This is a genomic window from Pseudoalteromonas sp. QJM3NY_22, assembly GCF_056173065.1.
The window spans coordinates 1-57,671 of record NZ_CM149655.1 but is presented as its reverse complement, the minus strand read 5'-3'; the positions used below and the strand labels follow the sequence as shown (position 1 = coordinate 57,671).

Here is a 57,671-nt window from a genome sequence, read left to right as displayed (position 1 = left end):
AGTCACCAGCATTTGCCCCTCTGTAAACCTCTTTACCTACACGGTACGGTTTATAATAAGGGCGAACGCAGTTAAAAAAGCGATCTGTATCGAGCTCAGAATAAAGTGCATTATTTGACTCAATCACATCTATAAGCGCTTGTTTAGCTACTTTTAATAACTCACCACACAAGGGGTGTGAAATACCTAACGGCAATATTTTTAATAAAGCATCACTTGCACGTTTATAGGCCAAAATACCTTGGGTGTTGTAATCAATAAATAGCTTTTCATCAGGTAAATTAGTAAACCGTTTATAAATACCGTTAAGTGCTTTGTTATGAGTAGTTAAGTGGGCGGTAGCAAAACGAGGAGTTACGCCAATGGATGCACCTATATGCATAGCAAGCGCTGAGGCTTCAATTAGTGGAGAGGTAGTTTCTCTGCTTGGCTCAGTAATTTCATGGCGCCTACACGCCGCCATAAATAATCCTACGTTACCGAGTAAGTCAAAAGCGCTATCAAAGCCTTGATCTGTGTTTCCCTCGGCTAATAAATTGCTAATTAATGCGTTGCCTTCTTTTTCTAACTGTTGCTTTAAGGCCTCACCTATTCCTTCTACATTTGCTTTATCGGTTTGTTGCCAATAGAGCTGCTCAAGTTCACTATTTAAAGTGACAAATCCTGTTCGTATCCATTGATCGAAAATAGCGGTATGTGTGTTCATTGTTGTGCTCTATTATTTTTATAATTAAATGCTAACAGAGTTTAATGAGAGTAAAACGCCAAAAAAAATAGTAAAAACCATAATATTTAGCAATAATCACTACAAATATAAAGATAATTAATGAAAGCCGATAACTATGTTAGATAAAAAAGATCAGCAATTACTCATCGCACTGCAAAGCCAAGCCCGCATGTCAGTTTCAGACTTGGCTAGCAGCATTAATTTGTCTGATACACCTTGCTTAAGGCGTATAAAAAAGCTCGAACAAGAAAACATTATTACCGGCTACCACGCAGCTATAAATCCTAAAGCACTTAATCTTAATGTGCTGGTGTATGCGTTTGTGAGGCTAAGCCAAAACTCGGTAAGTGCTGCTGAGCAATTTGAACACCATGTAGAAAAATTACCACATGTATTAGAGTGTTGTGTAATATCAGGAAGCTATGATTATCTATTAAAAATTATTGCACACGATCTTGAGAGCTATGAGAGATTTGTAAAACATCAATTAGGTGGTTTAAGTTGCATTGCTAATATAGAATCAACTGTCGTGTTAAAGCAGTCATTTAGCAAAAAGCAGTTACCATTATAAAAATTCCGCAAATAACTTACTGTTAGCTATACTGATATTTAAAAAATGAGAATAATAATCGCTTGGACCTTATGTGAAAAATTTTAACTCAAAATATCACTCTTTTATTTTTTACATAATTTTTGCCTTTGCATACTTCTTAGTCGGCATTGCACTCACTAAACTTGCTTTTAACTCACAAATAATTCCTATTTGGTTACCCGCCGGTATTGCTTTAGTGGGGTGTTATATATGGTGGTGGCGATTTATTCTGCCATTATTTATAGCTTCTATAGCTTTTAATCTTAATGTTTTTAATAACTCAGTCCATGAAATGGTACTCATTGGCAACTCATTTAATGAGGCGATGTACATCTCTTTTGGTGTTGTAATACAGGCAATGGTAGGTGCGGCGCTTTTAAAATTTTGGTTGGGCCATCCGTTACGCTTTAAAAAACGCAAAAATATCATTTATTTTATTGTTGTAGTAGCCATTTTAGTGAGCTTAATTTCAGCTAATTGTGGTGTATTTGCACTGAGTGAATTCAACCCTGTTTACAGTATTGATAATCACTGGAAAAATGTTACTTACTGGTGGCTTGGCGATACTTTAGGTGTTTTAATTGCCACTCCATTGTTACTGTCTCTGCTACCACAAAAGTCGAATCAATATAATATATCTGTATTACCGACTCTTGCAGTATGTTCAGTTTTATTTTTCTCGGTTGCCGTTACAACTCAATTGTATGACCGAGAAAATCGTATCAATACGATTAAAATTGCTGAGCGTGAAGTTCACGTTATAGAAAATAGCTTATATAGGTACACAAATCGCAGTATTATTGCCGTGCAAAGTTTAGCGAGCCAAGTCCAATCATCATCGAAATTAAATCAGCAAGACTTTTATTCTTATGCAAGCCAGCTACTTAAACAACATTCATTTATTAAAGCTTTATCGTGGAATGTAAAAATAGACCAAGATCAGCGCAATGCTTTTACTGAAGAAATCTCAAATATTTATCATTTAGATATTGATATCGTAGGTAAACCACTTGAGGATAATGACCCTCTCGTTATTGTTAAATATATTGCACCTTTTAACGGTAATCAAAAAGCGATTGGATTTAATGTCTTTTCAAATTCAGATAGAAAAGCATCATTACTCAACCCTGCCATTAAATATTTACCTATTAGCACTAAAATAATCCAACTGGTGCAAACCAAAGAGCCAAGCCCAGCTTATTTATTATTTGCGCCTGTGCACTCTCAAAGTATGAGTGGAGAAAAAATTAAAGGCTATGCCACTGGTGTGTTTTTAGTGCGCAGTATGATTGAACAAGCTATTTCTGAGCAACAATCAGACATGTTCTCGATTGGTATTTATGAAGATATAAACGAGCCTCCATTTTATACTAATTACTCAAAGAACCTCGACCAAGCACAAGGCAGTCGCCCAATGTCGTTCAATGTTGACTTTGGTGGGCAACAATGGGTTGTAAAACTATCACTAAAAGAAAAGTTTTTATCACAGCACAATAGCCAACTCACTTTATTATTACTTATACTCCAAGTGGCCGTATGCTCATTAATTTTGATGGTATTACTACTATTTAATCAGCAGCAAATTGCGCTGACTCGCCAAGTAGCTGAGCGCACTTACTCTCTAGTACAAGCTAAAAAGCAATCTGATTTAGCTAACCAAGCTAAAAGTCAGTTTTTAGCGAATATGAGTCATGAAATACGTACGCCGTTAAATGCTGTAATTGGCTTTTCGTCTCTGGCGCGTAAAGAAGATAACGCAAATACACTCATTGGCTATTTGGATAAAATAAACTCATCATCAAAAAGCTTGTTAAACCTAATAAACGATATTCTCGATATATCAAAAATAGAATCACAACGCTTAGTTCTTGAATATATCCCATTTGATTTAAATGCACTTGTACAGCGTATTAATACCATGTTTGAACAAAGCGCTATAAATAAAGGCCTTGATTGGAAAATTAACTGTAAATTACCAGCCGACACATGGTTTATTGGCGATTCTATGCGGATAGAGCAAATACTGCTTAACTTATGCAGTAATGCTATTAAATTTACAAAAAAAGGCAGCGTTACACTAAATATCGATACCGAGTTTGTATCTACCAATGAAGTAAAAATAACAATTAACGTTGTTGATACTGGTATAGGCATTAAATCAAACCAACATAACAAACTGTTTAATGCGTTTACTCAGGCCGATAGCTCTACTTCACGGCAGTTTGGAGGAACTGGCCTTGGTTTAACCATCGCTAGAGAGCTGAGCCAATTAATGAACGCCCAAATAACGTTGCAAAGTGAATTAGAGCAGGGATCTACTTTCACATTTGAGATACAGCTAGAAACAACAGAGCCAGAAGAGCTCCCAACCATAACGACTGCAAATACCAATGCTGCATCTTTAAGTATTCTTGTTGCAGAGGATAATCCCGTAAATCAAATGGTCATTAAAGCAATGCTTGGGTCGCTAGGTATTGTGCCGCACATTGTTGAAAATGGTGAGCTGGCGGTCAACATTGTAAAAGAACAACATTTTGACTTAGTGCTTATGGATTGCCAAATGCCCATAATGGATGGTTATAGAGCCACGGCACTGATCAGGCAATTTAAAACAGACGAAGAGCTCCCTATCATTGCTTTAACCGCCGACGTTATGCCTGAGGATAAAGCACATGCACAAGCAGTTGGATTTAACCAGCATCTTGCAAAGCCGCTTGAACTCAGTAAGCTAACCGAGTGTCTTGTCCAATATGCAGAAGTTAATGAACAATAGTGGTTTAATTTCAAACATATTTTTTGGTTTTATTTTAAGTGTTTTTTCGCATATTATTGTCGCTCAAAATTGTATATCGCAGGCGAGCGACTTCAAATTTATAACAAAAAGTAAGCAACAAGGCTTATTACGCTTTGAAAATGAGCACAATCACCAGCGTTTTAATTACCACGCCCTTTTACCATTCAATCATTACTTAGATTATGCGTATAAACATATAAATAAAGCCAATCCCCGTGCAAATATGCCATGCCCCGTTATTACACAAACGTATCAGCAATTAGTGACACAAGGTACGCGAAAATCAGACCCTACTATTGTAGATATTATTGCCCCTTTTGAGCTTACGCATCCAAGCAGTAATAAAGTTGCACTATTAATCCACGGGTTAACTGACTCACCCTTTACGTATCACGATTTAGCACAAGTGTATTATCAGCAAGGCTATACCGTGCGTACTATATTATTACCAGGGCATGGAAGTGCCGCAAGTGCTTTACTCAATGTAGAGGTTAGCCAGTGGCAACAGGCAATAAAGTACGGAGTTGAGCGATCGATGCAAGACTTTGATGAGGTGATACTTGCAGGTTACTCTACCGGTGCAGCGTTACTTATTGATTACGCAACCAAACACACTGTTTCGCCTAAAATTAAAGCGCTTATGCTTTATTCGCCCGGCTCTGAGCCGCATAATAAGTACGGCTGGATAGCAAAGTGGATTGATGCCATACCCTTTGTTAATTGGATAGATAAAGACGCCGATGTAGACTTTGCTAAGTATGAATCATTTCCTTTAAATGCAGCTGCCGCTTCATACGATGCAATGTCACTTGCAAGCGTAAGTAGTTTAAACAAACGCCCTGCACTTAAATTGCCTATTTTTAGTGTACTTTCCGACATTGATACCACGATAGATACGCGTGCCACGCTAAAATTATTAAGTGCGTTGCACAAAGGTAATTCAGTAAAATATAAGCCGCTCGATACTTTAGTACTTTATGGAAGCACTGATATTTTACCGCCAGACTTTGCTAGAGACTACACAGTAAATAATCCGCAGTGCACAACGCCTCAGTGTAAAAAAGTTCATGGTATGTCGCATATTGCTGTTGTTAACTCACCGCAAAATCCACATTATGGAATTAACGCAACCTATCGTAATTGTGGCAGCTTTATTAATGACGAGCCCCTGTACAAAACATGTAAAACAACAACAAATCCACAACTAGGAGAGCGTACAAGCGCCAACTTAAAACACTATCCGGCTTTACAACGCTTAACTTATAATCCTCATTTTACCGAGCTTAAAATGCAAATTAGTACGTTTATTAAAAATGTAGAACAGCTTAGAACAACTACAAGGTAAGTAGTCATGGGAACGTTTTCGCACCAATGGTTTAGCAGTATTAATGAGATTGATCAGGCGCAGTGGCAACGTTTATTTGGTGATGAACCATTTACTCAACATGCTTTTTTATATGCCCTTGAACAAAGCCAATGCGTAACACAAAAAAGCGGTTGGCAGCCCCATCACCTCGCTATTTTTGAAGATGATACGCTCGTTGCACTTGCACCCGGGTATTTAAAAAGTCATTCATATGGCGAGTACGTATTTGACTGGGCATGGGCTGAGGCATACGAAAAACACGGTTTAGAATATTATCCCAAGTGGCTATCTGGAATTCCCTTTAGCCCTATTGAAGGCAAGCGTATTGCTATCGATCACGCTAACCCAAATGCGGTGTATCAGTACATTACAGAGCAACTTAGCATACACAGTGCTGAGCAAAAGTGGTCGGGTTGGCATGTTAATTTTTGCGACCAAGCCCAAGCGACTTCATTAACTGAGCAACATGCCATGTTAAGAGTGGGTGTGCAATTTCAGTGGTTTAATAAAGGTTTTGAAACCTTTGACGACTTTTTGCAAATACTTAGCTCACGAAAACGTAAGTCACTTAAAAAAGAGCGAGCTAAAATAGCGCAACAAAATATTGATATTGAATGGCTGCAAGGAACGCAAATTACGCCCGAGATAATGCAATTGTTTTGTGAGTTTTATCAGCGTACCTACTTAAAGCGTTCTGGTCATTTGGGCTATTTAAATATGGAGTTTTTTACGCTTTTACATGCCTTAATGGCTAATACTCTCGTTATTATGCTGGCCAAAAGAGACGATAACGTGATTGCTGCAACACTCAGTTTAGTAGGTGCAAATACGCTTTATGGGCGCTACTGGGGAGCAAGTGAGGAAGTAGATTCGCTTCACTTTGAGTTGTGTTATTACCAAGGTATTGAGTTTGCAATAAAACATAAACTCAACTGTTTTCATTCGGGTGCACAAGGTGAGCACAAAATAGCACGCGGATTTGAACCCGTACTTACCTACTCTGCTCACCATATTGTTGATGGCGATTTCAGTAATGCAATAAGCGACTACTTAAAGCGTGAACGCGGCCATATTGATATATATAAAGAGCAATGTAGCTCATTACTGCCGTTTAAAAACGAGTAACTGATTATTTGCAGGCATGGCAGTATCGCTAATAAGCGTAAGCCCTGCTTGCTTAGCTAGTTGTTCAACTGCTTCAAAATCTCTTATTCCACTTAACGGATCGCGCTCTGTTAAAAAGGCACTAAAGTCATCATTACTTGGGCTGGTAAATTCATCTTGGTATTTGAATGGCCCATAAATACACAACATACCGTCGCTATTTAAGTGACGTTTAACACCGTCAAAAAAACGTTCAACTAATTGCCAACTTACAATATGAAATGTGTTTGCAGTATAAATAGCGTCAACCTTATCTATTGGCCACTCATTATTTAAATCAAGCTCAAGTGGTGCATGTAAATTAGTTAAATTAGCTTCGTGGTGCCATAAATTAATCCCTTCGTGGTTTATAGCGCGATCACTTGTATGCCATTGTAAATGTGGTAATTGTTCTGCAAAAAACACACTATGTTGGCCGGTTCCTGAGCCTATTTCAAGCAATACTTTCGTTTTATTAAGTACCTGAGTAAGCACTTTTAAAATAGGTTTTTTGTTATTTTCGCAAGCTTGTGAGAAAGGTTTAGCCATTACTTTGCACCAAATGAGAAGCATATTGCACAACAATATCGCAAATTGCTAATTTTGGGTAACTAAAATTGTATCGAGTATTTATAAAGACTATTAAATTCATAACTCTACAACTAATTTAAGGCAGTGGTATGTATTATGCTTTAGTTATATTAACCCTTACTTGGGTTAATTTATGATTTAATTAATAGGAAAATATTATGCATACTCCCTCTTATACAGCTGTAGATGCAGCTGTTGCTATAATTGAAAAAACCACCGACGATCATAGTTATGCCGTTGATATGAGAGCTACAGTAATCGATTTACTTTCGCATCCTAAACATAATCAAAAGGCGATAACAAAACATGAAACAGATCAGATATTTATTCTTGGCTACAATTAAAACTCAAATTAATATCGCAAATAATTTTAATAATAACTGTTTACACTGAAACCGATTAAATGTAATGATAACCATTATCGTTAACTTAAGTCGGTTTTTTTATGTCTTCAAATCATGCACAGCATCGTTATCATCAAGAACTCTCTTGTCATTGCTTAAGACCCGGCCTGCATGCACCCATGCTCGTTGCCGATTACATAGAAACCGCCCTAAACGTAGCCAAAAACTTTGAACAACAGCGTAATCCTTTGCTTCAAGAGTTTTATCTTAGGCGCACACACCATGAAATTATGAACAAAATGTGCGACCCTCTTATCCATAATGCTATTCGCAAGCAATGTGTGGAGCAGTTATACAAACCTTTATTAGCACTAAAACGGTTTTATAAAGCGCATAACAACACTGCGCAATTTTTAATACTGGAGCGTGAAGCTCGTATTCTTAGTCACGAATTCAACCCTTTTTAAGGAGCACACTTATGAGCAGCTTTAGAACAGAATCAGACAGTATGGGCGAGCTACAAGTACCTACTGATGCGCTCTATCAGGCGCAAACACAGCGAGCGGTTAATAACTTTGCAATTAGTGGCCTTTCTATGCCAAAGCAATTTATCACTGCACTGGCTTATATAAAGCAAGCCGCTGCACAAAGTAACTGCGAGCTTGGCCATCTAAGTAAAGACAAAGCAAATGCTATTGAGCAAGCTTGTCAAAGTATTATTGATGGCGAACACATTGAGCATTTCCCCGTTGATATTTTTCAAACAGGCTCTGGCACAAGCTCAAATATGAATGCCAACGAAGTTATTGCAACGCTTGCTAGCCGTATAGGTAATGAGAGTATTCATCCTAATGATGATGTAAACATGGGACAAAGTTCTAACGATGTAGTCCCTACCGCTATCGCACTCAGTAGTGCAATAAATGTAGTGTATGAATTACTTCCTTCGCTTGAAAACTTATCGCAAAGCCTAGAAAATAAAAAAGCTGAGGTAGGCCATATAGTTAAAACGGGCCGTACGCATTTAATGGATGCAATGCCAGTTACATTTGATCAAACACTAAGTGCATGGCAGTCACAAGTTAATCATGCTGCAGCAGGAATTAGACATAGTTTAGAGCGTGTATGCGAACTTGCACAAGGTGGTACAGCGGTTGGAACAGGAATAAATGCAGACCCTAAATTTGCAGTAAAATTTACAGAAAACCTAAGTGCCAATGTAGGCATTAGATTTACGCCTAGCAGTAACTTTTTTTATAACATAGGTTCACAAGACGCCATAGTTGCGCTTTCGGGGCAATTAAAAGTACTCGCTGTCGCACAAATGAAAATAGCGAACGACCTACGCTGGATGAACTCAGGACCACTTGCAGGCTTAGGTGAAATAGAGCTTGAAGCGCTTCAACCAGGCTCATCTATTATGCCTGGCAAAGTAAACCCTGTTATACCAGAAGCCGCTGCAATGGTAAGTGCACAAGTAATAGGTAACGATGCCACTATTACGGTAGCCGGCCAAGCGGGTAATTTTGAGCTGAATGTGATGCTGCCAGTCATTGCGTATAATATATTGCAAAGCATAGAGTTACTTGCAAATAGCGCACAAGCACTGGGCGATAAAGCCATTGCCAGCTTTAAGGTGAATCAGCCAAATATAGATAAAGCACTCGCTAAAAATCCAATTTTAGTGACGGCGCTCAATCCTGTGATCGGTTATGAAAAAGCAGCAAAAATAGCAAAGCAGGCTTATAAAGAAGCCCGCCCTATTATTGATGTAGCTGAACAGGAAACTGATTTACCACGCAGTGAACTCGAAAAGCTACTTAATCCCACCAAACTAACGCAGGGCGGACTTTAATTACTTGATTATATAGTTTTTATTGCCGTAAAAAATGCACAGTGTATGATAGTGATGAATATTTCATCACTATCAAGGTTTATTATGCGTACCCCATTGTTAGCCATACTTTTACCTCTTTGTTTAACTGCATGCTTAGATAAAACACCAGCTGAAACAGATCAAGTAACAGTCACCTCTGAAACTGAAACATCAAAGCCAGTACTTCAAAAATTACAAGAGAATACTAAAACACAAAAAAAATCAGTTGCTGAAAAAATCCCGAAAGCCGATTTAAAAGAAGTTTCAATAGAAGATATCAGAGCAGCTAAAACCGAGTTAAATACACTTATTGCAGACACGCAATGTGATACAAGCACGCAATGTAGGGTAAATGCAGTGGGTAGCCGCGCATGTGGTGGACCGAGTAGTTTTATTGTGTATTCAACAAAATCAGCGTCTGAAGAGCAAGTAACAGCCTTAAGTGATAAAGTTACTAAGCTTGAAAGTAACTATAATGCACAAAAAGGGATGATGAGTATTTGTCAGCATTTAACAACGCCAAGCACGCAGTGTGTTGAAAATAAATGTGTTACACTTGAAGGCTCAGCGGTAAGTGCATTTTAAGGATAACGTTATGAGTTGTTTATCATCGGCAATTAAACTATCAATTTTAAGCGTTGCTAGCAGCATTTTATTACTAAGTGGTTGTGCTAGCACTATAACGTCAAGCAATGAACAAAGTAAAAACTTGTCTGACTTAAACTATGAGCTGAATGACATGGTGAGTGATAATAGCTGCACCGCTAGCTTTCAGTGCAAAGTGCTTGAAGTTGGCGCCCGCGCATGCGGTGGACCGAGTAAATATGTTGTTTACTCAACACTTAACACCCCGCAAGAAAAAGCTGAAAATATTGCGCAACTCATAACAAAGCAAGAAAAAATAAAAAATGCAGCACAAGGCTTAACCGATTGCTCCCCTGTACTTGAAGTACAATCGCTGTGTATTAATCAGCAATGTCAGTCGTTTGATATAAAGTAAATCAAACTTAATTTCAGCGTTAACTTAAATACGGAATTAACGCTGAAATTACTACCACCAGTATCACGCAAATACCTGCTTTTATAATGTACTTCATGGGCATTGTTTTAAGCACCCAATACGCATAAATAAAACGTACAAAATAACTCGCCGCTGTACCAAACAACGCAAAAATAATTAAGTAAGCAATTAAAATAATATTCATAATAATCTAGTGTAACTACTTAGTTTTTTTAGTGTGAGCAATTAGTAAGTCAGCTACTTGTTGTTTTACGGCTCGCTTATCATCACTTGAGACATCAAAGCGACTGGCTAGTTGCGCAATTTCATCATCATTTAAATTAAACGATAAACGTTGACGCGTTTTTTTAGATTTTACGTCTAAGCCAAGTATTTTACGGATCATATCTGACGGCGTTAACTCTTGGTCTATAGCTTGCTTTTTTATCAGCTTTTGAACTTCACTGCTTAGATCAAATGCCATTTGTGTGGCACGCACAGCTTGCTCCTGACGTAGCCACTTGTCTTTAGCGTCACTCACTTAGCATCTCCGGGAAACAAGTCTACAATGTCTGACATTGGACGCATGAGCGTTAGCGATACTTCGGTTTCGCCGCCATCCCAAATTTCGATATTTAAACCAAAACCTTCATTATCTGACGCTAAGCAAATCATTTCACATGGCTCACCACCTTCTTGCTCATAACGAGGCAAAGTTTGGTTGCGGTAATCTTTATTATGGAAATAACACACATAAGGCGATTCGCTTTGTTGATAGCTTTTAGCTAAAAACTGCATAAAGCGCTCTGGTGTATTTTGCACTGTAATGTGGGTTAACGACTCTTCATCAAAAATACGCGCAAACTCATCAAGGCCAAATATCTCCTCAACTTCGTTTCGCTGAATTTTAATAGAAAAGTTAGCCCACTCCTCGCCGTCATCTTGCTCAATTTGTAAAAATACAACTTGGCCGCTGTTTGTCTCAAGTACAAATTCAGTATCGCTACTATGCTGATATTGGTAAGTCTGAATACCAGTAACACGTAGCGTTTCACCTTTTAGCCATGCCGGATAAGCAAAGGAGTCGATAACGCTAAACATGTCGCCTTTTTTAAGCTCGCTCGGATGATTAAGCTGACGCTCTGGCTCTTTTTTAGATTTGAAAAAATTAAACATAGGAAGGCTGCCCTCTAAGCAAAAAAGGTAACTGAGCAAAACTCGGTTACCTTTTTAAAGTATAAACGTAATGGTTAGCTATTTTGCTTCGCTTTGATGCGAGCTAAAATATCAGCGCTTTTTGGACTTGTGTCGCCAATGCCTGCTTCAGCCATTTTTGCTTTTAAGTCATCGCCATTTACGTCTGACTCAAGTTGTTTTGCAGCACCTAGCTGGTCGCTACGATCTTGTTGGCGCTGTTTAATGCGTTCAAGTGATTGACGAGCCGATGTCATAGACGAGCTGTTTGTATTAAGCGTGCTGTTAACAGCCATTGTTGCTTGCTGTACGCTTTCAGTGGTTTTAACCATTGTAAGCTGGCGCTGATTCTCTTTAATCGATTTTTCAGCATCTTTAACTTGCTGCTTAAGCGTAACAATGTGATTGCTAAAGCCAGATAATACTTGCTCGTTTTCAGCTTTTTCAGCTTCAAAGTCACCAATTTTTTCTGCAATTTCTAATGCTAACGCTTCGTTGCCCTTTTCAAGAGCTTGGCCTGCATACGCTTCATGTTCAGCGATTGATGCATCTACAGCGCTAATTTTACGCTTAGTTTGCATTTCTTTAGCCATTACTTCAGTAAGGCTTTTTTTAGCACGGTGAAGTGCATTTTGCGCGTCTGCAATTTCTTGCTCAAAAATACGGATACCATTTTTGTCTACAATTGCTTCGCCTGCTTCACGAGCGCCGCCACGTACTGCTGTAAATAATTTTTTTAAAATACTCATAATCTTAACTCCACTAACTGGCTATTAATCGTTTAAATACAAGGTCACGGCTTCTAGTGCATCGATAGCGTTATCGGCTAATGTCACTAGTTCGTGGGTAACGTCATCTAATGATGAATTTACCGACAGTGCACCAAAAATCGCGTATTTGTTATCGATTTTAGCAAATGCACTCAGTGGAATTGGCACGTTTAAACGTAGTAATGTTTCGTTTAATTCGTTGCGTAATTCACTCTTAACTTCATCTTCGTCAAACAAGTAGCTAATACATAACAACTGCTCTTGCGTTTGTGTAACAAAAATTGGAAGTTCATCATTTCCATCAACAATGACTTGTAAAACATCTTGCTCGCCTGGGTTGGCAATCAAGAAAGACTCAAAGTTAGCGCCTTCAGTTTCAAAAGAAGCTAATTTTATTGAAAGTTCATTTAATTCCATGTCTCTGCCTTTTGTCGTTTGACATATTATGTCTGAGTTAAGATTCTCACGGGTGACATATTATGTCAACCATGTTTTTTAATTTTTATACAATTCGCTTTCTATTTGCCATGCAGTTCGGTAGTAATCATACAGCTGACCAGATCCTAACCTATTGACCTCAATATTTTTAACTTGTTCAAAGTATTGATTGGGAAATACAAAACTTGCCAATAAATATTCTTTACTAATCCACCTTGATGGCACAGGCATAGCCGTCGCATCATTAATACGGCCACTGGCCGACTGCCCCATTTTAGTCGCTATAGTCCAGCCCCACTGCCCAAACGAAGGTATGTTTTGCTGATACTGCTCAACATACTCAAACCCAGCCGCTTTAACTGTTTTAGCAATGCTTAAAAACGCTTTTTTAGCATGATAAGGTGAAGTTGATTGAACCGCCATTGCGCCATCGGGTGCTAATAACTGACGTACATGATTATAAAAATAGTCACTGTACATTTTATTTAAATCAGGATGATTTGGGTCCGGTAAATCAATTAAGATGGTGTCGAACTGCTTAGATTGATCAAGCAGCTTTTCAACCTCTAAAAATGCATCACCCACAATTATGTTGGCTCGCGAGTCTTGCATCGATTTATTGTTTAGCTGTAGTAATCGCTTATTGATGTGCTCTGGCGGCGTAAAGTCACCGTCTTTATGACCAAATAAATTGAGTAGTTGCGCGTCTAAATCTATTAGCGTTACCCCACTTACAGGCCACTTTAAAACATCTCTAAGTGCAAGCCCGTCACCACCACCAATTATTAATACACGGTCGTGTCTGTTAGAGGCAAGCATTGCAGGGTAAACCAGCATTGAATGATATATTTGCTCATCAATACTTGAGAACTGTAAACGCCCATTTAAATATAAATCGGTGATTGGCTGAGGTTGGTTTTTGCTTAATCTTTCGGTTAAAACTACATGCTGGTATTTGGTTGCTTGCGAATAAATTACTTTATCTTTGTATAAAACATTACTTAGATTGTTCATCCAGCTACTGCCAAATACTAAAATAAAGCCAAACAATGCCAACAGTACTATATGGCAAACTAAAAGTGCCTTAGCAAAGCGCACATGGGCATGGTAACGCCATAAAAACGCGAGCCCTGCGATGATATTAAATAACGCAGTCCACGCCGCAGCTTGCATTATAGGCATTGAGAGCATGATGCTTACCCAAATGGCGGCGCCAATACCAGCACCAATATAATCGGCACCATAAATAGTCCCGGCGTTATTTTCTAAAAAACGGCCATAAACGTGCTGACGAATACGCGCTATAAGCGGTATTTCCATACCAATAAATAAGCCCAGTATTAAACCAAAAACATAAGGTAGAAAACGTGACCACTCTTGTAGCTTTTGAAATACATAACCATTAAGTACAACATCTGGGGGTAAATTAAAAATGCTCGAAAATAAATGAGGAAGAGAATAACTTACAGCTATTACACCCGCTATCGCTAAAATGCAGCCCATGCCAACCAAAGCAATAATGCTTTCTAGCCAAGCAAAAGCGGTAAATGCATCTTTAAACCAGCGCGCTAAAAAAGCGCCTAAGCCCATTGCTACAATCATAGTACCAATCATGGCGTAAATAGCGCTTTCTACTGAGCCAAGTACACGGCCCGCATAATGAGACAGTAAGTATTCATAAATAAGGCCGCACCCAGCAAGCACGGCCATAACGGTAATTAGTAATATATCGTGCCCAAGTAAGCGAGACTTACTTGGGGTAGTTGTGGTTGATGACACTGATTATGCGCCTAGTAAGGTTGCCATAGTGATACCTACAGCAAATGATACTGCTGCAGAAATAGCTGCTACACCTACATTTTTTTGACGATTAACTTCATCGGAAATATCGCAACCAGATAAAATTATTTTAATTGTCACTAAGTGCAAAATAATAAATGCGATAAGGCTCACAACAGCGCTAATAGCCCAGTATAGTAAACTCGCATTAATATTATCAGCAGCGTATGGCGCAACACCCGTTGCAGCTGTAATAGCTAATGCACTACCTATTAAAAATCCAGCGTAACGAATACCCACAGCTAAGTTACCATCAACAATTGCTTGTTGTAGGCAGTCGCCACTTTTATTTGTACGTTTAAATAACTGTACTCGGTATTGGCTAACAAGTAGTAATACAACACTACCTATAATAAAGGCGGCAATTACAATTGGAAGACCATGCCAGCCATCAGTAGCCACCCATAAAAGTGCTGAGCGAATAACTATTGCAACGCTAACAACATGACCAAAATCAATTATTGAAGCTGTAACGTTACCTTTAACTATTTCGTTGTGCAGGCTTACTTTACGAAGCGCTACTTTATCTTGGAAAAAGTGGCCCAACTTAATAAGTACAATAGCTAATGCGCCGTAAGCTAACATTTGCAGTGCTTCTTGTTGCAGTGTTGCAGCAAAAGCACCACTACTTACACCTGTTAATACAATCGCCAGTGCCACTAAACCAGCGGCAAAGCTAATACCAAAAGCAAAGTTATCACGCTCTGTTATTTCATCATTTGCGTGTAAGTTTGAAACCCAGCCTTTTATATATTTAAGGCTTACAAATAATAAAACAATAATTGCAAAATCAATCGCCAATGCTTGCAGTGACCACATAGTTATTCCATTAAATTCATACATATTATTCTAACTCCAACTTTATTCTTTTACTTACCACGGCTCACGCCACGAGAGGTTCTGCTACCGCTATCACGCACCGATCCTGAGCTATTGCTATAACTGCTAGAACGAGAATAACTACTGCGGCTTTTTGGTGGCGTATAACTACTACGGCTTAAACCGGATGCACCTGTTTTTTTACTCGCATAAGGGCTTGTAAACTGCTTACCTTGGCGTTGGTATGTTTGGCGCGTGCGTGTTTCTAGCGCGCTTTGGGTTTTAATTTGTTTGGGGCTTGAATAACGCGAACGGCCATAGTCATTGTAATAACTATACTTTCGGCGCTTACTCCAGCTTCCGTATTCAACACGGTCAAATACATCGCCTAAAATACGGTACATTCCGTACCATTGCCAAAAGCTAATACCGTTACTATTTGATTGCCAGTTACCATAGTTAGGGTTACCTACCATTTGGTTACCAACACCCTCACCTTCAGCTTGCTTACTAATTGCGCCTACACGCGCTAAAGTGCCTTTCGACATATCAGCTAGCATATTGATAGGATCGGTTAACGCATCAGAAAATAGCGTAGGTCTAGATGCATCACGCAACAAATCGATGCTATGTAATGTATCTTCGTAAGGAGGAATTAAGTAAGTTCCTTTAATATCTTTAAGTCGCTGTGTTAAGCCACTATAAAGTGCGCCTTGGCGCGTTGTATCAAGGGTAATTACATCAACAACTTTTGCAAGCTCTGGTTGTTGTTTTTTAAGTAGCTCGCCATATTCTTTAAGTAATACAGCATTGCGCACATTCCCATTATCAAGCGCAGTACCAAGCTGTGACAGCTCTGTATCTGCTTTTTTAATAGACTCTTGAATTGTTTGTTGCAGCTGCTCTTCTTTAGATTGACAACCCATAAGCACTGCGGACAAACAAAACAGGCTTATAAGTTTCCAAGCTTTAATATTCGACATTCATGTCACCTGATTTACTAAATTAACGCAGCTAGTTTTACACAGGTCACTTATTAAACCAAGAATGAAATTGCAACAAAATGAGAAGAAGTAGCTAGCTTTTAAATCAGACTGTGATTTAGTGAATATATTGAGTTGTATCGCGAAGGTTAGAATTGAAGTAGAAGCTTTATAAGGGTACTTTCAGTGCTTTTACGTTGGGAGTCGCTACGCCCGCCCGTCCTACGTAATAGGTGTTGATGTGAGTGTATATTAATTACGCACATTTCACTTTTCTGCAGACGTAAAAAAGCCCGAATCGTTAGATTCGGGCTCTCTACAATTTGAAGCCTGGTAATGTCCTACTTTCACATAGCAAATGCTACACTATCATCGGCGCTGTTTCGTTTCACTACTGAGTTCGGCATGGAGTCAGGTGGGTCCAAAACGCTATTGTCACCAAGCAAATTTGGGCGTTAATACGTATTTCTGCGCATTAACTGAATTTGGAAAATATCTGATAATATTTTTTAAGTCTTTCTAAGTAATTTCTACTTTAGTCATATTAACTTCTTCGCTTGCTTCACTATCACATAAAACGCGTTTGGCGTTGTATGGTTAAGCCTCACGGGTAATTAGTACAAGTTAGCTTAATGGCTCACACCACTTCCACATCTTGCCTATCAACGTTGTAGTCTTCAACGGCCCTTCAGAGACTTTAAAAGTCTAGTGAGAACTCATCTCGAGGCCTGCTTCGCGCTTAGATGCTTTCAGCGCTTATCAGTTCCGAACGTAGCTACCGGGCAATGCCATTGGCATGACAACCCGAACACCAGCGGTTCGTTCACTCCGGTCCTCTCGTACTAGGAGCAACCCCTCTCAATTCTCAAACGCCCACGGCAGATAGGGACCGAACTGTCTCACGACGTTCTAAACCCAGCTCGCGTACCACTTTAAATGGCGAACAGCCATACCCTTGGGACCGACTTCAGCCCCAGGATGTGATGAGCCGACATCGAGGTGCCAAACACCGCCGTCGATATGAACTCTTGGGCGGTATCAGCCTGTTATCCCCGGAGTACCTTTTATCCGTTGAGCGATGGCCCTTCCATTCAGAACCACCGGATCACTATGACCTACTTTCGTACCTGCTCGACGTGTCTGTCTCGCAGTTAAGCTGGCTTCTACCATTACACTAACCGTACGATGTCCGACCGTACTTAGCCAACCTTCGTGCTCCTCCGTTACTCTTTAGGAGGAGACCGCCCCAGTCAAACTACCCACCAGGCACTGTCCGTAACCCCGATTCAGGGGCCAACGTTAGAACATCAAAACTACAAGGGTGGTATTTCAAGGTTGACTCCACAACAACTAGCGTCGCTGCTTCAAAGTCTCCCACCTATCCTACACATGTAGGTTCAATGTTCAGTGCCAAGCTGTAGTAAAGGTTCACGGGGTCTTTCCGTCTAGCCGCGGGTACACAGCATCTTCACTGCGATTTCAATTTCACTGAGTCTCGGGTGGAGACAGCGTGGCCATGGTTACACCATTCGTGCAGGTCGGAACTTACCCGACAAGGAATTTCGCTACCTTAGGACCGTTATAGTTACGGCCGCCGTTTACCGGGGCTTCGATCAAGAGCTTCTCCCTAAGGATAACCCCATCAATTAACCTTCCGGCACCGGGCAGGTGTCACACCGTATACGTCATCTTGCGATTTTGCACAGTGCTGTGTTTTTAATAAACAGTCCCAGCCACCTGGTCACTGCGGCTCCCGTCCGCTTAGAGAGCAAGTCTCATCACAGATAGGAGCGTACCTTCTCCCGAAGTTACGGTACGATTTTGCCTAGTTCCTTCACCCGAGTTCTCTCAAGCGCCTTAGTATTCTCTACCTGACCACCTGTGTCGGTTTGGGGTACGATTCCATATAATCTGAAGCTTAGAGGCTTTTCCTGGAAGTATGGCATCAGCAACTTCATCACCGTAGTGACTCGTCTCGTGTCTCAGGTTTAGTGTTCGTCCGGATTTACCTAAACAAACGCCCTACTCACTTTCACATAGACTACCAACGCTATGCTTGCTTAGCCTGCTCCGTCCCCCCATCGCAATTATATCGAGTACAGAAATATTAATCTGTTTCCCATCGACTACGCCTTTCGGCCTCGCCTTAGGGGTTGACTTACCCTACCCTGATTAACATGGGATAGGAACCCTTGGTCTTCCGGCGTGGGAGTTTTTCACTCCCATTATCGTTACTCATGTCAGCATTCGCACTTCTGATACGTCCAGCATACCTCCCGGTACACCTTCAACCGCTTACAGAACGCTCCCCTACCACTCAGAATAAATTCTGAATCCGCAGCTTCGGTGCATAGTTTAGCCCCGTTACATCTTCCGCGCAGACCGACTCGACCAGTGAGCTATTACGCTTTCTTTAAAGGATGGCTGCTTCTAAGCCAACCTCCTGGCTGTCTGGGCCTTTCCACATCGTTTCCCACTTAACTATGACTTTGGGACCTTAGCTGGCGGTCTGGGTTGTTTCCCTCTTCACGACGGACGTTAGCACCCGCCGTGTGTCTCCCGGATATTACTTTACGGTATTCGGAGTTTGCAAAGGGTTGGTAAGTCGGGATGACCCCCTAGCCTTAACAGTGCTCTACCCCCGTAAGTATTCGTCCGAGGCTCTACCTAAATAGATTTCGGGGAGAACCAGCTATCTCCCGGTTTGATTAGCCTTTCACTCCTAGCCACAGGTCATCCCCTAACTTTTCAACGTTAGTGGGTTCGGTCCTCCAGTTGATGTTACTCAACCTTCAACCTGCCCATGGCTAGATCACCGGGTTTCGGGTCTATACCTTGCAACTAGTCGCCCAGTTAAGACTCGGTTTCCCTACGGCTACCCTATTCGGTTAACCTCGCTACAAAATATAAGTCGCTGACCCATTATACAAAAGGTACGCAGTCACCCAACAAGTGGGCTCCTACTGCTTGTACGTACACGGTTTCAGGTTCTATTTCACTCCCCTCACAGGGGTTCTTTTCGCCTTTCCCTCACGGTACTGGTTCACTATCGGTCAGTTGGGAGTATTTAGCCTTAGATGATGGTCCACCTATATTCAGTCAAAGTTTCACGTGCTCCGACCTACTCGATTTCACTTAAAATGTCTTTTCATGTACGGGACTATCACCCTGTATCGTGGCGCTTTCCAGCAGCCTTCCATTAACACATAATGAGCTTAAGGGCTGTTCCGATTTCGCTCGCCGCTACTTTCGGAATCTCGGTTGATTTCTTTTCCTACGGGTACTTAGATGTTTCAGTTCTCCGCGTTCGCCTCGTTAACCTATGTATTCAGTTAACGATACCTGCAAGCAGGTGGGTTTCCCCATTCGGAAATCCTAGTCTCAAGCGCTTTTTACTAGCTTGACTAGGCTTATCGCAAGTTAATACGTCCTTCATCGCCTCCAACTGCCAAGGCATCCACCGTGTACGCTTAGTCACTTAACCATACAACCCAAACGGGTCTTTGTTTCGTGACAGTTTAACTTCGCCAGAAGTCAATATTGAATACTAAAGTAGATACCAATCAATCAACTCATAAGAGTTAACTAAATGGCACTCAATGGTACTGCTACCATTGTTTTTTACTTTTGAAAACTCTTGATAAATACAATGTATCTATCAGAATTTTATTATCAGCTTTTCCAAATTTTTAAAGAGCAAGAGATACAAAAACCTCTCAAAATTAAACACACTCTATTCTCAGGCTGTTAATGGCCCGATAAAGAATATTTATTTTTAAGAAGTAAAAGTGGTGGAGCTAAGCAGGATCGAACTGCTGACCTCCTGCGTGCAAGGCAGGCGCTCTCCCAGCTGAGCTATAGCCCCACATATGCTGGTACTTACTGTTTTAACCATCTTCTTGATTAGACAAGAAGTGGTGGGTCTGAGTAGATTTGAACTACCGACCTCACCCTTATCAGGGGTGCGCTCTAACCAGCTGAGCTACAGACCCAAAACAATAAGTGTTGTTCTCTTTACAATAACAATCATCTGTGTGGACACTACGAACAAATAAGTTCTAAATCGTATAAGGAGGTGATCCAGCCCCAGGTTCCCCTAGGGCTACCTTGTTACGACTTCACCCCAGTCATGAATCACTCCGTGGTAAACGTCCTCCCGAGGGTTAGACTATCTACTTCTGGAGCAACCCACTCCCATGGTGTGACGGGCGGTGTGTACAAGGCCCGGGAACGTATTCACCGCGTCATTCTGATACGCGATTACTAGCGATTCCGACTTCATGGAGTCGAGTTGCAGACTCCAATCCGGACTACGACGCACTTTAAGTGATTCGCTTACCTTCGCAGGTTCGCAGCACTCTGTATGCGCCATTGTAGCACGTGTGTAGCCCTACACGTAAGGGCCATGATGACTTGACGTCGTCCCCACCTTCCTCCGGTTTATCACCGGCAGTCTCCTTAGAGTTCTCAGCATTACCTGCTAGCAACTAAGGATAGGGGTTGCGCTCGTTGCGGGACTTAACCCAACATCTCACAACACGAGCTGACGACAGCCATGCAGCACCTGTATCAGAGTTCCCGAAGGCACCAAACCATCTCTGGTAAGTTCTCTGTATGTCAAGTGTAGGTAAGGTTCTTCGCGTTGCATCGAATTAAACCACATGCTCCACCGCTTGTGCGGGCCCCCGTCAATTCATTTGAGTTTTAACCTTGCGGCCGTACTCCCCAGGCGGTCTACTTAATGCGTTAGCTTTGAAAAACAGAACCGAGGCTCCGAGCTTCTAGTAGACATCGTTTACGGCGTGGACTACCGGGGTATCTAATCCCGTTTGCTCCCCACGCTTTCGTACATGAGCGTCAGTGTTGACCCAGGTGGCTGCCTTCGCCATCGGTATTCCTTCAGATCTCTACGCATTTCACCGCTACACCTGAAATTCTACCACCCTCTATCACACTCTAGTTTGCCAGTTCGAAATGCAGTTCCCAGGTTGAGCCCGGGGCTTTCACATCTCGCTTAACAAACCGCCTGCGTACGCTTTACGCCCAGTAATTCCGATTAACGCTCGCACCCTCCGTATTACCGCGGCTGCTGGCACGGAGTTAGCCGGTGCTTCTTCTGTCAGTAACGTCACAGCTAACGGGTATTAACCGTTAACCTTTCCTCCTGACTGAAAGTGCTTTACAACCCGAAGGCCTTCTTCACACACGCGGCATGGCTGCATCAGGCTTGCGCCCATTGTGCAATATTCCCCACTGCTGCCTCCCGTAGGAGTCTGGGCCGTGTCTCAGTCCCAGTGTGGCTGATCATCCTCTCAAACCAGCTAGGGATCGTCGCCTTGGTGAGCCATTACCTCACCAACTAGCTAATCCCACTTGGGCCAATCTAAAGGCGAGAGCCGAAGCCCCCTTTGGTCCGTAGACATTATGCGGTATTAGCAGTCGTTTCCAACTGTTGTCCCCCACCTCAAGGCATGTTCCCAAGCATTACTCACCCGTCCGCCGCTCGTCAGCAAAGTAGCAAGCTACTTTCTGTTACCGCTCGACTTGCATGTGTTAGGCCTGCCGCCAGCGTTCAATCTGAGCCATGATCAAACTCTTCAATTAAAAAGTTTTATGTCTTTCGACAGCTCAATGAATTCTGAATTTTTTAATATCTTTCGATATTGAATTGACTGTGCCGAAGCAACTTATAAATAAGTTACTTCTGTTGGTCACTCAGTTTTCAATTGAGACTCTAATTTGTTTGCCTCGCTACTTGCTCAATAAAGAACGAAGTAGCTTGGCTGTTAGAACTCAATCTGTACGAGTGCCCACACAGATGATTGCTTTATATTGTTAAAGAACGTTTTGAGTCGCTTTAGCGTCTCAAGGGATGCGAATAATACACCCTTTATTTTTCGAGTCAATACTTTGTTTTAAACTTTCTTTTTAGAAGATTTAAAACCGAAGTTTTATTTAACTCTCTGAGTAGTTCGTGCCTTGCTATGCGTTGGCCTTTCCCGCCTCAGTGGGGTCGTATTATAGGGAGAACAGATTTTTACGCAAGCACTTTTTTAAAGAAAAAGTAAAAAAAGATGCTGTTCGGTCAGTATCTGAACTAAACACCCTGAAACTGATAGTTTTGTAACCAAACAGTGCACTGTATGGTACAAAAACCACCTTGCTGATACACTCAAAGCTAATAACTATTATCTAAAAGGTACTAAATATGGCAATCCGTTCTTATAAAGGTATAACACCTTCGTTTAATTCGTCTGTTTATATTGATGAGTCTTCAGTTTTGGTTGGTGATATTACTTTAGATGATAATAGTAGTGTGTGGCCGTTAGTAGCTGCACGTGGTGATGTTAACTATATACGTATTGGTAAGCGCTCCAATATACAAGATGGCAGTGTATTGCATTTATCTCGTGCAACTAAAAGCAACCCTGATGGTTATCCACTTATTATAGGTGACGATGTAACTGTTGGTCATAAGGTAATGCTGCACGGATGTGTATTAGGAAACCGTATACTAGTAGGTATGGGCGCTATTATTATGGATAACGTGGTTGTTGAAGACGATGTAATTATAGGTGGCGGCTCTTTAGTACCACCAAACAAACGTTTAGAGTCTGGTTACTTATATGTAGGAAGTCCGGCTAAGCAAGCCCGCCCTCTTACAGAGCAAGAACTTGCCTTTTTAAAAATATCTGCCGATAACTATGTGTCACTTAAAGATGAATACTTAGCTGAAATAGCTAACTTAAGTTAATAAACTTACTTCAATTTGGCCTGCCGAGTTATAGCTTTCTTCTTCGATAAGCTCCTCGGCACGTTCTTCATAATCAAAACGATACTGTTCAAAATATTCTGTTGCGTGACTTTCGTCTGTTAATTTAAGTGTATTTACTTCTATTATGCATTCCACCAGCATGCCACTAACTTGTGCAAAAAAAACTAGCTGATGATCGGGCTCTCTAAATTCGAGCCTATCTATAAACTGTATTGCCTGATTCATTTAAGCGTTCCTTGTTTGAGCGCATCAACGACGGGAAGTATTTCTGGCATTTTATTACGCCATACATAATATGCTTGAGCAGCTTGACCAACTAACATACCGCTGCCATCTAAAAGCTTAGCGTTAATATTATGCTGTGCAATCCAATTCATAAAAATGGTATTTTGCAGTGAATAAAACATGTCATAAGCGACTTCACAGTTAGTTATGTGTTTTTCATCAAGAGCTGGAAGTTCGTTATTCATACTGCTAGAGGTAGAGTTTATAATTAGTGAGTAATCGCTTACTGGTAAATCATCAAAACCAAAACTAGATACAGCTCCATATTGGATAAACAGTTTTGCGAGTTCTGTTGCTTTTTGTGCCGTGCGATTAACTATTATTATTTCCCTAGGGTTATGCTCTAACAAAGGCAAAATAACCCCTCGAGCAGCACCGCCCGCACCTATAATTAAAATACGTTTATCAGTTATGGCTACTTTATTAGCAAGTAAATCATTTACAAAGCCCACACCATCGGTGTTATCTCCGAGTAATGTGCCATCATCTCGTTTTTTTAATGTATTAACAGCCCCTACAATTTTAGCTAATGGCGTAAGCTCATCGGCCATTGCATAGGCTTGCTCTTTAAATGGCATTGTAACGTTAGCACCCACACCACCTTGCTCAAAAAAAGACAATACTGTTTTTTCAAAGTTATCGATAGGTGCTAATATTGCGCGATAGTCGATTTGCTCACCCAGTGATACAGCAAATTGTTTATGTATCGCGGGGGATTTTGAATGTTTAATTGGATTTCCAAAAACCGCATATTTGTCCATTTTAAAGCAACCTCTTTGCAGCTATATACTGCCTATTAACGATGATAAGTAATATGATTAAACGACTTTTTTCTAAATCTAAGCCAGCTCCTGAGCAACAGACTCCTACTCCTGAAAAAACACCGTATGAAATAATAGGTGGAGAGAAAAGTGCGCGTGCTATTTCTAATCGATTCTACGACATAATGGAGTCAGATGAATACGCTAAACCGTTATATGATATGCATCCTCTGCCATTAGATCGAATTCGCCAAGTATTTTTTGAATTTTTATCTGGTTGGTTAGGCGGGCCAAACCTATTTACTGAAAAACATGGTCAGCCAATGCTACGTAAACGCCATATGCCTTTTACTGTAGATAAAGCATTACGCGATCAGTGGATGTACTGCATGAATAAAACGTTGGATATAGAAATAGACAATCCGTTGTTACGTGAAGGATTAAAACAATCATTCTCTCAACTAGCAACGCACATGATCAATCAGCATTAAATTTGTATTTAGCATAATGCAAAAAGGCACTAATTAGCGCCTTTTTGATTACTGTGTAATTGTTATAATTGCCACTCTCGGGCTATCAGCTCACTTGGCTGACTAGTTAACCACTCTTGCGGGCGTAAGTAATACTGATATAGATTAGCTTCTGGGCTACTTGGCTCTGGTTTATAATTATATTCCCAGCGTGCAAGTGGTGGCATAGACATTAATATAGATTCTGTACGCCCGCTACTTTGTAGCCCAAACAACGTACCTCTATCCCATACTAAATTAAACTCTACATAACGTCCGCGACGATAAAGCTGAAAATCACGTTGTTGCTCTGTGTATTCGTCATTTTTGCGACGTTCAATAATAGGTAAATAAGCATCTAAAAAGCCATTACCCACCGATTGCATAAATGCAAAGCTCTTTTCAAAACCAAGTTCGTTTAAATCATCAAAAAATAAACCGCCTACTCCGCGAGTCTCATCTCTGTGCTTTAAATAAAAGTACTCATCGCACCATGTTTTGTATTTTGGATACACTTCGCCACCAAATGGCGCACAAATATCGTGAGCAACTTGATGCCAATGCTGCACGTCTTCTAATACAGGATAAAAAGGTGTGAGATCAAATCCACCGCCAAACCACCATATTGGCTCTTCGCCTTCTTTTTCAGCTATAAAAAAGCGTACATTGGCATGACTTGTTGGTACATGAGGGTTTTTAGGGTGAATAACTAACGACACACCACATGCGTGAAAGCTTCGTCCTGCAAGCTCTGGTCTGTGTGCTGTTGCCGAACCTGGCATTGAAGCGCCAAATACGTGTGAGTAATTAACTCCGCCTTGCTCTATTACAACGCCATTAGTAGTTACGCGTGTGCGACCACCCCCGCCTTCTGCTCGCTGCCAGTTATCTTCTATAAATTTAGCACTGCCATCTGTAGCCTCCAAACCTTTGCAAATAGTGTCTTGCAAAGCCATAAAGTATGCTTTTACTTGATTTAATAATTCGCTTTGCATATTAACCTCTAAATATTTTTCCAGTCATAGCGTCTTTTATTGTGCTTGGTTGAGTATTACCACCTAACGGCTCGTCAACGTAAAAGCCAACTTGTTCTGCAAATTGCGCTTTGGCTTGCTCAATACTAATTACCGTTTCTTGACCGGTTAAGTTTGCACTGGTTGATACCAGTGGCTTACCAAACTCTTGGCACAAACGCTTTACTGTTGGATGGTTGGTTACTCTTACTGCGATGGTATCAAACTGCCCTGTGAGCCATTTAGGCGTATTTTTAGATGCAGGCATAACCCATGTAATTGCAGCAGGCCAACTCGAAAAAATATCAGCGCGTTTATCCATTGGTATTTTTGCATCATCTACGTATTTTAATAATTGTCCATAGTTATCAGCGATTAAAATAAGCCCTTTTTCAACCGGGCGCTGCTTAATAGCTAATAGTGCCTCAACGGCTTGTTGATTATCTGGATCACAACCTAAACCATATACAGCTTCTGTTGGGTATAAAATAACTTCGCCTTGCGTTAAGCATGTTATTGCAGTGGGCGTATTTGAAAGGTCTGACAAAGTAGTCTCCAGATATAATTAAACGTTATTCAGTTGGGGTGAGCTTATGCATGCAGTTTTTTTGTGGGCATTGCAATAATATGCCGTTTGCCATATTTCTTTCTATGACGATAGGCCAGTCACATTCAGGACACGGATGTTCAACCGGTTTATTATTAAGCGTGTATTTACAACTTGGGTAGCAATCACAAGAATAAAATACTTTACCAAACTTATTACTGCGCGCGACTAAATGACCTTTTTTGCATTTAGGGCAACTAGGCAAAGTATCTTCGCTTTGCTTTTCTTCATTTTCGTTAGCAATATAATGGCACTCTGGATAACCCGTACACCCAATAAACATACCATAGCGGCCATTTTTAACCACCAGCGGTTTGTTACACTCAGGACATGCTGAATCTTCTAATATTTTGATTTCGTTACTGTCGTGATGTGCCAGCGGCCTAATAAAGTCGCATTTGGGATAACTTGCGCATCCTAAAAAAGGGCCAGATTTACTATTGCGGATCACTAACTCTGAACCACACTGTGGGCATATCTCGTATTCTTTTTCGAGGGCGTGCTTGTTCGCCGAGAAAAGCGAATGGTCGATTTTACTCATGGTGATCCTAATAGGTTGGTGAATTTTCGCCTAATATACCCAAACCACTTAAAGATACAAGCAATGCCGTGCTTATCCTTTTAAGTAATTTGAGTACAATTAAGATAATTATCTCTAATGAAGAAGTTCGCTGGGTTCATCAAAAATCAAATCTTCCATTTGCTCATATGCCTCTTCAGAGCTAGGAACGTTAAACAAGATCATAAGTACAATCCACTTTAAGTCTTCTAGGCTTATAGTTGGTTTATCGAGAGAGGCTAAACAGTCCATTACCATTTCACGTGTTACATTGTTAATTACGTCTATTTGCTCAATAAACATTAAAAAGCCACGACACTCAGCACTGAGCCTTTGGCATTCACTATCGGTAAATATACGCACAGCATCTTTAGGGTTAGCAATAAGATAAGGAGACTCGTCGCTGTGTTGTAAATCGGCTAATTGCTCTAACCAATCGAGTGCTTTAAATATCTCGGGCTTATTAAAGCCCGCACGCAGTAGCTCATCGGTTAACTCATTTTGCTCTGCAAATATATCCGCTTCGCTATGAATGTAATTTTCAAAAAGATACAAAAGAATATCAAACATATTACCTTCCTGCGCTTAACTTGATGTAACCATCTAACACTCGCTCAATCTGATCGTCTAATTCTAAATCGAGCAACCTACTGAGTACTTTATCTATTGGCCACTGCGCACGACGCACAATGTCATCTACACTAGTTACTTCAAAGCCAATACTATTTAAAACCTCACATTGAGAATTGGCTTGAATCGGCTGCTCTTTATTACATACATTATTGTCGTAAGTAAAACTCACCTCATCAAGAATGTCAGCCACGTTTTCTACCAGTTTAGCACCTTGCTTTATTAAAAAGTGACTTGCCTGCGCTAACGGGTTTTTAATAGAACCCGGCACTGCAAATACCTCTTTATTTTGTTCAAGCGCATAGCGTACTGTAATTAACGAACCGCTTTTAATTTCAGCTTCAACAATAAGTACTCCTAACGATAACCCAGAAATAATACGATTACGGCGCGGAAAGTTGTGCGCATGAGCAGCTGTGCCTGGTAAAAACTCACTCACCAGCAAACCGCTTTCTAAAACTTGGTCTGTTAATAGTTTATGGCGTTTGGGGTAGTAAATATCAACCCCAGTACCAAGCACCGCTATGGTTTTACCTGTACCAGCAAGAGAGCCTTTGTGTGCTGCACCATCTATTCCCCGCGCCATACCTGAAGTAACTGTAATACCCGCCAAAGTTAACTCGTATGCAAATTCTGAGGCTATTTCAAGCCCGGTAGGTGTAGCATTACGACTGCCAACAATTGCAATTTGTGGAGTTGATAATAACGAGACATCTCCCCTGCAAAATAGTAATAAAGGCGCACTGGCAATCTGCCGGAGATCTTCTGGGTAAAGCGCATCAAAAATACAGACAACAGTAATGTTGTTCAGCGCTATTAATTGCTCATAATGACTGACTTGTTGCCAATTGGTGTTGAGTAAATTACTCGCTTGATTAGCGGTTAACCCAAGCTGTAAAAGCTTGTCATGAGATAAGTCGAATAACGACCCAAGGGAATAGTTTGTAGATAGTGCTAAAAGGGTTTTTATACCCAACCCTTTACACATATAAAAGGCAAGCCAGTGGGCTAGCTTGCCAGATGACTGATCCATGCTCTCTCCTAGAACACCGACTCGCTACTTCTTAATGAATAACTGCAATATCTCCAATGCGAATTGGGTGCTGGTTTTTAGTTATTAACGCATAACTTACTTTGTCATACACTTTAAAGACAATTAGCTCGCCAACTTTTTCTTTAGGCATAGTCCAAACGGTACTGTTTTCGTCTGCTTCTAAGCCTAAAAACTCACTGGTGTCTGATACCAGTTTTTCAAAGCTACTGGAGTCTTCAGGATAACGAGGCCCTCGTCGTCCATCAATTACACCTGGTGATTGACGTTCAATATCTAATATGTGGCCTGGCTCTACTTGTTGTTCTGAACCTAAGTTTAGCACCACAATGTCCATCGTGCTGAATTCCCGACTGTGATTAGCAGAAGCAATGACCGCACCTTCAACAGGTTGTTTAGGCCGGTGCATATTAAAGTATGCTGGCAACATTTGTCCCTGCATTAGAGGTAATAAAAAATCGCCTTGTTTAATTTCACGCTTAACCGACTCAACCCTTACTGAAGCTGGCACACCGTTGGTGATATCCCCTCGCCTAAATACACGTACCACCCCAACAAAGCTTGCTTTATTAGCTAGTGCAGTATTTGTTTTAGGATCAACATAAGGTTCGCCTTTATGGTAAATGGCGTAAGCCTGATTTAATTTTAAATCACCATTTATATATAAAATATGGCCCAGTGTCTGTGTTTTAGTATTTTGATTTGCGCCCAAAACATATGGCTTATTATCTATCTCGTCGCTATTAATTGCTTGCTCATACGTCAAGTAAGGTTTAATTAGTTCAAGTGGCAATGTTGTAACTGCATTTTTACCTTTAGGGGTAATACGCCCCTGCGGAGAAAGCTTTCTGTATGCTTTATTTATCACTAAACGAGGTTTTCCGTCTGCATCGTAAACTAATGTTAGCGCATCCCCTGGGTAAATAAGATTTGGGTTGTTTATTTGAGGATTCATTTGCCATAATTCTGGCCATAGCCAAGGTTTATTTAAATAAATACCAGAGATATCCCAGAGCGTGTCTCCTTTTTTTACAACATACTGTTTTGGCGCGTCTTTTTTTATTTCCAACACATCTGCAACTGCCGGAAAAGCAGCATTTAATGCAAGCATGATTGCAACTAACGGGGATCTCATTGAGCTTCCTTGTATTGTTTTTTCATTATTATTGCCCAAAACCTGTTAAAGGTGAACGTGAATGGCTAAAATAAGAGCATACAATACCCTAAATTAAGCACAAGTGAAAAAGGTAACTATGGCTAGGTTAGAAGTTTTAAGATTTCCAGATGAACGTTTACGTACAATAGCAAAAGAAGTTGCTCAAGTTGACGATACAGTACGCCAAATTGTTAAAGATATGCTGGAAACTATGTATGATGAAAATGGTATAGGGCTTGCTGCTACACAAGTAGATATTCATCAACGAATTGTTGTTATTGACGTATCAGAAGAGCGTGATGAGCCACTGGTATTAATTAATCCACAAATCATCAAAAAAGATGGCTCAACTATTAGCGAAGAAGGCTGTTTATCAGTACCTAACTCGTATGCAAAAGTTGACCGCGCAGAAACAGTAACAGTCTCTGCACTTAACGAAAACGGTGAAGAGTTTGTACTAGATGCAGACGAACTGCTGGCCATTTGTATTCAACATGAACTAGATCACCTTCAAGGTAAGCTATTCATTGATTACTTATCTCCATTAAAGCGCCAACGAATTCGTAAAAAGCTTGAAAAAGAAGCCAAGTTTGCAGAACAGTAATAAGCACCTTAGGAAAACTCAGTGACTCAAACATTACGCATTATATTTGCCGGTACGCCGGATTTTGCCGCACGTCATTTACAAGCGCTAATACAAAGCGAACATCAAATAGTGGGTGTATATAGCCAGCCAGACCGCCCTGCCGGTCGTGGTAAAAAATTAAAAGCCAGTGAAGTAAAAGCGCTAGCGCTTGAGCACAACTTACCGGTTTTTCAGCCACAGTCATTAAAAAATGATGAAGCACTAGCAGAGCTAACAAGCTTAAATGCCGACATTATGATTGTTGTAGCGTATGGCTTAATTTTACCTAAAGCTATTTTAGAAGCTCCACGTTTAGGTTGTTTAAATGTGCATGGTTCTATATTACCGCGCTGGCGCGGTGCTGCACCTATTCAACGCGCAATTTGGGCAGGTGATGAACAAACCGGCGTAACAATAATGCAAATGGATGAAGGGCTAGATACCGGCGATATGCTACATATAAGCCGCTGCCCTATTAGCACGACAGAAACTAGCGCTAGTTTATATACCAAGCTTGCTGAGCTAGGTCCAGATGCGTTAATTGAAACCATTAATAAATTAGCTAATGGTGAGATCACGCCTGAACCTCAAAACGATGAACTTGCTAACTACGCTAAAAAGCTTTCTAAAGAGGAAGCTAATATAGACTGGTCCATGAGTGCGCTGCAAATTGAGCGAAACATTCGCTCTTTTAACCCATGGCCTGTGTGCTTTACTCAAATGAGTGGGCAAACAGTAAAGATTTATCAAGCGCAGGTTACCTCGCAATCAGGTAATCCTGGGCAAATTTTATCAAGCGACAAAAATGGCGTAGTAGTGGCGTGTGGTGAACATGCTTTATGTATTACGCAATTACAACCGCAAGGTAAAAAACCAATGGCAATTAACGACTTTTTAAATGGTCGTAGTGACTGGGTTACCCCTGGCACAGTATTAGGCGAAAACAATGAGTAATGTTCAAAACGTACGAGCGCTTGCCGCTGAAACTTTATATAACGTAGTTGATAAAGGCGCTTCGCTTAATCAAGAACTGCCATTTGCTAGCCAAGGCTTACCACCAAAAGACAAAGCGCTACTACAACAAATTTGTTATGGCGTTTTACGCTACTTACCTAGCCTTGAAAACTACTGCCAACATTTAGTGGAAGATCCACTAAAAGGTAAACGCAGAATATTTCAATTTTTATTATATGTAGGTATTTATCAACTACAACACATGCGTGTACCGCCGCACGCAGCAATATCTGAAACTGTAAATGCACTTGCTCAATTACGTGCTCTAGGTTTAAAAGGGCTTATTAACGCTATATTACGTAGTTTTCAACGCCAGCAAGTTGAGCTTGAAGAAAAAGCGAAGCTTATCCCTGTGTGTTTATACAACCACCCTAATTGGTTTATCAAACAAGTAAAAGAGGCCTACCCAGATAGTTGGGAAGACATACTTGCAGAAAACCAACAACAAGCACCTATGTGGTTACGTGTGAATCAAGCACAATATAGCACGCAAGAATACAGCGATATGCTAACGGCGAACGATATTGAACATACCTTAAATCCTGACTTTATAGACGGAATTAAGCTCGCTAAACCACGCGATGTATTTTCCTTACCAGAGTTTGATACTGGTGCATGTTCAGTACAAGATGCCGCAGCACAACTTGCAGCACGCTTTTTAGAACCTAAAGCAGATGACACTATTTTAGATGCCTGTGCAGCACCTGGCGGGAAAACCTGTCACATATTAGAACTTGCTGACGCAGACGTACTTGCACTTGATAGCGACTCAACTCGCCTTGAACGCGTTAAGCAAAACTTAACGCGTATTGGCTTAGGTGCAGACCTACAATGTGGCGATGCCTCACAACCACATACTTGGTGGGACGAAAAATTATTTGATCGTATTTTGCTTGATGTGCCTTGTTCAGCCACTGGCGTAATTCGCCGTCACCCTGATATAAAATGGTTACGTCGCGCATCAGATATCGAAGACTTATCTAAGTTACAAAACGATATTCTTGATAGCATTTGGCCACTTTTAAAACCAGGTGGTACATTGGTATACGCTACATGTTCGGTTCTTCCACAAGAAAATCAGCAACAAGTAGCTAAGTTTTTAGCTAATAATGACGATGCAGAGCACATTCCTCTGCATGACAAAGACACCGTTACAATGCCAGGGTTACAGCTACTACCAGGCGAAAGCGATGGATTTTATTACGCTAAGCTAGTTAAAAAAATCTAAAATTAATGAACTGTAAATTAGCCATTTTTATAATTTAAAAATGGCTCTTAATTGCTACTTATAACACGGGTAAATAATGAAAATAATCATACTCGGTGCTGGCCAAGTAGGCGCAACACTCGCTGAGAATTTAGTAGGCGAACAGAATGAAATTACAGTCGTTGATATAGATGGTAACCGATTACGTGAACTTCAAGATAAGTACGACTTACAAGGTGTAGTAGGACACAGTGCGCATCCTGATGTATTACGTCAAGCTGGAGCTGAAGACGCCGATATGGTTATTGCAGTAACCAGTTCAGATGAAGTAAACATGGTTGCATGCCAAGTGGCGTACAGTATTTTTAAAACGCCCACTAAAATTGCCCGTATTCGCTCAGAGCAATATTTAAAATACCGCGAGAAACTTTTTCAGAACGACGACTTGCCAATCGATCATTACATTGCCCCAGAAGCACTCGTGACCAAGTACATTCGTCGCTTAATCGACTACCCTGGCGCATTACAGGTATTGCAGTTTGCCGATGGCATGCTCTCGTTAGTTGCAGTGAAAGCCTATTATGGCGGTTTACTCGTCGGTTATGCATTGTCTGCACTTAAAGAACACATCCCTAATGTAGAAACCCGTGTTGCCGCAATTTACCGCCAAGGTAAAGCAATCAAACCACTAGGTACAACGGTCATTGAAGCCGATGACGAAGTATTTTTTATTGCCGCTACAAAACATATACGCGCAGTAATGAACGAACTACAAAAACTTGAACGTTCTTACAAAAAAATTATGATTGCGGGTGGCGGTAACATTGGCGCGGGCCTTGCCCGCTCACTTGAAAAAAACCACACAGTTAAATTAATTGAGCGTAGCAAAGAGCGTGCTGAGCAACTCTCAGAAATGCTAGATAACACAGTTGTATTTTGTGGTGACGCATCAGATCAAGAATTACTCTCAGAAGAGCATATTGATCAAGTTGATGTATTTATTGCCGTAACCAATGACGATGAAGCAAATATTATGTCAGCCATGCTTGCAAAACGTATGGGCGCACAAAAAACAATGGTACTTATTCAGCGTGGTGCTTACGTTGATTTAGTACAAGGGGGAGAAATAGACATTGCCATATCTCCTCAACAAGCCACCATTTCGGCATTACTAACACATGTACGTCGTGGCGACATTGTTAACGTCTACTCATTACGCAAAGGTGCAGCAGAGGCGATTGAAGCGGTAGCCCATGGTGATGAGAATACATCAAAGGTGGTTGGCCGTGCTATTGCAGATATAAAACTTCCTGCAGGTACAACGATTGGGGCAATTGTACGAAATGACGACGTACTCATTGCTCATGACGACACCATTATTATGTCAGGCGATCACGTTATTATGTTTTTAATCGATAAAAAACACATTAATGTGGTAGAAAAACTATTTCAGGTAAGTGCTATATTTTTGTAGTCTTATGACGTATAAAAAGCCGCTGGCGAAGGCGGCTTTAATCGTTGATAATCGCGTGTTAATTATCATTTTAGAGTTACTGTACTTTTGCAAACTCTTCTTTAGAAAGCTCACCATTCCCGTCAGTGTCTAAGTCATCAAATAATTTCACTAACTGCGCGTTAACTTGCGCTTCTTGCTTGGTGATAACCCCGTCACTATCGATATCAAAAGAGGCAAAACCAACGGCGGCATACGCAGCTGACGACGATGCTAAAATGATGACGGCCAGTGTTGTGTTTAATGTTTTCATAATAATTTCCTAAATAATAAAGAGGAAGTCCTTTTCAAAGATCCCTGACTGTGAAAAATGTTTAATCTGAAAAAGATTAATTAACCTGAACTCTGGTTAACTAGTAATTAGCGAACTCTTCTTTAGAAAGCTCACCGCTACCGTCGGTATCTAGCTCAATAAATTCAGCCATTAAATCGGTGTCGACTGCCGCTTCACTTGGGCTAATTGTGCCGCTACCATCTATATCAAGGCTATTAAAGTCTGATGCTGCAAATACAACTGAAGAAGACGCTATAGCTATAAGTGCCAGTGCTTTATTTAAATGTTTCATAGTTTAATCCTTCAATGTTCTATCAAAAAAATTGCTCGTTTAACTTAAACGTAATTTTTCACTTCCTTGCTACCCTCTTTCGTAAGCTCCTTGCCTACTTAGGTTGTCTTTGGCAACTCAGGATAAATACTTGTTAATTAAGCTTCTGAAAATTCTTCTTTTGATAACTCACCATTTTGGTCAGTATCAAGTTCTGAGAACATGCTCATTAACTTTGCATCTACTGATGCTTCTGCTTGGCTAATTGTGCCACTGCCGTCTACATCAAGTGTATCAAAGTCTGTTGCAGCAAAAGCGGCTGAAGAAGATGCTAATGCAATAAGTGCTAGTGTTTTATTAATGCGTTTCATAATATGTATCCTTCAAATTTATGTGTGTGCGATTAAGGTGTCTCACTTTAAATCACGCTTAAGTTCAGTACACCATGACTATTACAACTTAGGTGCCAACTTTTAAAAGTTATTATTTTTCATGTTGTTAAGAATAAAAATCGTAATATGGATAAATTTCAAGTGCTTTCCTGTTGCTTTTTAGCAACACAGCGACATGAAAAAACAAAATAGACAATAAAAACAATAGGTTAATTTAGATTAAAAAACACAAATTATGAATTTAGATATTTTAAATGAGGTTTAAAGCAAAAATTTAGCTTTATTTTGGTTGGGTTTATTACATGAAATTAGATTATGGTAATCTTTTATTATTTTAAGTTACTGTTTTATATTATTTATTTCATTATTAAAAATAATAACCAAATAATTTTCATCTATAAAGCAGGCAATCGCTATTTTGTTGCAAAATAGCGAAATCTCTTTTAACCGATTTCGAATTCGAGCATGGAGGGATCAATAAAGTGCTCTTTCATAAAGGTATTCATTTCATCTTCACTGGCTAATAGTTTAATACCACATCTGGTCCCAGCATCATGCTCTTTAACGCTACACACTTCGCCTTCAAAATTTTGCGCACTGCTATCTAACATAATAGTACATTGCATATCTTTTATACTTTCAAGCTCTTTATTACTTCTAACATCAAACATAACTCCCGTTAATGAGATATCTTTAATAACACCTTCGAGTACTCTGTCGTCACTTAGTTTTAGCTTTGCAGGTAATAAAGTAGGGATACGCGTTTGCGAACGCAAACTAAATAACTGAACCTGTTCAGGAAAGTTTATAAAAATAAGCCGAGCCGGATGAGAAGAAATAGACATAATTTTCTGACGAAACGCAATTACTTTCCCACCGCTGCCTTCTATTAAAGCCCTCACGACAACGGTTATACCGTCACGTAAATAATCACTTGCCGCAGGTAAGCGTTTTGAGCTTGGATAATTTAAAATGATATATTTATCATCAAGTAATCCCACCATCTCAGTCTTGATACGTTTACTACTGGTAGGCGTTAAAATTTCTAGGTTGACCAAGCTGCCAATAATTATATTATTAAGATTGCTTATTGGCATATTCTCTCCCTTGTAATGTATTTTTTAAATAAAACAGTTAGCTTTATCCACGCCAAAACGTTGGCGTAAATAACACAAGTAAAGTAAATATTTCTAACCGGCCAAACACCATCGCAATAGTAAGTAACCATTTAGCGCCATCAGTTATCGCGCCATAATGCGATGCCACATCACCCAAACCTGGACCTAAATTATTTAAACAAGCCGCTGTTGCAGAAAACGCCGTTATGTTATCCATACCCGTGCCCATAAGCGCTAGCATAATAATAATAAACACCAGCGCATAAGCTGAGAAAAAGCCCCACACAGCTTCTACCACTTTATCTGGCAACGCCTTTCGACCCAACTTAATTGAATATATAGCACGAGGATGCACCAAACGATTAAGCTCACGCACGCCCTGCAAATAAAGTAAAAATACGCGAACTACCTTCATACCACCACCGGTAGAGCCTGCACAGCCACCAATAAAGCTCGAAAATATAAGTAAAATAGGTAAAAACAAAGGCCATGTTGAAAAGTTATCAGTAGCAAAGCCTGCCGTTGTACTCATTGATACTGCTTGGAATAAAGCCTGATCGAGGGTTTCGTCGCCATTAGCATATATTTCATTTGACGAAAGCACCGTAAAACAAATAACTACAAGTGCAAGCTGAATGCATAGGAAAACTTTAAATTCAGGGTCACGTAAATAAACTCTTACGTTTCGGCTCGATACAGCGGCATAATGTAGCGAAAAATTAATTGCAGCAATAATTAAAAAGAATACACAAATAAAGTTAATGACAGGGCTATCAAAGTGACCTATCGATGCGTCATAAGTAGAAAAGCCGCCTATCGCCACTGTAGAAAATGCATGGCAGATAGCATCAAACCAGCTCATTCCTGCCGCCCAATAAGCGAGCATACACGTCAACGTAAGCGACACATAAATGTACCAAAGATGCTTAGCTGTATCAGCAATCCGTGGAGTCATTTTTGAATCTTTTACCGGGCCTGGAATTTCAGCGCGGTACAACTGCATACCACCCACGCCTAACATAGGCAGTATAGCGACGGCGAGTACGATTATGCCCATACCGCCAAACCACTGGAGTTGCTGGCGATAAAACAACACCGATTTGGGTAAATACTCAATACCGGTAAGCACTGTAGCGCCTGTGGTTGTTAAGCCAGAAAATGCTTCAAATACCGCATCAGCGAGCGATAAATTCGGTTCTTGTAAAAATATAAGCGGTAACGATGCAAATGCCCCAAGTACCAACCAAAACAAAACAACAATTAAAAAGCCTTCACGTGCTTTTAAGTCACCATTTTCATGACGGTTTGGGTAATAAGCCATCATGCCAATAACAACACTAAAGATAAATGCTAAAACAAAAGGAACACCACCACCGTCTTTATATATTAAAGACACCAGTGCTGGGGGCACCATGGTAATACTAAACAGCGCAACGAGTTGGCCAAGAATTTTTATGATGGTACGAAATTGCATTTAGCTTATCGCTTTTATTATTAGTAAATTCAGGTTGAGTAGTATCAACCAAATTAAATAGAGTGAATATGCATTACATGCAATTTGTGTAGGTTATTACTCTTTAATCGTTAACTCAACTGCGCCGTGACTTAAATCAAAAATATCTTTGATTGCTTGCTGCGCTTCGCGGCTATCTATTGTAATCACCCATTCAATATTAGCAGTAAATTGCTTATCAATATTAAGCACTTGATACTTTGTTTTTAATAACTGCTCAATCGCGCCTTGCATGCTGTACTCGCTACTCCCTGTAATTTCAACACTGGGAACTTTAAGCACTGTTTGCAACTTCACTAACGCATTGTTTAGTGAGCCACCATAAGCACGTACTAGTCCGCCAGTGCCTAATTTTATGCCGCCAAAGTAACGTGTGACGACAGCTGTGATTTCGCCAAGGCCTGAACCCACCAGCACATTTAACATAGGCTTTCCTGCAGTGCCATTTGGTTCACCATCGTCCGAAAAACCATAAACATGGCTGCCACCGGGGTTGCCTGCCACATGTGCCCAACAGTTATGACGCGCATCGCTATACTTTTCTTCAATGCTTTTAATAAATGCTTTAGCTGAATTTAAATCGGGGGTGTGTGCAATGTGGACTATAAACGTACTTTTTTTAATTTCTTCTTGATGAAAAACGTCAGCAGCAGGGTATTTATATTCAGACATATTTTAAACTTGTAAAAAGGGGGCCAAAAGGCCCCTTTAAATAATGTACGTATTTTAACGTGTATAAACTAATTGGTGTTAACTAGAATTAATCGAGCGCTAAATCTCGTGTCATATTTTCTAAGCTATCTTCGTGAACAATAATGTTATCTTCAATACGAATGCCGCCAAATGGTTTAAATGACTCTACCTTTTCCCAGTTAATAAACTGCTTATTATCGGTTTGCGCTAAATCACCAAGCAGTGAATCAATAAAGTATAAACCAGGCTCAATAGTAAACACTTGGTTTTTTTCGATCAGGCGAGTACAACGCAAGAACGGATGCCCTTCAGGCGATGGTTGATGTGTGCCCTTTTCGTCACTCATAAAACCGCCCATATCATGCACTTGTAAACCTAGGTGATGCCCTAGTCCATGCGGGAAGAAAGTAGAGGTGATTTTACGCTCAACAATTTCTGTCGCGGGTAGGTTAACAATTTTAAAGTCACTGAGTATTTGTGCGATACGGTTATGGCATTCAACGTGTAAATCACCATAAAGCATACCCGGCTTTAAACCTTTACCTAACTCGATTTGTTGAACTGTCATCGCTTGTACAAGCTCAGCAAACTCACCTTGCTTTTTGAAATCATACGTACGAGTAATATCAGCGGCATAACCATTAAAGTTTGCACCGGCATCAATTAAAAATGAGTTATGAGTGTGTGGCGCTTTTGGATCAAAGTGCGTGTAATGCAAAATAGCGCAGTTTTCGTTAAGCGCAACAATGTTGCCGTACGGCATTTCATTTTCGCTTTGGCGTGTCGCCATTAAATACGCTTGCTGAATGTCGAACTCGCTACCACCATTAAAAAATGTATCGCGTGCAGCTTTATGCCCATCTACTGCAATGCGGTTAGCGTTGCGTAAACATTCAAGTTCGTACTGCGTTTTATAAGCGCGGTGGTAATGAAAATAGTTAAGTACAGGCTCAGGGTTCATAATACTAAAACCAAGGGCTTGCGCTACTTCAATGTATTCACCCATGTAAGCATATTTAGCTTTATCGTATGGTAATAACTTTTCTACTTGATCAGGCTGAAGTAGTAGCTCTATATCAAAGTACTCGGCCCAAAAGTCGCGAGGCTCGTCTGGCACTTTATGCCAAAAATCTACTGGACGGTAAAATATGAGTTTTGGCTTGTCGCTGCCATTTACCACAATCCAGCAATGAGGATTATCAATAACCGGTAACCATGCTTTAAACTGTGGATTAACTTTAAATGGATAATACATATCATCTAAAAACTGGCGCTTAGCTTGGCCTGAATGAATTACTAATCCTTCTAACCCTTCGCTATTACAAATTGTACGAGTACGCTGTTGCAGTGTTGCAATATGTTCGGCGTATAAAACGGCTAATTTATCCATTGTTAATCCATCTGTTAAATTTAACTTGCTCTGAGTCTACCACTTATACCAATTGCATTAAATTAATGATCTATTATAGCGATAAGAAAATAGCTTAATAACAAGGCTAAAATTATGATACATAGTTGTTCTATATAAATAATTTTTAACGTAGTTATTGAGTTATTTAATGCGCTAGAATGATCATGTTTTAATAAAATTGGTATTATCCGCAAAGCGCTCAAAAAAGGGGGTATCTAGCATGTAAATATCCCCCCCACTTTAAACTTATATTTACTAACCGCCCATTTTCATTTGAAGCAATGGCGCGAGAACATTTCCTTCTCGGCCCATTCTAGTATGGTAAACCTGACGATACGCAAACACATTTTTTACATAATCACGGGTTTCACGATACGGAATAAGCTCCACCCATAATTCAGCCGGAATAGCCTCATCAGGTAGCCAGCGTTTAACGCGGTGATACCCTGCATTATATGAAGCCGTTGCTAGTATTTCGTTGCCATGGTTCTTCTTTTTTAAATACTGTAGATAACTGGTACCTAACCTAATATTTGTTTTAGGCTGATATAATCGATTACTCGACACACTGCCTTTATTTACATATTTGGCCGTACTTGGCAATAATTGCATTAAACCACGTGCATTAGCGTGAGAGCGTGCATCAGGGGCAAAAGAGCTTTCACGCCTTGCAATAGCAATACTCCACGCCACATCTATTTTGCTGCGTTTACTGTAGCGTTCAAATACATCTTGAAACGCAAACGGAAAACGTTGATCTACGTTATCCCACGCTTTAATTTTTGCTAAAGTAAAAATGGTACTGTCGTGCCAGCCTAAATCTGTAGATAGTTGTGATGCAGCTAGCTTTTCTTCATCACTAGAGGTATCAGTTAAGTAATTCCACTCACGGCGAGCCGACGTGAAGCGCTCAAGATCATAAAGCGCTTTTGCTCGTTTAAAGCCTGGTGCATTACTAACGTTATCTACCAGTACCTTATCAACTATTAAAGGCTCATTATTTAAATCAACTGGCAACTCCAAGCGTGCGGCAGCTAAAAAGCCATAATAATCACGATTAGTCGCTACTTTTTTCCAAATATCGTCTGCTTTTTGCTGCTCGCCACGTTGTGCATAGCTATAAGCTAACCAATATTGCTGGCCGAGGCTTAAATTTTCTTTCCCTGTAAAAAATGCAGCAATCCCCTCCCAATCTTGGGTTTTGAGCATATTGCCCAATTGCCATTGAATAAGCTTGCTGTCTAGTCGCTCTTTTGGCACTTTATTTAGCCAAAAACTCGCTTGCTTATGCCCACTTGAAGCAAGTGACAACGCAAAGGTGTAATACACATCCGCTTTTTCTTCGTCGCTGTACTTAAATATTTTTTCTATCTTTTCCCATGCTTTTAAAGCGAGTGTTTTATCGCGCCAAACCAAACGCTTAACACCATAAAGTGCTATTTGCCCTTCTTTAGCTGACTTTTTTTTGTATCGATATAAACCAGCAGAAGCACTAGGGTCTCGACGCACCTTTAGATATAAATCAGCCAAGTAGCGCTCATTTTTAGGTAATAACGTTTTTAAGTAAGGTAATAAACTTTGCTTGCCACCTTCGGCTGCAAGCGTAATTCGCTGCCAAACAGTTTCTTTATCCATGTAACCTTTTTTACGCCACACTGAAAAAAGCTCGTCGCACTCTTGCGGTTGCGACTTTCCGACAGTCCATAGATCGGTTACTTGATTTAGTATTGCTTTTTCAGGTGCACCTAAATCAAGCTGAAAATCCAAATAAGTGCACGTAAGCGCTGTATTTGATGTTTCACGGTAATTATTAATATATGCCGCTTTTTTATTTTTCTTTTTTAAATACGCTAACCATGCTTTACGCACCGGCCATTCAAGGGGCGTATGCTGATAAATAGTTAAATAGTTTTCTATTTCTGACTGGTATTTAATATTAGGATGTCGTTGCCAATACGTTTTTTCAACATACGGCTTTAACGGATGGTTAAGGTTACTAACCGCTTGTTTAAAATCTTGATAACTTCCATGACGGACTTTTTTTTCAGCATCTAAAAATGCATCGTTATCAATACTTGCCTCGGCAGAATGAAGAGGGAAAATGAATGCAGCTGCCGCAATGCTTAATAAATATTTTTTCATAATGTCCTTTAATAAAAAATTAAAGTAGTGAATAAAAACTTTTCAACCACCTTAGCACCAAACCAGCTATATTTTAACCAGTCGATTGTAACCGAGTTAAATTTTTCGTTGCATTTTTAATTTAAAGCAAGCACACTGATTGAAATGCAAACTCATCGTACCAGTCTTAGTTCGTCAACTAGGGAGAATAATAATGTTATATAAAAGCGATTCCTTTGAAGTTAGCTTCCTAAAGGAAAACATCGCCGAGTTTAAGTTTTGTGTTGCAGGTTCTGTAAACACATTATCTCAAAAAACTCTTTCAGATTGCGCAGCAGCATTAAAAGAATTAGCCGCCAATACTGATATCAAAGGCATGATTTTTACCAGTGATAAAGAGCACTTTATTATTGGTGCCGATATCTTCGAATTTTTACCTACATTTACTAAACCTGAAGAAGAATTAGTAGTGTGGATCAAAAACGCAACCGACGTTTTTGATGCAATTGAAGATTTACCATTCCCAACTCTAAGCGCTATAAACGGTATGGCACTTGGCGGTGGTTGTGAGTGGGCACTTGCTACCGATTATCGTGTAGCAAGCGAAACAGCTAAAATGGGCCTACCAGAAGTTAAACTTGGCATAATGCCAGGGTTTGGTGGCACAGTGCGCTTACCACGCATCATTGGCGCCGATAACGCGATGATGTGGATTACCTCAGGCGCAGAAAACCGCGCAGCAGATGCCCTTAAAGTAGGTGCGTTTGACGCGGTAGTTAGTGCTGACAAACTTCTAGAGTCAAGCGTATCAACACTTGAACTAGCGATTGCTGGCAAGCTAGATTGGCAAGCAAAACGCAACGTAAAACTACAGCCACTTAAATTAAACCGTGTTGAGCAAGGCATGAGCTTCGCTATGGCAGAAGGTATGGTAATGGGTAAAACCAAAGGCCACTATCCTGCACCGGTTATGGCTGTACGTACTATTAAAGCAGCGGCAAACTGTACTCGCGATGAAGCAATGGCAATCGAAAATGCCAACTTTGCTAAATTAGCACGTACACCAGAAGCAGCTGCACAAACAGGTATATTCCTAGCTGACCAATACATTAAAGGCAAAGCACGTAAATTTGCTAAGCACAGCGATGTAGAAATTAAGCAAGCCGCTGTATTAGGTGCTGGTATTATGGGTGGCGGTATTGCATACCAGTCTGCTTATAAAGGTACACCTATTATAATGAAAGACATCCAACAAGATGCGCTTGATTTAGGTATGGGTGAAGCGTCTAAGTTATTAGGTGCAAAAGTTAAGCGTGGCCACATGCCAATGGAAAAAATGTTGGCAACACTTAGCAAAATTAAGCCAACACTTAACGCGTCAGACCTACAAAGTGCCAACATTATTGTTGAAGCCGTTGTAGAAAACCCTAAAGTTAAGCAAGCAGTACTCGCTGATCTTGAAAAGACCATGCCAGAAGGCACTGTACTTACTTCAAACACATCAACTATTTGTATTGATTTACTAGCACAAGCGCTAGATAAGCCAGAAAATTTCTGTGGTATGCACTTTTTCAATCCAGTGCCAAAAATGCCATTAGTAGAAATTATCCGTGGTGCAAAAACCTCAGATAAAACAATCAATGCAGTAGTTGATTACGCGCTTAAATTAGGTAAATCACCAATTGTTGTTAACGATTGCCCAGGCTTTTTTGTAAACCGTGTTTTATTCCCTTACTTTGCAGGTTTTAGCAAATTAGTGGTTGAAGGCGCTAACTTTGCAAAAGTAGATAAAGTAATGGAAAACGTATTTGGCTGGCCTATGGGTCCGGCTTACCTACTTGATGTTGTAGGTATTGATACAGCGTTCCATTGTACTGGCGTAATGGCTGACGGTTTCCCTGAGCGTATGGCGCGTGCTGATAAAGACCCTGTGACTATTTTTGCCAACGAAAAACGTTTTGGTCAAAAGAACAAAGCCGGTTTTTACAAATACGAAACAGATCGTCGCGGTCGTCTTAAAAAGTCTCATGACGAGACAGCAATTGAGCTATTAAGCCCAATTACAGACGCACCAAAAGAATTTGATAAACAAGAAATCATCGACCGTTGTATGATTCCAATGATCAACGAAGTGCTACTGTGCTTGCAAGAAGGCATTGTTGCCTCGCCGCAAGAAGCAGATATGGCATTAGTTTACGGTGTTGGTTTCCCTCCATTTAGAGGCGGCGCGTTCCGTTACTTAGATCAAACTGGTTTAGCTAACTTTGTTGCAGCAGCAGACAAATACGCTCACCTAGGTGCGATTTACCAAGTATCTGAGCAAACTCGCAAGTGGGCCGAAGAAGGTCGTGTTTTCTATAAGGTGGAAGGTTAATATCATGAATAATCCAGTAATTGTAGATTGTATCCGCACACCAATGGGTCGCTCTAAAAGTGGTGTATTCAAACATAAACGTGCAGAAGACTTAAGCGCACATTTAATGAAAGGCTTACTAGATCGCAACCCAGCAGTTGATCCAGCATCAATTGACGATATTTATTGGGGTTGTGTACAGCAAACATTAGAGCAAGGCTTTAACGTAGCACGTAACGCATCATTGCTTGCCGGTATTCCGCACAGCGTTCCTGCTGTTACGGTTAACCGTTTATGTGGCTCTTCTATGCAAGCATTGCATGACGCAGCACGCGCAATAATGACAGGCGCTGGCGACACTTACCTAATTGGTGGTGTTGAGCACATGGGTCACGTACCTATGACTCACGGCAACGACTTTCACCCAGGCTTAGCAACATCAATTGCACAAGCGTCTGGCTCTATGGGCTTAACAGCAGAATACCTTGCTACGCTTCATGGCATTAGCCGTGAGCAACAAGATGAATTTGCTTACCGTTCACATCAACGTGCACAAGCTGCAACTGTTGAAGGCCGTTTCCGTCGCGAAATTTTAGCAATGGAAGGTCACGCAGCAGATGGTTCGCTTATCTTAGTTGAAGACGACGAAGTAATTCGCCCAGAAACAACTATAGAGGGCCTATCAAAGCTTCGCCCTGTATTTAATCCTGCATCGGGTACGGTAACAGCCGGTACGTCTTCTGCACTTTCTGACGGCGCATCTGCAATGTTAGTAATGAGCGAAGAAAAAGCAAAAGAACTTGGTTTACCAATTCGTGCGCGCATTAAAGCAATGGCAGTCGCTGGTTGCGACCCATCAATTATGGGTTACGGCCCAGTACCAGCAAGTAAAAAAGCACTTGCACAAGCCGGTATTACAATTGATGACTTAGGCGTAGTAGAACTTAACGAAGCCTTTGCAGCACAATCATTACCTGTAATGAAAGATTTAGGGTTAATGGATGTTGTTGACGAAAAAGTGAATTTAAATGGCGGCGCAATCGCACTTGGTCACCCACTGGGTTGTTCGGGTTCGCGTATTAGCACATCGCTTATTCACTTAATGGAAGACAAAAATGTACGATACGGTTTAGCAACTATGTGTATTGGTTTAGGCCAAGGCATTGCCACTGTATTTGAACGTGTTCAAGACTAATTAGTTTAAACATGTAAAACCATCTTGGTGATTAAAAAGGCGGATTGATTTTATTCAGTTCGCCTTTTTTATTAGCTTCAATTTATGAAAACCACCCTTTATCAAACAAGCATGTAACATCGTAATTATGTGATCGGGCGTATTATTAAATAAAGTCTTTTGAAACTGCTAAAAGCATTAAGTAAAATAGTTAAATTACGCTTAAAATTGCGTTAAACTGCCAAACTTATTAAGTGCTATACCTAAGCACTCGCGTACACAGCAACCACTTTAATTAAACAGGCCAATTTATTATGAGCTTTGATAATCCCGATCACCAATTAGATGCCATAGGCCTTCGCTGCCCAGAACCAGTAATGATGGTACGTGCTGCTATTCGTAAAATGAACGATGGTGAAACGTTATTAATCACTGCTGATGACCCATCAACCACTCGCGACATTCCGAGCTTTTGTACGTTTATGGATCACACGCTGGTGGCTAAAGATGCAGAAGAAGCACCGTATAGGTATGTGGTTAAGAAAGGAATTTAAATTATTTTATGTCTACTTATCGTTAATTTTCTCTATTTTATGAAGCCACTCATTAAAACCCGAACATTTATTTCGTATTGTTTCTACTCCAATAGCCTCAGCAATACGAGGGCCATGTGTTGTTTTTCTGTACCGAACAACAGACATAATTCTTTTTGATGGTGCAGTCTGCGGCGAATTATTTATCTTTTCAGGATCCCCCCTAAACTCCTGTAATAAACCATCTGCCCACTCTTTAAGGTTTGCTTGTCTCATTATTAATGCAAAACTTTTTGGGCATGAAAATAATATACCTTCAAACTCATACATTTGCACAAAAGGTATCAGTCAACCTCTAATATTTTCGCCTACAGCATTCAAAATACGCATTTCTAATGAGAGCTTAGTTTCACCTGCTACTTTATTTTTAAATCCATAGAAATCATAAAAAGTAGTTACATAATCAAAATTATTAGCTATTTTTTTCAGTTCGCTACGTACCTTATCTATATTTACATCACCTTGCATACATATTGGGGTCATAAACAAGTTTTTTTGAGCTAGATAAGGTGCTAAAACTTTTTTAACGAATATCTCTTCTGTTTGCCCTTCAACTGAAATTCCTATTCTTACCATTCTGGACGGCCCCCGATAAGATTTTTAGACCAAATATCTCCCATTGAAAAATCATCTAGCCATTCTGATAACTCATCTGTAGAAACTCTCTTAAATTCAGATTTACCTTCATTTTGGTTGACTACAATGAAGTCATCAGGGTTAAACTTATTCGCAAAAGTTACCGACTGCGTTGAACAGATAACTTGATTATCCTTTGACGTTACTTTTACTATTTCTGCTAACTCATCTAATGCCGCAGGGTGTAACCCAAGCTCAGGTTCATCTAAGATAATAGTTTTTGGTCTTAGCGTTTCAGGCTGTAAGAATAAAGTAGCCATACAAATAAATCGTATTGTTCCATCTGATAACTGATTTGCTGAAAATGGTTCGTCATTTTGTTTATGTAACCATTTTAATAAGATGCGCTTTGAGTTATCGCTCCCCCGTGGCTCCAAATAAAAATCATGAAAATATGGTGCTATATTTTGTATAGCCTCAACTATGTCTAAATATGCATTACTATATTCTTCTAAAGTTGAATGCTTTAGATAATATAAAAATGCAGCAATATTGCTTGCATCTGTATATAAATAGTCTACAGCATCAAGGTCACAGGCTTGTTTGAACCCTGCAGTATCACTAGTGTCGTGAAAGTGATAAACACGACAATCATTTAGATATAATTTTGTATATTTCTTCACCTGGTGACTATCAGCTTTTATGCTATGTGCTAAGCCACTTTCTCCTTTAGTACCTTGAATAGAAAAACTTTTAGAAGAGCTTCTTATCGAACAATATTCCGTATTAAATATTAATGTATCGTCATTAATACCGTGTCCAAATGTTGCATGATAGCCATTATATCCAACGTCAATATCAATGCTTATTTCTTTAGTTTTCTTTGGCCCAAAATGAAAAAAAGCACTTGCTGATCCATGTTTTTGAACATAATTTTGTAGTTTACCTTCTGATAAGTGTCTCAAGAAAGTAAACAAGGAAATAAAATTTGATTTACCTGAACCATTCGCACCAATCAATATATTGATCGGTTTGATTTCTAGCTCAAAGTTTTTTATTGATTTGAACCCTTTAACAACCACTTTACCTAAGTGATTATTAGTTGAATCTGACATAACTTACCAACTTAACCAAAGTATGAATATACACCTAAAGCGAATTCCGAATTAGAACTAATATTTTATAGAGACTTTAACAGATGAATAAACTAACTACACTTAGAAACTTATAAATGAAAGGCTAAGCTTACAATTTATCTTTGCTCTACTTCTTAGTTATCGTCACTTGTGGCTTGTCGTAGTCACTGTAATCAATACTTACTATATACGTGCCTTTTATTGCTGGTGTGAAACTAAAGTAGTTATAAATAGTATTACAGTCTGCGATAGCTGGCTGGCCGAGTGTTAGCTTTTGTCCTGCTGGTCGTGCGTCGCTGTAGCCGCAGTTGTAACCTTCACTAAAATCGGCATCGGCTATTTTAAATTCGTACACTTTACCAGGCGTCGAAAATTTAACTTGTGCTTGATAAAGCGCAGGTCCAACTGGCGCAAACTGATACTGGGGTTCTGCATCCCACAGTGTAAAGTCGCCACGTAAGTAAATTGTGCGGTCAAGCTCTTGCTGTGGTAAAACATCGTTAATAGAGATTTGGCTAGTACAGGCAGTGAGTAAACCAGCAATTGCTAAGGTTAAAATTCGTTTCATAGAAATCATCAATGGGGTTTCCTTTGCATACAGTGAAAACTAAAAAGCCAGCAAAACGCTGGCTTTTAAAATTGCTAATCGGTGTTATTTTTGTAAAACAGAAATATCTGCAATACCTAAAAACAATCCGCTTAACTGGCTTAATAACGCGAGACGATTTTGCTTAACAGCTTCATCGTCGGCCATAACCATTACGTTGTCAAAAAAGTTATCAACACTTTCACGAATACCCGCCAATTGGCTTAATGCCTCTTGGTAGTTTCCATCTGCGTAAAGTGGTGCAAGGTCAGTGGCAAATTTTGCTACTTGTGATGCCAATACTTTTTCAGCGTCGTCGCTTAATAAGCTCTCATCAACACTACCTTGGCTGGTAATGTCGTTTTTAGCCAGAATATTACCTACACGCTTATTAGCTGCTGCAAGCGCTTCTGCTGCGTCTAATGTACGGAAGTGGCTTACGGCTTTAACACGGCGATCAAAATCAACAGGTTTAGTCGGACGACGTGCAAGCACTGCTTGAATTACGTCTACTTCTATACCTTCGTCTTGATACCAAGCACGGAAGCGCCCTAGCATAAATTCAAATACGTCAGTTGATACATTTAAGTTAGTTAACTTGTCGCCAAACAATGTTTGCGATTTAGCTACTAGGTCTAAAATATCAAGTGGTAGTTCTTTTTCTACCATTATACGCAGTGCACCTATAGCAGCACGACGAAGAGCAAATGGGTCTTTGTCACCTTTAGGTGCTTGGCCTATACCAAAAATACCCACCAGCGTGTCAAACTTATCAGCAATCGCTACTGCGCAGCTAATTAAGTTTGTTGGTAAGTTATCTCCTGCAAAGCGTGGCATGTACTGCTCGTTTTGCGCTACGGCTACATCTTCGGCTTCACCATCGTGGCGAGCGTAATGCATTCCCATTACACCTTGTACGTCGGTAAATTCCATTACCATTTCAGTCATTAGGTCAGTTTTACTTAATAAGCCTGCACGCTGCGCTAGGTCTTTATCAGCACCTAATTGCTCAGCAATATAACCTGCAAGCTCACTAATGCGCTCAGACTTATCTTTAAGCGTACCAAGTTGCTTTTGGAACAATACGCTATCAAGCGACTCTAATCGGCTTTCTAGGGTTTTCTTTTTATCTGTTTCAAAGAAGAACTGTGCATCGGCTAAACGCGGGCGCACTACTTTTTCGTTACCAGAAATAACCACACTTGGATCTTTACTTTCTATGTTAGATACAAACAAAAATTTATTTAAAAGTTTGCCATTTTGATCTAATAACGGGAAGTATTTTTGATCATCTTTCATGGTATAGATTAACGCTTCGGCTGGCACATCTAAAAATGCTTCTTCAAATGTTGCCGTTAAAGTAACTGGCCACTCTACAAGTGATGTTACTTCTTCTAGTAAATCTTCATCCATAGCAACAATAGCGTTAACTGCGCTTGCAGCCTCTTCTATTTGTGTACGAATTTGCGCTTTACGCTGCTCGTAATCAGCAATAACGTAAGCAGATTTAAGTACGTCAAAAACGTCGTCCGCATGGTTTATGCTAATTTTTTCTGGGTGATGAAAACGATGACCCTGAAGCTGGTTAGTTATTTGCTTACCAAGAATTTCGCCTTCAAGTAGCTCATCACCAAACAAAATAGTTACTGTGTGCACAGGGCGAATAAATTGTGTTTTATTCGCGCCCCAACGCATTGGTTTAGGAATCGGTAGTTTAGCCAATGCCTTAGTAATTGCACCTGTCATTAGCGTTTTAGTTTCTTGCCCTGCTACTTTAGCAATGTGCAATAACCAAGCGCCTTTGTCAGTTTCGAGTGTTTGTGCGTCTTTTACTTCAATACCACAACCACGTGCCCAACCCATTGCTGCTTTTGTTGGGTTACCGTCACCGTCAAATGCAGCTTTAGTAGCTGGACCACGCTTTTCAACTTCTTTGTCTTGTTGCTTAGCTTCAAGCGCTTTTACTTGTAAACCTAAACGACGAGGCGATGCATACCAGCTTACGCCTTGGTGTGCTAATTCTAGTGTTTCTAGCTCTGCAGTTAAGTTTGCAGCAAAGGCTTCTGCTAATTTACGCAGTGCTTTTGGTGGCAACTCTTCTGTGCCAATTTCTACTAATAAATTTTGTGCTGACATGCTTACTTATCCTTACACAGCGGGAAACCAAGCGCTTCGCGTTTGTCATAGTAACTTTGTGCACACGCTTTTGATAACGCACGAACGCGTAAAATATAACGCTGACGTTCGGTTACCGAAATTGCGTGGCGTGCGTCTAGTAAGTTAAATGCATGCGATGCTTTCATTACTTGCTCGTAAGCAGGTAGTGGTAAGTTTGCTTCAATTAACTTTTGGCTCTCTGCTTCACATTTATCAAACTGTGCAAATAAGTCTTCTACGTTTGCATGTTCAAAGTTGTAAGTAGACTGCTCTACTTCATTTTGATGGAACACGTCGCCGTAGGTTACGCGCCCTAGTGGACCGTCTGCCCATACTAAGTCGTAAATACTATCTACGCCTTGAATGTACATTGCTAAACGCTCTAGGCCGTAAGTGATCTCACCCGTTACAGGTGAACACTCAATACCGCCAACTTGTTGAAAGTAGGTAAACTGCGTTACTTCCATGCCGTTTAACCAAATTTCCCAACCTAGGCCCCACGCACCTAACGTAGGTGATTCCCAGTTATCTTCTACAAAGCGAACTTCGTGAGTTAGTGTATCGATACCCATAGCCGCTAAAGAGCCTAAATAAAGCTCTTGGATGTTATCTGGTGATGGCTTTAAAACCACCTGAAATTGGTAATAGTGTTGCAAGCGATTTGGGTTTTCACCGTAGCGACCATCTGTAGGACGACGACACGGTTGAACGTAAGCACTCGACATTGGTTCTGGACCAATAGACTTTAAAAATGTTTGCGGGTGAAATGTCCCGGCGCCCACTTCCATATCAAGTGGTTGAATAATGACACAGCCTTGCTGCGCCCAATAATCCTGTAAAGCCAGGATCAAACCTTGAAAGGTTTTTACGTCATATTTTTGCATATTTGGCTTTTTACTATCTAAGAAGTAGCGTGAAAATTACCTTTAGTATACCGTGTGTACACTCAGGTTTTAAGCAGTTTGTGTAATTGAAGAAAATAAAAAAGGAGCCATCAGGCTCCTTTTTTGGTGTAAATATTCTTTTTATACGTCTAAGTTAACTACGCGCAATGCGTTAGTTTCAATAAACTCACGACGAGGCTCTACTTGGTCACCCATTAAGGTAGCAAATAATTGATCCGCGCCTACGGCATCTTCGATCGTCACTTGTAACATACGACGAGCACTAGGATCCATTGTGGTTTCCCAAAGCTGGCTTGGGTTCATTTCGCCCAATCCTTTATAACGCTGAATATATAGACCACGTTTAGATTCTGCGATCAACCATTCTAAAGCATCCACAAAGTTATCAACAGGAAGTGTTTTCTCTCCACGTTGAATATAAGCGCCTTCTGTAATGATATTTGCGATGTTAACACCAGTCACAGCAATACGTTGGTAATCGCGTGAGGTAATAAAGTCATAGCTCAACACATGCGATTTATCAACACCATGCTGACGAATATTCACAACCGGATAATATAAATTACGCTCTGTATCATGCTCTGTTGCAGCATTAAAAATAGTCGCATCTTCATCTCGTGCTATTAGGTCATCTACTAGCTCTTTAGTCCACTCAATTACTTTAGCTTCATCTGAAAGGTCTTCTTTTTTCAGTTCGCTTTGATAAATTAAACGCTCCATTACCGTACTTGGGTATTTACGTTTTAAGCGTTCGATTACTTTAACTGTGTTTTGGTAATCATGAACTATTGTCTCTAGTGCTTCACCTTCAAGCGCCGACGCATCTGCACTTGTATATAAAGCCGCATTATTAAGCGCAAGCGATGTTAAGTATTCAACTAATGCTGGATCATCTTTAATATAACGCTCTTGCTTACCCTTTTTTACTTTGTAAAGTGGTGGCTGAGCAATATAAATATAGCCGCGTTCTACAATTTCAGGCATTTGACGATAGAAGAATGTTAGTAGTAACGTACGAATGTGAGAACCATCCACGTCCGCATCGGTCATGATAATGATACGATGGTAACGTAATTTTTCAGGGTTATATTCGTCACGTCCAATACCACACCCTAATGCAGTAATTAGCGTTGCTACTTCTTGCGAAGATAACATCTTGTCAAAACGTGCTTTTTCTACGTTTAATATTTTACCCTTAAGCGGAAGAATAGCTTGGTTTTTACGGTTACGTCCCTGCTTGGCTGATCCGCCAGCAGAGTCCCCTTCCACTATATATAGTTCAGATTGGGCTGGGTCTTTTTCTTGGCAATCAGCTAGCTTACCCGGCAAGCCTGCTAAGTCCATTGCACCTTTACGTCGTGTCATTTCACGGGCTTTACGCGCCGCTTCACGTGCACGAGATGCATCAATGATTTTACCAACAACAATTTTGGCATCTACTGGGTTTTCTAATAAAAACTCAGTGAACTTTTCAGCCATTGCTTGCTCAACCGCAGATTTAACTTCGCTTGAAACGAGCTTATCTTTTGTTTGCGATGAGAACTTAGGATCAGGAACTTTAACACTAACAACAGCCGTTAAACCTTCGCGAGCATCATCACCGGTCGCATTACTGGTTGTTTTAGCTTTTTTGTTAAAGCCTTCTTTTTCCATGTAGTTGTTAAGCGTACGTGTTAGCGCAGATCTAAAACCGGCTAAATGAGTACCACCATCACGTTGTGGAATATTATTTGTAAAACAGTAAATGTTTTCTTGGTATGCATCATTCCACTGCATTGATACTTCAACGCTAATACCATCTTCTTCACGTTCATGAGTAAAATGGAATACACCTTTATGTATAGGTGTTTTATTACGGTTTAAGTATTCTACGAAAGCTTGAATACCGCCTTCGTATTTAAAGTGGTCAGATTTATTTTCTTCACGTTCATCATTTAAAATGATGCTCACACCTGAATTTAGGAATGAAAGCTCGCGTAAACGCTTAGCTAAAATTTCGTAATGAAAATCTAAATTTGTGAATGTTTCACCACTTGGCCAAAAACGCAGTTCTGTACCAGTCGTTTCTGAGTCACCAATAACAGCTAAAGGTGCATCGGGAACGCCCATAGTGTAAAACTGCTCGTGTAGTTTACCTTCACGGCGAACGGTAAGTTTTAGTTTTTCTGAAAGTGCATTTACAACAGAAACACCAACACCGTGTAAGCCACCCGATACTTTATAAGAGTTATCATCAAACTTACCACCAGCATGAAGTACCGTCATAATAACTTCGGCTGCTGATACGCCTTCTTCTTCATGGATAGAAGTTGGGATACCACGGCCGTTATCTCGTACTGAGACAGAACCGTCTAAGTGAATAGTTACATAAATATCATCACAATGACCTGCTAGGGCTTCATCGATAGAGTTATCAACGACCTCAAACACCATGTGGTGTAAGCCTGTGCCATCATCGGTGTCCCCAATATACATTCCAGGACGCTTTCTTACTGCGTCTAATCCTTTAAGTACTTTAATACTCGACGAGTCATAATTCTCAGACATGGTTAATCCCACTTATCTTGTTATTAGGTTGCCATGTTTCACGTGGAACATTTGTAGTTCTCGTTGCATGGGTTCCACCACAGCAGAAATACTTTCAGATATAATTGAAGAGATAAAAATTTGAGAACTGCAGTGAGCAAGTAATTGTCCCACTTTCTCTTTTGTATCTTCGCCTAACTCTGAAGGTAGATCATCTATTAGCAATATAGATTGCTTATCTGTCTCTGACTCAATTAAGCTATTTTGCGTAACTTTTAACGCATATAGTAATAACTTCAATTGACCGCGTGAGAATGTATTCTCCACACTGTTGCCAGCGACACTAAAACTAAAGTCGGCCTTATGAGGCCCTTTACTTGTAAACCCTTGGCGAGCATCTCGCTCAAAGTTTTGCTCTAACGCATCTGCAAGAGATTCAGTCTCTTTCCAACCTGCATTAAAGGTCATTTCTAAATCGCGTACAAGCGTTAATTCTGCACACATTTTATCAAAAAACTGCTGCTTAAACCTACTTATATACGCCAATCTTAATTTATTTATTTCTTCAGCCAGTCTAACAAATTCTTTGTCCCAAAACTTAATTTGGTCAAAATAATTCTTTGGCTTAGTTTTTAACAACGCATTACGCTGTTTAAGTACTTTATTAAACGATTGCCACAAAAAAAAGAACTCATGTTCCACGTGGAACAAACCTAAATCTAAAAACTTTCTGCGCTCTTTTGGCCCGCCAAAAAATAAAGAATAGCTCTCTGGTGTAATAATTTGTACCGGCATAAGTTGAGCAAGTTCTGATATTTTACGGCTCGCCTTACCTTGAATTTTTAAATTAGTTTCACCCGTTTTGGTTTTACTAATACCAATTGGAATAGATAAGTCGTGTATTGTTTTGCGCCCGTGAATTACAAACTGCTCTTGCTGATGCGCGATAATACTTTTGTGTTTTGGAGTACGAAAAGATTTGCCGTGAGAAAGGTAATAAATAGCCTCTAAAAGGCTGGTTTTTCCGCTGCCATTTTCACCATATATTATATTAACGCCGTTAACTGGTTCTAGCGTCAGCGCCTCAATATTACGAAAATATTTGAGGCTCAAATGACTTAAGCTCATTGTGTATTTATAGTCTTATAAACGCATAGGCATAACAACGTACATTGCTTCTTCATCGCCTGCACCTTCAATTAATGCACTGCTGTTTGAGTCGGCTAATGTAAATAGTACGTCTTCTGTTTTTAATGTGTTTAGTACATCTAATACGTAAGACACGTTAAAGCCTATTTCTAGATCCGCGCCTTGGTAACTTACTTCAACAACCTCTTCCGCTTGTTCTTGCTCTGGATTATTAGCCGTAATTTTTAATAAACCGTTTGATAAGTTTAAGCGTACACCACGAAACTTTTCATTAGATAAAATAGACACACGTTGAAATGCATTACGTAGCCATTCACGGTTAGCTGTAATAACTTTGTCGCCACCACGCGGTAATACACGACGGTAATCTGGAAAACGTCCATCAACTAGCTTACTTGTAAATGTAAACTCTAAATCGATAATACGGATATGATTAGCGCCAAATTGAATTGTTACTAACTCGTCATCAGCGACCATAAGGCGCATTATTTCTTGCACGCCTTTACGAGGTATAATTAATTGACGCTGAGTATTAAGCGATTGCGTTAGCTGTTTTTGCGCAATCGCTAAACGGTGGCCATCTGTTGCTACTGTTTTTATGTCAGTATTATCTACTTCAAACGACATACCATTTAAATAATAACGTACGTCTTGATTCGCCATCGAAAAATGCGTGCTTTCGAGTAACTTACGAAGATCTAAACGAGTTAGTTGAAATTCAACCTCTCCGTCCCACTCTTCTAGATTAGGAAAATCATCAGCAGATAATGTCGTTAATGAAAAGCGGCTTTTACCACTAGTTAAAAGTAATTGATGCTCTTGCAAACTTAAAGTAATGTCTGAACCGTCTGGTAGACTTCTACAAATATCGAGTAACTTTTTAGCGGGTAACGTTAGTTTTGTATCGGCAATATCGTCACCTACAAATACGCCAGAAACTAATTCAATTTCAAGGTCTGTACCTGTCATTGAAAGTTGTCCATTTTCTACCACTAACAAAACGTTAGATAAAATTGGTAGTGTGTGTTTGCGCTCTATTGCACCCGACACTTGCACCAATGGTTTTAAAAATTGTTGTCTTGATATTGTTATTTGCATAATAAAGTCAGCCCTAAGATGACAATGTTCTTATTAAGTTTTGATAATCTTCTTTAATTTCGTGGCTTTCGTCACGTAGTGATTTTATCTTACGACATGCGTGCAATACGGTCGTATGATCGCGTCCACCAAATGCGTCACCAATCTCAGGTAAGCTGTGATTAGTTAGTTCTTTAGATAATGCCATAGCAACTTGACGAGGCCTTGCTATAGAGCGACTGCGGCGCTTAGACAACAGATCTGATACACGAATTCGGTAGTATTCTGCTACGGTGCGCTGAATATTATCAATCGTAACCAGTTTGTCTTGCAAAGCAAGTAAATCGCGCAGTGCTTCTTTTACAAAATCGATCGAAATTGGACGACCGGTAAAGTTAGCATTGGCGATTACACGGTTAAGTGCACCTTCTAATTCACGCACATTTGAGCGTAACTTTTTAGCAATAAAAAAAGCAACTTCGTGTGGTAAATTAATTTTACTTTGCTGTGCTTTTTTCATCAAAATAGCAACGCGTGTTTCAAGCTCTGGTGGCTCAATCGCGATAGTTAAACCCCAACCAAAACGTGATTTAAGGCGGTCTTCAACGCCTTCAATCTCTTTAGGATAACGGTCAGAGGTTAAAATAATTTGTTGGTTACCTTCAAGCAATGCATTAAAGGTATGGAAGAACTCTTCTTGGGAGCGCTCTTTGTTAGCAAAAAATTGAATGTCATCAATCATTAATGCATCAACACTGCGATAATAACGTTTGAACTCTTCAATTGCGTTATTTTGTAGTGCTTTTACCATGTCTTGAACAAAGCGCTCTGAATGCATATAAACAATTTTAGCGTCTGGCTTATTTGCCATAATGCCATTGCCTACTGCATGTAATAAGTGAGTTTTACCTAAACCAGTACCACCGTATATAAATACAGGGTTAAAAGCAGAACCAGGATTGTCGGCAACCTGTGTGGCCGCAGCTTTTGCTAATTGGTTTGATTTACCTTCAACAAAGCTATCAAAGGTATAGTTCTCTTTAATATTAGATTTGTAACCTGACTTAGGTGCAGGCTCAACCACCGGCTTTTGCTCACGAGGTTGCTGTTTTGTTGAAGCGTGTGCGCTTGGCGCAGATTGTGTTTCTGCAGCCGGTGCAGCTTGAGCGTTTAATAAAGGTTTACTTCCTACATCAAAACGCAGCTCTGGTGCTTCAACACCACAAATTTCTACTAATAGTTCGTTAATTCTATTGAGGTACTTTTCTCTCACCCAATCAAGCACAAAGCGATTAGGTGCATAAATCGTCAAGGTATCTTCGGTACTTTCTGCTTGAAGTGGTCTTACCCACATACTGAACTGCTGCGAAGGCAATTCATCTTGCAATACATATAAACAACTTTGCCAAACCGACAGATACACAGTTAAACTCCCAGAGATATAATTTTCATTCCCGCACATCAT

52 protein-coding genes, 2 tRNA genes, 3 rRNA genes and 1 pseudogene (1 of these 58 running past the window's edge) are annotated in these 57,671 nt (G+C 40.2%); 18 read left to right on the top strand and 40 right to left on the bottom strand.

Annotation, left to right across the window (positions count from 1 at the left end; all coding sequences use genetic code 11):
* On the bottom strand, positions 1-706 hold the 5' portion of the coding sequence (locus AC0VZ4_RS00290) for a PrnB family protein (RefSeq protein ID WP_475440591.1). 464 nt of this gene lie to the left of the window's left edge; only the first 706 of its 1,170 coding nucleotides appear in the window; its start codon is at positions 704-706; its stop codon lies beyond the left edge, outside the window.
* A gap of 136 nt (positions 707-842) precedes the next feature.
* On the opposite strand from AC0VZ4_RS00290, the gene AC0VZ4_RS00285 reads away from it, so the two are divergent.
* From AC0VZ4_RS00285 to AC0VZ4_RS00270, 4 genes are all read left to right on the top strand, one after another.
* Positions 843-1,298, top strand: coding sequence for an Lrp/AsnC family transcriptional regulator (locus tag AC0VZ4_RS00285; protein ID WP_007377904.1), 456 nt, complete (start codon positions 843-845; stop codon positions 1,296-1,298).
* A gap of 73 nt (positions 1,299-1,371) precedes the next feature.
* Positions 1,372-4,092, top strand: coding sequence for an ATP-binding protein (locus AC0VZ4_RS00280; RefSeq protein ID WP_096792192.1), 2,721 nt, complete (start codon positions 1,372-1,374; stop codon positions 4,090-4,092).
* Positions 4,082-5,458 (top strand): alpha/beta hydrolase, encoded by a 1,377-nt coding sequence (locus AC0VZ4_RS00275; RefSeq protein WP_475441591.1) that lies wholly within the window; start codon positions 4,082-4,084, stop codon positions 5,456-5,458. The genes AC0VZ4_RS00280 and AC0VZ4_RS00275 overlap by 11 nt, the downstream gene beginning before the upstream one ends.
* A 6-nt stretch (positions 5,459-5,464) precedes the next feature.
* The gene (locus AC0VZ4_RS00270) at positions 5,465-6,604 is read left to right on the top strand and encodes a GNAT family N-acetyltransferase (protein WP_096792190.1); all 1,140 of its coding nucleotides are present in this window, start codon (positions 5,465-5,467) and stop codon (positions 6,602-6,604) included.
* Here AC0VZ4_RS00270 and AC0VZ4_RS00265 read toward each other — a convergent pair.
* Positions 6,581-7,171: a DUF938 domain-containing protein gene (locus AC0VZ4_RS00265; protein ID WP_007377908.1), complete on the bottom strand. Its 591-nt coding sequence runs from the start codon at positions 7,169-7,171 to the stop codon at positions 6,581-6,583. The genes AC0VZ4_RS00270 and AC0VZ4_RS00265 overlap by 24 nt on opposite strands.
* 200 nt (positions 7,172-7,371) lie before the next feature.
* Here AC0VZ4_RS00265 and AC0VZ4_RS00260 point away from each other — a divergent pair, with 200 nt between their 5' ends.
* The 5 genes from AC0VZ4_RS00260 to AC0VZ4_RS00240 all read left to right on the top strand — a co-directional run bounded on the left by AC0VZ4_RS00260 (position 7,372) and on the right by AC0VZ4_RS00240 (position 10,433).
* Positions 7,372-7,557, top strand: a complete 186-nt coding sequence (locus tag AC0VZ4_RS00260) for a hypothetical protein (RefSeq protein ID WP_007377909.1) — start codon at positions 7,372-7,374, stop codon at positions 7,555-7,557.
* A 101-nt stretch (positions 7,558-7,658) separates the two neighbouring features.
* Positions 7,659-8,024: a hypothetical protein gene (locus AC0VZ4_RS00255; RefSeq protein WP_475440590.1), complete on the top strand. Its 366-nt coding sequence runs from the start codon at positions 7,659-7,661 to the stop codon at positions 8,022-8,024.
* 11 nt (positions 8,025-8,035) lie between these two features.
* Complete coding sequence (locus AC0VZ4_RS00250) at positions 8,036-9,412, top strand: class II fumarate hydratase (RefSeq protein WP_475440589.1); 1,377 nt, start codon at positions 8,036-8,038, stop codon at positions 9,410-9,412.
* Positions 9,413-9,496: 84 nt separating this feature from the next.
* Positions 9,497-10,018, top strand: coding sequence for a hypothetical protein (locus tag AC0VZ4_RS00245; protein ID WP_475440588.1), 522 nt, complete (start codon positions 9,497-9,499; stop codon positions 10,016-10,018).
* 10 nt (positions 10,019-10,028) lie between these two features.
* On the top strand, positions 10,029-10,433 hold the full coding sequence (locus AC0VZ4_RS00240) for a hypothetical protein (RefSeq protein ID WP_007377913.1): 405 nt from the start codon (positions 10,029-10,031) through the stop codon (positions 10,431-10,433).
* Between the two features lie 19 nt (positions 10,434-10,452).
* Here AC0VZ4_RS00240 and AC0VZ4_RS00235 read toward each other — a convergent pair whose 3' ends face one another.
* From AC0VZ4_RS00235 to AC0VZ4_RS00175, 13 genes are all read right to left on the bottom strand, one after another.
* On the bottom strand, positions 10,453-10,638 hold the full coding sequence (locus AC0VZ4_RS00235) for a hypothetical protein (RefSeq protein ID WP_007377914.1): 186 nt from the start codon (positions 10,636-10,638) through the stop codon (positions 10,453-10,455).
* 15 nt (positions 10,639-10,653) lie between these two features.
* The gene (locus tag AC0VZ4_RS00230) at positions 10,654-10,974 is read right to left on the bottom strand and encodes a hypothetical protein (protein ID WP_007377915.1); all 321 of its coding nucleotides are present in this window, start codon (positions 10,972-10,974) and stop codon (positions 10,654-10,656) included.
* On the bottom strand, positions 10,971-11,609 hold the full coding sequence (locus AC0VZ4_RS00225) for a DUF4178 domain-containing protein (RefSeq protein ID WP_007377916.1): 639 nt from the start codon (positions 11,607-11,609) through the stop codon (positions 10,971-10,973). Before AC0VZ4_RS00225 ends, AC0VZ4_RS00230 begins: the two co-directional genes overlap by 4 nt.
* 74 nt (positions 11,610-11,683) lie before the next feature.
* Entirely contained in the window at positions 11,684-12,376 is a 693-nt protein-coding gene (locus AC0VZ4_RS00220) for a PspA/IM30 family protein (RefSeq protein WP_007377917.1), read from the bottom strand.
* 24 nt (positions 12,377-12,400) lie between these two features.
* Positions 12,401-12,814, bottom strand: coding sequence for a YjfI family protein (locus AC0VZ4_RS00215; protein ID WP_004335098.1), 414 nt, complete (start codon positions 12,812-12,814; stop codon positions 12,401-12,403).
* A 78-nt stretch (positions 12,815-12,892) separates the two neighbouring features.
* Positions 12,893-14,614 carry a polyamine aminopropyltransferase gene (locus AC0VZ4_RS00210; protein WP_475440587.1) on the bottom strand — a complete coding sequence of 574 codons (1,722 nt, stop codon included), beginning with the start codon at positions 14,612-14,614 and terminating at the stop codon, positions 12,893-12,895.
* 3 nt (positions 14,615-14,617) lie between these two features.
* Positions 14,618-15,517, bottom strand: a complete 900-nt coding sequence (locus AC0VZ4_RS00205; RefSeq protein WP_475440586.1) for a DUF350 domain-containing protein — start codon at positions 15,515-15,517, stop codon at positions 14,618-14,620.
* A gap of 26 nt (positions 15,518-15,543) precedes the next feature.
* Positions 15,544-16,476, bottom strand: a complete 933-nt coding sequence (locus tag AC0VZ4_RS00200) for a CHAD domain-containing protein (protein ID WP_475440585.1) — start codon at positions 16,474-16,476, stop codon at positions 15,544-15,546.
* Positions 16,477-16,804: 328 nt separating this feature from the next.
* Positions 16,805-16,919: ribosomal RNA gene (gene rrf / locus AC0VZ4_RS00195) — 5S ribosomal RNA — on the bottom strand.
* Positions 16,920-17,069: 150 nt separating this feature from the next.
* Positions 17,070-19,960, bottom strand: a 23S ribosomal RNA gene (locus AC0VZ4_RS00190).
* 305 nt (positions 19,961-20,265) lie between these two features.
* Positions 20,266-20,341, bottom strand: a tRNA-Ala gene (locus AC0VZ4_RS00185).
* Positions 20,342-20,391: 50 nt separating this feature from the next.
* A tRNA-Ile gene (locus AC0VZ4_RS00180) sits at positions 20,392-20,468 on the bottom strand.
* Positions 20,469-20,544: 76 nt separating this feature from the next.
* Positions 20,545-22,080 (bottom strand): 16S ribosomal RNA (locus tag AC0VZ4_RS00175).
* Together the 16S, 23S and 5S rRNA genes with 2 tRNA genes alongside form the textbook arrangement of a ribosomal RNA operon.
* Before the next feature lie 604 nt (positions 22,081-22,684).
* On the opposite strand from AC0VZ4_RS00175, the gene AC0VZ4_RS00170 reads away from it, so the two are divergent.
* Entirely contained in the window at positions 22,685-23,230 is a 546-nt protein-coding gene (locus AC0VZ4_RS00170; protein WP_008138069.1) for a gamma carbonic anhydrase family protein, read from the top strand.
* Here AC0VZ4_RS00170 and AC0VZ4_RS00165 read toward each other — a convergent pair.
* The gene (locus AC0VZ4_RS00165) at positions 23,222-23,476 is read right to left on the bottom strand and encodes a DUF1488 family protein (protein ID WP_007377622.1); all 255 of its coding nucleotides are present in this window, start codon (positions 23,474-23,476) and stop codon (positions 23,222-23,224) included. The two genes, AC0VZ4_RS00170 and AC0VZ4_RS00165, sit on opposite strands and share 9 nt — an antisense overlap.
* Positions 23,473-24,297 carry a shikimate dehydrogenase gene (gene aroE / locus AC0VZ4_RS00160; RefSeq protein ID WP_475440584.1) on the bottom strand — a complete coding sequence of 275 codons (825 nt, stop codon included), beginning with the start codon at positions 24,295-24,297 and terminating at the stop codon, positions 23,473-23,475. Before aroE ends, AC0VZ4_RS00165 begins: the two co-directional genes overlap by 4 nt.
* A 53-nt stretch (positions 24,298-24,350) precedes the next feature.
* Between aroE and AC0VZ4_RS00155 the strand changes: the two genes are divergently transcribed.
* Entirely contained in the window at positions 24,351-24,788 is a 438-nt protein-coding gene (locus AC0VZ4_RS00155) for a group II truncated hemoglobin (RefSeq protein WP_475440583.1), read from the top strand.
* A gap of 62 nt (positions 24,789-24,850) precedes the next feature.
* On the opposite strand, the gene hemF is transcribed toward AC0VZ4_RS00155, so the two are convergent.
* From hemF to AC0VZ4_RS00125, 6 genes are all read right to left on the bottom strand, one after another.
* Complete coding sequence (hemF, locus tag AC0VZ4_RS00150) at positions 24,851-25,801, bottom strand: oxygen-dependent coproporphyrinogen oxidase (RefSeq protein WP_475440582.1); 951 nt, start codon at positions 25,799-25,801, stop codon at positions 24,851-24,853.
* 1 nt (position 25,802) lies between these two features.
* On the bottom strand, positions 25,803-26,366 hold the full coding sequence (tsaC, locus tag AC0VZ4_RS00145) for an L-threonylcarbamoyladenylate synthase type 1 TsaC (protein WP_004335153.1): 564 nt from the start codon (positions 26,364-26,366) through the stop codon (positions 25,803-25,805).
* A gap of 25 nt (positions 26,367-26,391) precedes the next feature.
* Positions 26,392-26,967 carry a DNA topoisomerase family protein gene (locus AC0VZ4_RS00140; protein ID WP_475440581.1) on the bottom strand — a complete coding sequence of 192 codons (576 nt, stop codon included), beginning with the start codon at positions 26,965-26,967 and terminating at the stop codon, positions 26,392-26,394.
* A 114-nt stretch (positions 26,968-27,081) separates the two neighbouring features.
* Positions 27,082-27,555: a DUF494 family protein gene (locus AC0VZ4_RS00135; RefSeq protein ID WP_475440580.1), complete on the bottom strand. Its 474-nt coding sequence runs from the start codon at positions 27,553-27,555 to the stop codon at positions 27,082-27,084.
* A 1-nt stretch (position 27,556) separates the two neighbouring features.
* Entirely contained in the window at positions 27,557-28,648 is a 1,092-nt protein-coding gene (gene dprA, locus AC0VZ4_RS00130) for a DNA-processing protein DprA (protein WP_033040315.1), read from the bottom strand.
* Positions 28,649-28,679: 31 nt separating this feature from the next.
* On the bottom strand, positions 28,680-29,801 hold the full coding sequence (locus tag AC0VZ4_RS00125) for a LysM peptidoglycan-binding domain-containing protein (RefSeq protein ID WP_475440579.1): 1,122 nt from the start codon (positions 29,799-29,801) through the stop codon (positions 28,680-28,682).
* 118 nt (positions 29,802-29,919) lie between these two features.
* Between AC0VZ4_RS00125 and def the strand changes: the two genes are divergently transcribed.
* From def to trkA, 4 genes are all read left to right on the top strand, one after another.
* A complete protein-coding gene (gene def, locus AC0VZ4_RS00120) occupies positions 29,920-30,426 on the top strand; it encodes a peptide deformylase (RefSeq protein WP_007377631.1) in 507 nt (168 codons plus the stop codon).
* 21 nt (positions 30,427-30,447) lie between these two features.
* A complete protein-coding gene (gene fmt / locus AC0VZ4_RS00115) occupies positions 30,448-31,401 on the top strand; it encodes a methionyl-tRNA formyltransferase (RefSeq protein ID WP_475440578.1) in 954 nt (317 codons plus the stop codon).
* On the top strand, positions 31,394-32,689 hold the full coding sequence (gene rsmB, locus AC0VZ4_RS00110) for a 16S rRNA (cytosine(967)-C(5))-methyltransferase RsmB (protein ID WP_475440577.1): 1,296 nt from the start codon (positions 31,394-31,396) through the stop codon (positions 32,687-32,689). Before fmt ends, rsmB begins: the two co-directional genes overlap by 8 nt.
* Positions 32,690-32,765: 76 nt before the next feature.
* Entirely contained in the window at positions 32,766-34,142 is a 1,377-nt protein-coding gene (gene trkA / locus AC0VZ4_RS00105) for a Trk system potassium transporter TrkA (protein ID WP_007377634.1), read from the top strand.
* A gap of 76 nt (positions 34,143-34,218) precedes the next feature.
* Here trkA and AC0VZ4_RS00100 read toward each other — a convergent pair whose 3' ends face one another.
* From AC0VZ4_RS00100 to AC0VZ4_RS00065, 8 genes are all read right to left on the bottom strand, one after another.
* Positions 34,219-34,434 carry an EF-hand domain-containing protein gene (locus AC0VZ4_RS00100; RefSeq protein WP_475440576.1) on the bottom strand — a complete coding sequence of 72 codons (216 nt, stop codon included), beginning with the start codon at positions 34,432-34,434 and terminating at the stop codon, positions 34,219-34,221.
* A gap of 100 nt (positions 34,435-34,534) precedes the next feature.
* Positions 34,535-34,747: an EF-hand domain-containing protein gene (locus tag AC0VZ4_RS00095; protein ID WP_007377636.1), complete on the bottom strand. Its 213-nt coding sequence runs from the start codon at positions 34,745-34,747 to the stop codon at positions 34,535-34,537.
* Between the two features lie 137 nt (positions 34,748-34,884).
* Positions 34,885-35,097, bottom strand: a complete 213-nt coding sequence (locus tag AC0VZ4_RS00090) for an EF-hand domain-containing protein (protein WP_096792171.1) — start codon at positions 35,095-35,097, stop codon at positions 34,885-34,887.
* A gap of 464 nt (positions 35,098-35,561) precedes the next feature.
* A complete protein-coding gene (locus tag AC0VZ4_RS00085) occupies positions 35,562-36,215 on the bottom strand; it encodes a flagellar brake domain-containing protein (protein WP_475440575.1) in 654 nt (217 codons plus the stop codon).
* A gap of 43 nt (positions 36,216-36,258) precedes the next feature.
* Positions 36,259-37,710 (bottom strand): TrkH family potassium uptake protein, encoded by a 1,452-nt coding sequence (locus AC0VZ4_RS00080; RefSeq protein WP_007377639.1) that lies wholly within the window; start codon positions 37,708-37,710, stop codon positions 36,259-36,261.
* 96 nt (positions 37,711-37,806) lie between these two features.
* Positions 37,807-38,421 carry a YigZ family protein gene (locus tag AC0VZ4_RS00075; protein WP_007377640.1) on the bottom strand — a complete coding sequence of 205 codons (615 nt, stop codon included), beginning with the start codon at positions 38,419-38,421 and terminating at the stop codon, positions 37,807-37,809.
* Positions 38,422-38,509: 88 nt separating this feature from the next.
* The gene (gene pepQ / locus AC0VZ4_RS00070) at positions 38,510-39,832 is read right to left on the bottom strand and encodes a Xaa-Pro dipeptidase (protein WP_007377641.1); all 1,323 of its coding nucleotides are present in this window, start codon (positions 39,830-39,832) and stop codon (positions 38,510-38,512) included.
* Between the two features lie 276 nt (positions 39,833-40,108).
* Positions 40,109-41,995 carry a transglycosylase SLT domain-containing protein gene (locus tag AC0VZ4_RS00065; protein WP_475440574.1) on the bottom strand — a complete coding sequence of 629 codons (1,887 nt, stop codon included), beginning with the start codon at positions 41,993-41,995 and terminating at the stop codon, positions 40,109-40,111.
* A gap of 193 nt (positions 41,996-42,188) precedes the next feature.
* Here AC0VZ4_RS00065 and fadB point away from each other — a divergent pair, with 193 nt between their 5' ends.
* The 3 genes from fadB to tusA all read left to right on the top strand — a co-directional run bounded on the left by fadB (position 42,189) and on the right by tusA (position 46,055).
* On the top strand, positions 42,189-44,348 hold the full coding sequence (fadB, locus tag AC0VZ4_RS00060) for a fatty acid oxidation complex subunit alpha FadB (protein ID WP_007377643.1): 2,160 nt from the start codon (positions 42,189-42,191) through the stop codon (positions 44,346-44,348).
* Positions 44,349-44,352: 4 nt separating this feature from the next.
* A complete protein-coding gene (gene fadA, locus AC0VZ4_RS00055) occupies positions 44,353-45,522 on the top strand; it encodes an acetyl-CoA C-acyltransferase FadA (protein ID WP_008138041.1) in 1,170 nt (389 codons plus the stop codon).
* A 293-nt stretch (positions 45,523-45,815) separates the two neighbouring features.
* Positions 45,816-46,055 (top strand): sulfurtransferase TusA, encoded by a 240-nt coding sequence (tusA, locus tag AC0VZ4_RS00050; RefSeq protein ID WP_008138040.1) that lies wholly within the window; start codon positions 45,816-45,818, stop codon positions 46,053-46,055.
* A gap of 12 nt (positions 46,056-46,067) precedes the next feature.
* Here the strand turns inward: tusA and AC0VZ4_RS00045 are convergent.
* The 9 genes and pseudogenes from AC0VZ4_RS00045 to dnaA form a co-directional block, all read right to left on the bottom strand.
* Positions 46,068-46,670 (bottom strand): annotated as a pseudogene (locus AC0VZ4_RS00045) (DUF4276 family protein).
* Complete coding sequence (locus AC0VZ4_RS00040; RefSeq protein ID WP_475440573.1) at positions 46,664-47,785, bottom strand: AAA family ATPase; 1,122 nt, start codon at positions 47,783-47,785, stop codon at positions 46,664-46,666. The pseudogene AC0VZ4_RS00045 and the gene AC0VZ4_RS00040 overlap by 7 nt, the downstream one beginning before the upstream one ends.
* Before the next feature lie 148 nt (positions 47,786-47,933).
* Positions 47,934-48,383, bottom strand: coding sequence for an early set domain-containing protein (locus AC0VZ4_RS00035; RefSeq protein WP_475441687.1), 450 nt, complete (start codon positions 48,381-48,383; stop codon positions 47,934-47,936).
* Positions 48,384-48,458: 75 nt separating this feature from the next.
* Complete coding sequence (glyS, locus tag AC0VZ4_RS00030) at positions 48,459-50,528, bottom strand: glycine--tRNA ligase subunit beta (protein WP_475440572.1); 2,070 nt, start codon at positions 50,526-50,528, stop codon at positions 48,459-48,461.
* 2 nt (positions 50,529-50,530) lie between these two features.
* Positions 50,531-51,433 carry a glycine--tRNA ligase subunit alpha gene (gene glyQ / locus AC0VZ4_RS00025; protein ID WP_007377648.1) on the bottom strand — a complete coding sequence of 301 codons (903 nt, stop codon included), beginning with the start codon at positions 51,431-51,433 and terminating at the stop codon, positions 50,531-50,533.
* A 141-nt stretch (positions 51,434-51,574) separates the two neighbouring features.
* On the bottom strand, positions 51,575-54,001 hold the full coding sequence (gene gyrB, locus AC0VZ4_RS00020) for a DNA topoisomerase (ATP-hydrolyzing) subunit B (protein ID WP_033040338.1): 2,427 nt from the start codon (positions 53,999-54,001) through the stop codon (positions 51,575-51,577).
* 12 nt (positions 54,002-54,013) lie between these two features.
* On the bottom strand, positions 54,014-55,108 hold the full coding sequence (gene recF / locus AC0VZ4_RS00015; RefSeq protein WP_475440571.1) for a DNA replication/repair protein RecF: 1,095 nt from the start codon (positions 55,106-55,108) through the stop codon (positions 54,014-54,016).
* A gap of 15 nt (positions 55,109-55,123) precedes the next feature.
* Positions 55,124-56,227 carry a DNA polymerase III subunit beta gene (dnaN, locus tag AC0VZ4_RS00010; RefSeq protein ID WP_475440570.1) on the bottom strand — a complete coding sequence of 368 codons (1,104 nt, stop codon included), beginning with the start codon at positions 56,225-56,227 and terminating at the stop codon, positions 55,124-55,126.
* Positions 56,228-56,240: 13 nt separating this feature from the next.
* Positions 56,241-57,629: a chromosomal replication initiator protein DnaA gene (gene dnaA / locus AC0VZ4_RS00005; RefSeq protein ID WP_475440569.1), complete on the bottom strand. Its 1,389-nt coding sequence runs from the start codon at positions 57,627-57,629 to the stop codon at positions 56,241-56,243.
* Between the last annotated feature and the right edge of the window lie 42 nt (positions 57,630-57,671).

Bases quoted from the DNA above. Each gene is read 5' to 3' on its own strand.
- AC0VZ4_RS00285 (WP_007377904.1), top strand. From the start codon at position 843: ATGTTAGATAAAAAAGATCAGCAATTACTCATCGCACTGCAAAGCCAA.
- AC0VZ4_RS00275 (WP_475441591.1), top strand. From the start codon at position 4,082: ATGAACAATAGTGGTTTAATTTCAAACATATTTTTTGGTTTTATTTTA.
- AC0VZ4_RS00270 (WP_096792190.1), top strand. From the start codon at position 5,465: ATGGGAACGTTTTCGCACCAATGGTTTAGCAGTATTAATGAGATTGAT.
- AC0VZ4_RS00265 (WP_007377908.1), bottom strand. From the start codon at position 7,171: ATGGCTAAACCTTTCTCACAAGCTTGCGAAAATAACAAAAAACCTATT.
- AC0VZ4_RS00260 (WP_007377909.1), top strand. From the start codon at position 7,372: ATGCATACTCCCTCTTATACAGCTGTAGATGCAGCTGTTGCTATAATT.
- AC0VZ4_RS00255 (WP_475440590.1), top strand. From the start codon at position 7,659: ATGTCTTCAAATCATGCACAGCATCGTTATCATCAAGAACTCTCTTGT.
- AC0VZ4_RS00250 (WP_475440589.1), top strand. From the start codon at position 8,036: ATGAGCAGCTTTAGAACAGAATCAGACAGTATGGGCGAGCTACAAGTA.
- AC0VZ4_RS00245 (WP_475440588.1), top strand. From the start codon at position 9,497: ATGCGTACCCCATTGTTAGCCATACTTTTACCTCTTTGTTTAACTGCA.
- AC0VZ4_RS00240 (WP_007377913.1), top strand. From the start codon at position 10,029: ATGAGTTGTTTATCATCGGCAATTAAACTATCAATTTTAAGCGTTGCT.
- AC0VZ4_RS00235 (WP_007377914.1), bottom strand. From the start codon at position 10,638: ATGAATATTATTTTAATTGCTTACTTAATTATTTTTGCGTTGTTTGGT.
- AC0VZ4_RS00225 (WP_007377916.1), bottom strand. From the start codon at position 11,609: ATGTTTAATTTTTTCAAATCTAAAAAAGAGCCAGAGCGTCAGCTTAAT.
- AC0VZ4_RS00220 (WP_007377917.1), bottom strand. From the start codon at position 12,376: ATGAGTATTTTAAAAAAATTATTTACAGCAGTACGTGGCGGCGCTCGT.
- AC0VZ4_RS00215 (WP_004335098.1), bottom strand. From the start codon at position 12,814: ATGGAATTAAATGAACTTTCAATAAAATTAGCTTCTTTTGAAACTGAA.
- AC0VZ4_RS00205 (WP_475440586.1), bottom strand. From the start codon at position 15,517: ATGTATGAATTTAATGGAATAACTATGTGGTCACTGCAAGCATTGGCG.
- AC0VZ4_RS00200 (WP_475440585.1), bottom strand. From the start codon at position 16,476: ATGTCGAATATTAAAGCTTGGAAACTTATAAGCCTGTTTTGTTTGTCC.
- AC0VZ4_RS00170 (WP_008138069.1), top strand. From the start codon at position 22,685: ATGGCAATCCGTTCTTATAAAGGTATAACACCTTCGTTTAATTCGTCT.
- AC0VZ4_RS00165 (WP_007377622.1), bottom strand. From the start codon at position 23,476: ATGAATCAGGCAATACAGTTTATAGATAGGCTCGAATTTAGAGAGCCC.
- aroE (WP_475440584.1), bottom strand. From the start codon at position 24,297: ATGGACAAATATGCGGTTTTTGGAAATCCAATTAAACATTCAAAATCC.
- AC0VZ4_RS00155 (WP_475440583.1), top strand. From the start codon at position 24,351: ATGATTAAACGACTTTTTTCTAAATCTAAGCCAGCTCCTGAGCAACAG.
- hemF (WP_475440582.1), bottom strand. From the start codon at position 25,801: ATGCAAAGCGAATTATTAAATCAAGTAAAAGCATACTTTATGGCTTTG.
- AC0VZ4_RS00140 (WP_475440581.1), bottom strand. From the start codon at position 26,967: ATGAGTAAAATCGACCATTCGCTTTTCTCGGCGAACAAGCACGCCCTC.
- AC0VZ4_RS00135 (WP_475440580.1), bottom strand. From the start codon at position 27,555: ATGTTTGATATTCTTTTGTATCTTTTTGAAAATTACATTCATAGCGAA.
- dprA (WP_033040315.1), bottom strand. From the start codon at position 28,648: ATGGATCAGTCATCTGGCAAGCTAGCCCACTGGCTTGCCTTTTATATG.
- AC0VZ4_RS00125 (WP_475440579.1), bottom strand. From the start codon at position 29,801: ATGAGATCCCCGTTAGTTGCAATCATGCTTGCATTAAATGCTGCTTTT.
- def (WP_007377631.1), top strand. From the start codon at position 29,920: ATGGCTAGGTTAGAAGTTTTAAGATTTCCAGATGAACGTTTACGTACA.
- rsmB (WP_475440577.1), top strand. From the start codon at position 31,394: ATGAGTAATGTTCAAAACGTACGAGCGCTTGCCGCTGAAACTTTATAT.
- trkA (WP_007377634.1), top strand. From the start codon at position 32,766: ATGAAAATAATCATACTCGGTGCTGGCCAAGTAGGCGCAACACTCGCT.
- AC0VZ4_RS00100 (WP_475440576.1), bottom strand. From the start codon at position 34,434: ATGAAAACATTAAACACAACACTGGCCGTCATCATTTTAGCATCGTCG.
- AC0VZ4_RS00095 (WP_007377636.1), bottom strand. From the start codon at position 34,747: ATGAAACATTTAAATAAAGCACTGGCACTTATAGCTATAGCGTCTTCT.
- AC0VZ4_RS00090 (WP_096792171.1), bottom strand. From the start codon at position 35,097: ATGAAACGCATTAATAAAACACTAGCACTTATTGCATTAGCATCTTCT.
- AC0VZ4_RS00085 (WP_475440575.1), bottom strand. From the start codon at position 36,215: ATGCCAATAAGCAATCTTAATAATATAATTATTGGCAGCTTGGTCAAC.
- AC0VZ4_RS00080 (WP_007377639.1), bottom strand. From the start codon at position 37,710: ATGCAATTTCGTACCATCATAAAAATTCTTGGCCAACTCGTTGCGCTG.
- AC0VZ4_RS00075 (WP_007377640.1), bottom strand. From the start codon at position 38,421: ATGTCTGAATATAAATACCCTGCTGCTGACGTTTTTCATCAAGAAGAA.
- pepQ (WP_007377641.1), bottom strand. From the start codon at position 39,832: ATGGATAAATTAGCCGTTTTATACGCCGAACATATTGCAACACTGCAA.
- AC0VZ4_RS00065 (WP_475440574.1), bottom strand. From the start codon at position 41,995: ATGAAAAAATATTTATTAAGCATTGCGGCAGCTGCATTCATTTTCCCT.
- fadB (WP_007377643.1), top strand. From the start codon at position 42,189: ATGTTATATAAAAGCGATTCCTTTGAAGTTAGCTTCCTAAAGGAAAAC.
- fadA (WP_008138041.1), top strand. From the start codon at position 44,353: ATGAATAATCCAGTAATTGTAGATTGTATCCGCACACCAATGGGTCGC.
- tusA (WP_008138040.1), top strand. From the start codon at position 45,816: ATGAGCTTTGATAATCCCGATCACCAATTAGATGCCATAGGCCTTCGC.
- AC0VZ4_RS00040 (WP_475440573.1), bottom strand. From the start codon at position 47,785: ATGTCAGATTCAACTAATAATCACTTAGGTAAAGTGGTTGTTAAAGGG.
- AC0VZ4_RS00035 (WP_475441687.1), bottom strand. From the start codon at position 48,383: ATGATTTCTATGAAACGAATTTTAACCTTAGCAATTGCTGGTTTACTC.
- glyS (WP_475440572.1), bottom strand. From the start codon at position 50,528: ATGTCAGCACAAAATTTATTAGTAGAAATTGGCACAGAAGAGTTGCCA.
- glyQ (WP_007377648.1), bottom strand. From the start codon at position 51,433: ATGCAAAAATATGACGTAAAAACCTTTCAAGGTTTGATCCTGGCTTTA.
- gyrB (WP_033040338.1), bottom strand. From the start codon at position 54,001: ATGTCTGAGAATTATGACTCGTCGAGTATTAAAGTACTTAAAGGATTA.
- recF (WP_475440571.1), bottom strand. From the start codon at position 55,108: ATGAGCTTAAGTCATTTGAGCCTCAAATATTTTCGTAATATTGAGGCG.
- dnaN (WP_475440570.1), bottom strand. From the start codon at position 56,227: ATGCAAATAACAATATCAAGACAACAATTTTTAAAACCATTGGTGCAA.